Annotated in this window: 46 protein-coding genes and 1 riboswitch (2 of these 47 only partly in view); of the genes, 19 read left to right on the forward strand and 27 right to left on the reverse strand. The window is 73.3% G+C overall.

Going from position 1 to position 57,671, the window contains the following annotated elements:
• Positions 1-179: the 3' end of an MFS transporter gene (locus ATJ88_RS17510; protein ID WP_098464937.1), read on the forward strand. It extends 1,039 nt beyond the left edge of the window; 179 of the gene's 1,218 nt are visible here — the last part of the coding sequence; its start codon lies beyond the left edge, outside the window; its stop codon occupies positions 177-179.
• A gap of 478 nt (positions 180-657) precedes the next feature.
• Here ATJ88_RS17510 and ATJ88_RS17515 read toward each other — a convergent pair whose 3' ends face one another.
• Complete coding sequence (locus ATJ88_RS17515) at positions 658-2,163, reverse strand: nucleobase:cation symporter-2 family protein (protein WP_098464938.1); 1,506 nt, start codon at positions 2,161-2,163, stop codon at positions 658-660.
• A gap of 166 nt (positions 2,164-2,329) precedes the next feature.
• On the opposite strand from ATJ88_RS17515, the gene ATJ88_RS17520 reads away from it, so the two are divergent.
• Positions 2,330-2,734 carry a YchJ family protein gene (locus ATJ88_RS17520; RefSeq protein WP_098464939.1) on the forward strand — a complete coding sequence of 135 codons (405 nt, stop codon included), beginning with the start codon at positions 2,330-2,332 and terminating at the stop codon, positions 2,732-2,734.
• A gap of 171 nt (positions 2,735-2,905) precedes the next feature.
• Here ATJ88_RS17520 and ATJ88_RS17525 read toward each other — a convergent pair whose 3' ends face one another.
• Both ATJ88_RS17525 and ATJ88_RS17530 read right to left on the reverse strand, forming a co-directional pair.
• Positions 2,906-3,781 carry a hypothetical protein gene (locus ATJ88_RS17525; protein WP_141538723.1) on the reverse strand — a complete coding sequence of 292 codons (876 nt, stop codon included), beginning with the start codon at positions 3,779-3,781 and terminating at the stop codon, positions 2,906-2,908.
• 95 nt (positions 3,782-3,876) lie between these two features.
• Positions 3,877-4,476: a DUF6318 family protein gene (locus tag ATJ88_RS17530; RefSeq protein ID WP_098464941.1), complete on the reverse strand. Its 600-nt coding sequence runs from the start codon at positions 4,474-4,476 to the stop codon at positions 3,877-3,879.
• A 356-nt stretch (positions 4,477-4,832) separates the two neighbouring features.
• Between ATJ88_RS17530 and ATJ88_RS17535 the strand changes: the two genes are divergently transcribed.
• The 3 genes from ATJ88_RS17535 to ATJ88_RS17545 all read left to right on the forward strand — a co-directional run bounded on the left by ATJ88_RS17535 (position 4,833) and on the right by ATJ88_RS17545 (position 10,406).
• The gene (locus ATJ88_RS17535) at positions 4,833-6,869 is read left to right on the forward strand and encodes a hypothetical protein (protein WP_098464942.1); all 2,037 of its coding nucleotides are present in this window, start codon (positions 4,833-4,835) and stop codon (positions 6,867-6,869) included.
• Between the two features lie 145 nt (positions 6,870-7,014).
• The gene (locus ATJ88_RS17540; protein WP_098464943.1) at positions 7,015-7,419 is read left to right on the forward strand and encodes a (deoxy)nucleoside triphosphate pyrophosphohydrolase; all 405 of its coding nucleotides are present in this window, start codon (positions 7,015-7,017) and stop codon (positions 7,417-7,419) included.
• Positions 7,416-10,406 (forward strand): DUF3427 domain-containing protein, encoded by a 2,991-nt coding sequence (locus ATJ88_RS17545; protein WP_098464944.1) that lies wholly within the window; start codon positions 7,416-7,418, stop codon positions 10,404-10,406. The genes ATJ88_RS17540 and ATJ88_RS17545 overlap by 4 nt, the downstream gene beginning before the upstream one ends.
• A 178-nt stretch (positions 10,407-10,584) precedes the next feature.
• Here ATJ88_RS17545 and ATJ88_RS17550 read toward each other — a convergent pair whose 3' ends face one another.
• A complete protein-coding gene (locus tag ATJ88_RS17550) occupies positions 10,585-10,767 on the reverse strand; it encodes a hypothetical protein (protein ID WP_098464945.1) in 183 nt (60 codons plus the stop codon).
• Between the two features lie 24 nt (positions 10,768-10,791).
• Between ATJ88_RS17550 and ATJ88_RS18465 the strand changes: the two genes are divergently transcribed.
• The gene (locus ATJ88_RS18465) at positions 10,792-10,953 is read left to right on the forward strand and encodes a hypothetical protein (protein ID WP_170023697.1); all 162 of its coding nucleotides are present in this window, start codon (positions 10,792-10,794) and stop codon (positions 10,951-10,953) included.
• Between the two features lie 355 nt (positions 10,954-11,308).
• On the opposite strand, the gene ATJ88_RS18940 is transcribed toward ATJ88_RS18465, so the two are convergent.
• From ATJ88_RS18940 to ATJ88_RS17580, 7 genes are all read right to left on the reverse strand, one after another.
• Positions 11,309-12,607 carry an HNH endonuclease family protein gene (locus ATJ88_RS18940; protein ID WP_245852557.1) on the reverse strand — a complete coding sequence of 433 codons (1,299 nt, stop codon included), beginning with the start codon at positions 12,605-12,607 and terminating at the stop codon, positions 11,309-11,311.
• 58 nt (positions 12,608-12,665) lie between these two features.
• Entirely contained in the window at positions 12,666-15,671 is a 3,006-nt protein-coding gene (locus ATJ88_RS18945) for a hypothetical protein (protein ID WP_141538724.1), read from the reverse strand.
• Positions 15,668-19,006: a tubulin-like doman-containing protein gene (locus ATJ88_RS17560; protein ID WP_098464946.1), complete on the reverse strand. Its 3,339-nt coding sequence runs from the start codon at positions 19,004-19,006 to the stop codon at positions 15,668-15,670. Before ATJ88_RS17560 ends, ATJ88_RS18945 begins: the two co-directional genes overlap by 4 nt.
• Positions 19,007-19,063: 57 nt before the next feature.
• Positions 19,064-21,877: a VWA domain-containing protein gene (locus ATJ88_RS17565; RefSeq protein WP_141538725.1), complete on the reverse strand. Its 2,814-nt coding sequence runs from the start codon at positions 21,875-21,877 to the stop codon at positions 19,064-19,066.
• Complete coding sequence (locus ATJ88_RS17570; RefSeq protein WP_141538726.1) at positions 21,874-22,248, reverse strand: hypothetical protein; 375 nt, start codon at positions 22,246-22,248, stop codon at positions 21,874-21,876. Before ATJ88_RS17570 ends, ATJ88_RS17565 begins: the two co-directional genes overlap by 4 nt.
• Positions 22,249-22,551: 303 nt before the next feature.
• Positions 22,552-23,307: a vWA domain-containing protein gene (locus ATJ88_RS17575; RefSeq protein WP_211287540.1), complete on the reverse strand. Its 756-nt coding sequence runs from the start codon at positions 23,305-23,307 to the stop codon at positions 22,552-22,554.
• A gap of 29 nt (positions 23,308-23,336) precedes the next feature.
• Positions 23,337-23,717, reverse strand: a complete 381-nt coding sequence (locus tag ATJ88_RS17580) for a hypothetical protein (RefSeq protein ID WP_098464949.1) — start codon at positions 23,715-23,717, stop codon at positions 23,337-23,339.
• Between the two features lie 124 nt (positions 23,718-23,841).
• Here ATJ88_RS17580 and ATJ88_RS17585 point away from each other — a divergent pair, with 124 nt between their 5' ends.
• A complete protein-coding gene (locus tag ATJ88_RS17585; RefSeq protein WP_098464950.1) occupies positions 23,842-24,555 on the forward strand; it encodes a DUF6308 family protein in 714 nt (237 codons plus the stop codon).
• Between the two features lie 12 nt (positions 24,556-24,567).
• Here ATJ88_RS17585 and ATJ88_RS17590 read toward each other — a convergent pair whose 3' ends face one another.
• The 4 genes from ATJ88_RS17590 to ATJ88_RS17605 all read right to left on the reverse strand — a co-directional run bounded on the left by ATJ88_RS17590 (position 24,568) and on the right by ATJ88_RS17605 (position 29,086).
• Entirely contained in the window at positions 24,568-26,244 is a 1,677-nt protein-coding gene (locus ATJ88_RS17590; protein ID WP_098465458.1) for a nuclease-related domain-containing DEAD/DEAH box helicase, read from the reverse strand.
• Positions 26,245-26,306: 62 nt separating this feature from the next.
• Positions 26,307-26,921, reverse strand: a complete 615-nt coding sequence (locus ATJ88_RS17595) for a hypothetical protein (protein WP_141538728.1) — start codon at positions 26,919-26,921, stop codon at positions 26,307-26,309.
• Positions 26,922-26,981: 60 nt separating this feature from the next.
• A riboswitch (SAM riboswitch) is annotated at positions 26,982-27,099 on the reverse strand.
• A gap of 106 nt (positions 27,100-27,205) precedes the next feature.
• Positions 27,206-27,694, reverse strand: a complete 489-nt coding sequence (locus tag ATJ88_RS17600) for a helix-hairpin-helix domain-containing protein (protein ID WP_098464952.1) — start codon at positions 27,692-27,694, stop codon at positions 27,206-27,208.
• A gap of 36 nt (positions 27,695-27,730) precedes the next feature.
• Positions 27,731-29,086 carry a M20 family metallopeptidase gene (locus ATJ88_RS17605; protein WP_098464953.1) on the reverse strand — a complete coding sequence of 452 codons (1,356 nt, stop codon included), beginning with the start codon at positions 29,084-29,086 and terminating at the stop codon, positions 27,731-27,733.
• A gap of 304 nt (positions 29,087-29,390) precedes the next feature.
• Here ATJ88_RS17605 and ATJ88_RS17610 point away from each other — a divergent pair, with 304 nt between their 5' ends.
• Positions 29,391-30,152, forward strand: a complete 762-nt coding sequence (locus tag ATJ88_RS17610; RefSeq protein WP_211287541.1) for a class I SAM-dependent methyltransferase — start codon at positions 29,391-29,393, stop codon at positions 30,150-30,152.
• 47 nt (positions 30,153-30,199) lie between these two features.
• On the opposite strand, the gene ATJ88_RS17615 is transcribed toward ATJ88_RS17610, so the two are convergent.
• On the reverse strand, positions 30,200-31,090 hold the full coding sequence (locus tag ATJ88_RS17615; protein WP_098464954.1) for a VOC family protein: 891 nt from the start codon (positions 31,088-31,090) through the stop codon (positions 30,200-30,202).
• 240 nt (positions 31,091-31,330) lie between these two features.
• On the opposite strand from ATJ88_RS17615, the gene ATJ88_RS17625 reads away from it, so the two are divergent.
• Both ATJ88_RS17625 and ATJ88_RS17630 read left to right on the forward strand, forming a co-directional pair.
• A complete protein-coding gene (locus tag ATJ88_RS17625) occupies positions 31,331-32,443 on the forward strand; it encodes a ScyD/ScyE family protein (protein ID WP_098464956.1) in 1,113 nt (370 codons plus the stop codon).
• Positions 32,444-32,625: 182 nt separating this feature from the next.
• Positions 32,626-33,840 (forward strand): endonuclease/exonuclease/phosphatase family protein, encoded by a 1,215-nt coding sequence (locus ATJ88_RS17630; protein WP_098464957.1) that lies wholly within the window; start codon positions 32,626-32,628, stop codon positions 33,838-33,840.
• Positions 33,841-33,912: 72 nt separating this feature from the next.
• Here the strand turns inward: ATJ88_RS17630 and ATJ88_RS17635 are convergent, their stop codons facing one another.
• From ATJ88_RS17635 to ATJ88_RS17650, 4 genes are all read right to left on the reverse strand, one after another.
• Positions 33,913-34,422, reverse strand: a complete 510-nt coding sequence (locus tag ATJ88_RS17635; RefSeq protein WP_098464958.1) for a GNAT family N-acetyltransferase — start codon at positions 34,420-34,422, stop codon at positions 33,913-33,915.
• A gap of 85 nt (positions 34,423-34,507) precedes the next feature.
• Positions 34,508-35,569, reverse strand: coding sequence for an NAD-dependent epimerase/dehydratase family protein (locus ATJ88_RS17640; RefSeq protein ID WP_098465460.1), 1,062 nt, complete (start codon positions 35,567-35,569; stop codon positions 34,508-34,510).
• Positions 35,566-38,499 carry an alpha/beta fold hydrolase gene (locus ATJ88_RS17645; protein WP_425432695.1) on the reverse strand — a complete coding sequence of 978 codons (2,934 nt, stop codon included), beginning with the start codon at positions 38,497-38,499 and terminating at the stop codon, positions 35,566-35,568. Before ATJ88_RS17645 ends, ATJ88_RS17640 begins: the two co-directional genes overlap by 4 nt.
• Positions 38,496-39,518 carry a 3-oxoacyl-ACP synthase III gene (locus ATJ88_RS17650; protein WP_098464959.1) on the reverse strand — a complete coding sequence of 341 codons (1,023 nt, stop codon included), beginning with the start codon at positions 39,516-39,518 and terminating at the stop codon, positions 38,496-38,498. Before ATJ88_RS17650 ends, ATJ88_RS17645 begins: the two co-directional genes overlap by 4 nt.
• A gap of 301 nt (positions 39,519-39,819) precedes the next feature.
• Between ATJ88_RS17650 and ATJ88_RS17655 the strand changes: the two genes are divergently transcribed.
• The 3 genes from ATJ88_RS17655 (at position 39,820) to ATJ88_RS17665 (ending at position 42,872) form a co-directional block, all read left to right on the forward strand.
• Positions 39,820-41,004, forward strand: a complete 1,185-nt coding sequence (locus ATJ88_RS17655; RefSeq protein WP_098464960.1) for a threonine aldolase family protein — start codon at positions 39,820-39,822, stop codon at positions 41,002-41,004.
• Between the two features lie 147 nt (positions 41,005-41,151).
• Positions 41,152-41,646, forward strand: coding sequence for an SRPBCC family protein (locus tag ATJ88_RS17660; protein WP_098464961.1), 495 nt, complete (start codon positions 41,152-41,154; stop codon positions 41,644-41,646).
• The gene (locus tag ATJ88_RS17665) at positions 41,643-42,872 is read left to right on the forward strand and encodes a glycoside hydrolase family 3 N-terminal domain-containing protein (protein WP_211287542.1); all 1,230 of its coding nucleotides are present in this window, start codon (positions 41,643-41,645) and stop codon (positions 42,870-42,872) included. The genes ATJ88_RS17660 and ATJ88_RS17665 overlap by 4 nt, the downstream gene beginning before the upstream one ends.
• A gap of 97 nt (positions 42,873-42,969) precedes the next feature.
• Here the strand turns inward: ATJ88_RS17665 and ATJ88_RS17670 are convergent, their stop codons facing one another.
• The 4 genes from ATJ88_RS17670 to ATJ88_RS17685 all read right to left on the reverse strand — a co-directional run bounded on the left by ATJ88_RS17670 (position 42,970) and on the right by ATJ88_RS17685 (position 46,447).
• On the reverse strand, positions 42,970-43,722 hold the full coding sequence (locus ATJ88_RS17670; protein ID WP_098464962.1) for a hypothetical protein: 753 nt from the start codon (positions 43,720-43,722) through the stop codon (positions 42,970-42,972).
• A gap of 261 nt (positions 43,723-43,983) precedes the next feature.
• On the reverse strand, positions 43,984-44,253 hold the full coding sequence (locus tag ATJ88_RS17675; protein ID WP_098464963.1) for a hypothetical protein: 270 nt from the start codon (positions 44,251-44,253) through the stop codon (positions 43,984-43,986).
• Complete coding sequence (locus ATJ88_RS17680) at positions 44,250-45,509, reverse strand: inorganic phosphate transporter (RefSeq protein WP_098464964.1); 1,260 nt, start codon at positions 45,507-45,509, stop codon at positions 44,250-44,252. Before ATJ88_RS17680 ends, ATJ88_RS17675 begins: the two co-directional genes overlap by 4 nt.
• A 131-nt stretch (positions 45,510-45,640) precedes the next feature.
• The gene (locus tag ATJ88_RS17685) at positions 45,641-46,447 is read right to left on the reverse strand and encodes an NUDIX hydrolase (protein WP_098464965.1); all 807 of its coding nucleotides are present in this window, start codon (positions 46,445-46,447) and stop codon (positions 45,641-45,643) included.
• A gap of 105 nt (positions 46,448-46,552) precedes the next feature.
• On the opposite strand from ATJ88_RS17685, the gene ATJ88_RS17690 reads away from it, so the two are divergent.
• Complete coding sequence (locus tag ATJ88_RS17690) at positions 46,553-47,608, forward strand: SPFH domain-containing protein (protein ID WP_098464966.1); 1,056 nt, start codon at positions 46,553-46,555, stop codon at positions 47,606-47,608.
• A 1-nt stretch (position 47,609) separates the two neighbouring features.
• A complete protein-coding gene (locus ATJ88_RS17695; protein ID WP_098464967.1) occupies positions 47,610-48,533 on the forward strand; it encodes a diacylglycerol kinase catalytic domain-containing protein in 924 nt (307 codons plus the stop codon).
• Between the two features lie 10 nt (positions 48,534-48,543).
• On the opposite strand, the gene ATJ88_RS17700 is transcribed toward ATJ88_RS17695, so the two are convergent.
• Complete coding sequence (locus tag ATJ88_RS17700) at positions 48,544-50,799, reverse strand: S9 family peptidase (protein WP_098465463.1); 2,256 nt, start codon at positions 50,797-50,799, stop codon at positions 48,544-48,546.
• 316 nt (positions 50,800-51,115) lie between these two features.
• On the opposite strand from ATJ88_RS17700, the gene ATJ88_RS17705 reads away from it, so the two are divergent.
• Genes ATJ88_RS17705 through ATJ88_RS17720 form a run of 4 tightly spaced genes read left to right on the forward strand, consistent with a single transcriptional unit; the run spans position 51,116 to position 55,265 of the window.
• Positions 51,116-52,543: a branched-chain amino acid ABC transporter permease gene (locus ATJ88_RS17705; protein ID WP_098464968.1), complete on the forward strand. Its 1,428-nt coding sequence runs from the start codon at positions 51,116-51,118 to the stop codon at positions 52,541-52,543.
• A 13-nt stretch (positions 52,544-52,556) separates the two neighbouring features.
• The gene (locus ATJ88_RS17710) at positions 52,557-53,558 is read left to right on the forward strand and encodes a branched-chain amino acid ABC transporter permease (protein ID WP_098464969.1); all 1,002 of its coding nucleotides are present in this window, start codon (positions 52,557-52,559) and stop codon (positions 53,556-53,558) included.
• Complete coding sequence (locus ATJ88_RS17715) at positions 53,548-54,459, forward strand: ABC transporter ATP-binding protein (protein ID WP_098464970.1); 912 nt, start codon at positions 53,548-53,550, stop codon at positions 54,457-54,459. The genes ATJ88_RS17710 and ATJ88_RS17715 overlap by 11 nt, the downstream gene beginning before the upstream one ends.
• Positions 54,456-55,265 carry an ABC transporter ATP-binding protein gene (locus ATJ88_RS17720; protein ID WP_098464971.1) on the forward strand — a complete coding sequence of 270 codons (810 nt, stop codon included), beginning with the start codon at positions 54,456-54,458 and terminating at the stop codon, positions 55,263-55,265. Before ATJ88_RS17715 ends, ATJ88_RS17720 begins: the two co-directional genes overlap by 4 nt.
• 296 nt (positions 55,266-55,561) lie before the next feature.
• Here the strand turns inward: ATJ88_RS17720 and ATJ88_RS17725 are convergent, their stop codons facing one another.
• Both ATJ88_RS17725 and ATJ88_RS17730 read right to left on the reverse strand, forming a co-directional pair.
• A complete protein-coding gene (locus tag ATJ88_RS17725; RefSeq protein WP_098464972.1) occupies positions 55,562-56,617 on the reverse strand; it encodes a hypothetical protein in 1,056 nt (351 codons plus the stop codon).
• 346 nt (positions 56,618-56,963) lie between these two features.
• On the reverse strand, positions 56,964-57,671 hold the 3' portion of the coding sequence (locus ATJ88_RS17730) for an ABC transporter substrate-binding protein (RefSeq protein ID WP_098464973.1). The gene runs 591 nt beyond the window's last position; only the last 708 of its 1,299 coding nucleotides appear in the window; its start codon lies off the right edge, out of view — the gene reads right to left on this strand; it ends in the stop codon at positions 56,964-56,966.

The following is a 57,671-nucleotide window of genomic DNA, read 5'->3' on the forward strand; positions in this document are numbered from 1 at the left end:
CCGCCGGGTCCGCCCTCGGCGCGCTCCTCGTCGCCGTCGTCGACGTGCGCGTCGTCCCCCTCGTCGCCGCCGTCCTCGTCCTCCTCGCGCTCGCCGTCCTCCTGCTCGAGGAACGCCTCAACGCGCCGCTCGGCACCGTCGTCGAGCACGTCGAGGAGGCCGTCGCGCGCGAGTCCTGACCCGCGGGCCGGCGCCGGCTGGCCGAGTCAGCGCGGCAGGCCGCGAGTCAGCGCAGTCCCGGCCGAGTCAGCGCAGTCCCGGCCGAGTCAGCGCTGGGTGCGACCGGTGCCCACGACGCCGCTCTTCTTCAGCAGCCTCGACGCCTGTCACCGTGGTGGCCGACCTACGACGGCAAGCGTGAGGCACCCACGGCCGCGGGTGCGGGTGCGCGTCAGAATGCCCCACTGGTCGCCACGCCCCGTGGATGCGCCACCGGCCCGTCGCACCGCGACGTCCTGTGCTGACTCGCACGATCCTGCGCTGACTCGCGCGGAGGTGCGCTGACTGGGCGCTGCCTGCGCTGACTCGCGGCCGGTCGCGCTGACTCGCGGGTCGGTGCGCTGACTCGCGGAGTCGCGGATCGAGTTGCGGATCGAGTCGCAGCCCGACAGGTCGAGGCGCGGACGCCACCGGCTCGTGACCGGACAGGCCGGTTCGTCAGGCATGGCGTCCCGCCTCGTCGTCGGCCGGCTCGGTCGCGTCGACGACGGCGTCGGAGCCCGTCGTGGACGCCGGTGCGGCCACCTCGACCGGCTCACCCTTGCCCGTCGCGGCGTCGAAGTGCAGCACCGCCGGCTGGACGGCGCGCAGCGCGTCGTGCGGGGCGACGTCCTGCGTGTCCTGAGCGCCGCGGAGCTGGTCGCCGTTGAGGAGCAGGTTGAGCAGGATCGCGGTGATCGCACCCGCGCTGATCCCGGAGTCGAAGACGAGCTGGAACCACGTCGGGAACTCGGCGTAGATCTCCGGCTTCACCGTGGGGAGCATCGCGACGCCCAGCGACACCGCGACCACGAGGATGTTCTTGCTGGTGAACGTCACCTTCGTCAGCGAGCGGATGCCGGACGCCGCGACCATGCCGAACAGCGCGATCCCGGCGCCGCCGAGCACCGCGCTCGGCACGCCCTCGACCACGGCGCTCACCTTCGGCACCAGACCCAGCACGACAAGGATCGCGCCCGCCATCGTCGCGACGAACCGCGACGCGACGCCCGTCAGGCTGACCAGGCCGACGTTCTGCGCGAACGCCGTGTACGGGAACGTGTTGAAGAACCCGCCGAGCATCGTGGACAGGCCGTCCGCGCGCAGACCGTCCGCGAGGCGCTTCCTGCTGACCGGCCGGTCGACGATCTCGCCGACCGCGATCATGTCGCCCGTGGTCTCGACCATGATGACCAGCCCCACGACCAGCATCGACAGGACCGCCGCCACCGGGAACGTCGGCACCCCGAAGTGCAGCGGCGTCACCACGGCGAACCAGCCCGCGTCCCCCACGCCCGACCAGTCGACCTTCCCCATCGGCAGCGCCGCCAGCGTGCCCAGCGCCAGCCCGATCAGCACCGAGCAGCGGGCGATCGCCGCCGGCGCGAACCGCTCGATCAGCACGATGAACAGCAGCGTCCCGAACGCCAGCCCCAGGTCCGACGGCGCCGCCGACTCCCCCTGGCTCGTGATCCAGCCCGCCGCCACGTCCATCAGCGACACCCCGATGATGAGGATCACCGTGCCCGTGACGATCGGTGGGAAGAACCGCAGCAACGTCGAGAAGAACGGCGCCACCAGGATCATGAACAGGCCCGTCGCGATCGTCGCGCCGAACACCGCCGTGATGTCGTACGTCGTGCCGATGCTGATCATCGGACCGACCGCCGCGAACGTGACGCCCTGCATGATCGGCAGGCGGACGCCGAACCTCCAGAATCCCACCGACTGCACGATCGACGCCAGGCCCGCCACGAACAGGTCCGCGCTGATGAGGAACGCGATGTCCTGCGGGCTGTACCCCAGCGCGCCGCCCACGATCAGCGGCACCGCCACCGCGCCCGCGTACATCGCCAGCACGTGCTGCAGGCCCAGCGGGAACAGCCGCGCCAGGCGCGGGACCTCGTCCACAGGGTGCTTGGCCGCCGGTGCCTCCGGCGCCGTCAGGGCAGGTGCGTCCGTCATCACTGAGCTCCTCGGGTGGGGTCGTGCGCCGACGTCGGCGTTAAGTCGACGCTAAACAGCGGTCGTTTCATCGCCGATGACCCCGTGTAACCAACGGGTGACGGATTACGCCCGACGGCGCCGCACCCGCCGGCCGTGCTCGCACCGCCCCCCGGGCCACCCACCCATGACCGATCATGGACCTGTGGACGACGACGCACGCTGCCCCTGCCTCACCGGCCTCCCCTACGGCGAGTGCTGCGGGCCCCTGCACGCCGGACAGCGCACCGCCGCGACGGCCGAGGCGCTCATGCGCTCCCGCTACTCCGCGTTCGCCGCCCTCGACGAGCCGTACCTGCTGGCGTCGTGGCACCCCACCACCCGACCCGCCTACCTCGAGCTCGACCCCGACCAGCGGTGGCTCCGCCTCGACGTCCTCGCCGTCACCGGCGGCGGGATCTTCGACACCTCAGGGACCGTCGAGTTCGTCGCCACCTACCGCCACGACGGGCACCGCGGGAAGCTGCGCGAGGTCAGCCGGTTCGTCCGCGAGGCCGGCCGGTGGTTCTACGTCGACGGCGACGTCGAGTAGCTCTCGGCCACCCGCGGGCGCCGACGAGGCGGGGGAATGTCGATGGGGCGGCGGGCTGACCACGACGGCTCGCCGACGTTGCTGGTGTTTGCGACGGACGACGCCCAGAGCGGGGCCCGACGCCGTCGCCCGTTTGCCGCAGCACCAAGTCCACCCCTGTGGACAACCTGTTCAGCAGGTCGAGCTGTTCTCGACGTCGTCGCAGACGAGCCGCACGCGCGCCTCGGTGACCGTCACCGGGTCCAAGGTGGTCGTCGTGGTGACTGCACCCGCGATCGGCGTCCACGTCGCGGACCCGGCAAGACTGAACGAGCCCTGCCACGTCGTCGTCAGGGTGACCGTGACGTCGTCGCGGTACCGATCACCCTCGGCATCCACGTCCGTGCCCGCGTCCTGCGCAGGATCACCCAACGAGGTGTACCGGTGACCCACCCACGAGTCGTCCGGCGTCGCGTCACCGTCCCGCCAGGCCCGACCAGGATCCGTCGTCGTCAGCGTGCCACCACCCGCCGAGTGCGGGTCGTCGAAGTCCCACGTGAACTCCACCGGCTCCGCACGGATCGTCACCGGCACCCCGAGCAACGTCACCGACTCCTCCAACGGACCCGTCTCCGCGCGAGCCGGGTAGTGCACGTTCACCAGCAGCGGCTCCCGACCCTGCACCGACGCCACCGGAGGGTCGATCTGCAACGCCTCGAACGCCCGCCGCGCCTCAGCTGCCACATCCGCCGGCGTCACGCAGTCCGCCGCGCTCACCATCTCCGGCTCCGCGTACGAACCGTCCGCCTGCACCCGCTGCACCCACAGGTCCGCGAGCTCCACCGCGCCCGGCTCGCACCCCGCCGCCGAGATCGTCACGTCCAACGCCCCGTCAGGGCACGCCCCCGCCACGTGGAACAGCTCTACCTCGTCCAGACCCGCCGTCGCGTTGCACAACGCTGCGTCGGCGCGGAAGTACTTGTCCTGCGGCTTGTCAGCACCACCTGCGGGAGCTGAACCGTCCGAGCTTTCCCCGACGGCCCCGACGACGTACCGGTCGTTGTTCACTGCGTCCGATACGTATTCGGAGTCGCCGCCGGCCACAACCGCGGCTGCAACTACGGCGGCTGAGAGCGCGAGACCAACGATCGTCGTCGACATGATCAGTCCGACTCCAAGTCGGAGATGCCTACAACGACCCAAGAGCCATTGCTCAGCGCGAGTTCATAATGGGAGACGTAGGTGACGCGGTCGAACGCAGCGACCTCGGTGCCCTGATCGTCGGTGATCCATACGTCGTCTGTCGTCACCTCGACATCCAGAGGCCAAATTCCTGTTGGCTCGTCCTGCAGGTAGGCGTGCACGACTCGGACGGTCTTCTCACCGCCCATGAAGGTGTCCCCGTTCTGCGCGATCGTCCGGGCCTGGTCGAGCCGCGCCTCACAGGTTCCGCATGCCTTATGGGACATGCTCTCGTAGACGGCCGTGTCGTTCGTCTTCATGATGTAGCTGTCGAGCAGCGCGAAGTACTCAGCCGCGGCCTTCGCCCCTTCGACTCCGTCGTCGTCGAGCGCCGCGGGTCGTTCCGGCGCGACGACGACGGGAGCTGTCGAGCTCGATGTCGGGCTCGGCCCGGTCGGGCTGCTGGTGGCGACGGGCTCAGCGACAGGAGTCGCCGACGCGGACGGCGGATCGTCCGGCGTGCAGGCTGCGGTGAACAGGACGATGAGGACCGCGGCGAGGGCTGCGCGGGGGTGGGGCATCGTGGCTCCTTCACGGGAGTCGACGGTGACGATCCGGACAACCTAGCGACTGGGGTCGGCCGTCGTCAGGCTGCGGTCCAGCCTGTGGACAACGGGGGTCGACACGGTCGTGCCGTTCACCAGGCGGGCGACAAGAAGGGAGTCGGAGCGCGCGGCCCGAGGAGCAGCCGACGGGGCGACGGACGTGCCGGTGCCCCGTCGACGTGGTCGAGACCTTGTCGGAGGGAGTGGATAGCCTCCCTCCACGCACGTCAGGAGGTGCAGTGCCCCCGCGCAACCGAGCCCGCGAACAGCGTCGAGACAAAGCGCCGCCCGTCGGCGAGCCGTCGGACACCCCTGTCCGATCGCGGCCGCCCGTGGACGTCGTCACGATCGACACGCTCGAGACGGCTCAGGACCTCGCCCACCGCCTCCTCACCCCGGGTCGCACCTGGCCCGTGGTCGCCGTGTCCACAGCGGCGGACGCGGACGGGCCCTTCGTCGACGTCGAGGCCCTCAAGGCGGAGATCGGCGACCTCGCCGAGGTGGTGCTCCTCACCACCGGCGACCCGTCGTGGGCGTTCTCCCACGCGATGCCGCCGAACACGCAGGTGTACGGCGGCGCGTCCCGCGTCTACCCCGTCGACCACGAGTGGGTCGGGCTGCCGCGGCGATCACGTCTGCGCTTCGCGTACTCCGGGATCGACGGCGGGCACGTCCTCCAGGACCTCGTCCACGACGTGCTGGGGGCCGCCCTGCGCGCCGGCCTCGTCGGAACCCCCGAGGTCTCTCCCACCGCGTCCCTCGTCGAGGGGACGGTGCGCGGCGTCGTCGGGCAGCGGGCGTTCGTCGACCTGGACGACGGCCGACAGGCAACCGTCGCGGAGGAGCTCACCGGCGCCGGTGTGCCGCTCGACCAGGTTCTCGCGCGCGGCCTGCGGGTCCGAGGAGTCCTGGACCCTGTGAGTCGGCTGCTCGACGTCGCCGCGCACCTGCCCGACAGCTCCGCGTCGCGCCTGCTCGTGGAGGGTGCCTACGCCTCCGGCGAAGTCGTCCTCGTCCGGGTGCGGTCCGCCGACCGGGACACGGTCGTCGTCGAGCTCGCCCCGCAGCTCCCGGTCACCGTCCCGCGCGAGCACGTCACCACCAACGACCTCGACAGCCTGGACGGGCTCTTCGAGGCCGGTGAGGTGTTGCTGGCGCGCGTCATCGGTGCCGGCGTCGCCGTGCGGCTCGACGACGTCGACGAGAGCGAGGACGTGCCCGTTCCAGCGGTCGCCCTGCTGCCAGGGGGGCCTGTCTGGTTGCTGCCGCCCTCCGCCGCCGGCGCCGACGAACCCGGCCCGGCGCCCACGCCCGCCGCCAGCAACACCCTCAGCGACGCCGTCGGCGATACGCCAGCCCCAGGCCCGGTAGAGAGCCCGTCCGCCACGCCTCCCGCCGGCACCGTGCAGACGGTCGTTCCGGCGGTCCGTCCAGCACCGCCGCAGCCGAAGCCGAAGCCCGGCCCGTTCCGCCCTGCGCCGCCCGTGCCCCGCGAAGCCGCCCCGCCGTCCTCCGGACCACCAGCTGCGACGCCCCCTCAGGGCGACCTCCAGCCACCCGACAGGATCGCTGAGAGCGGCGCGGCACCGGCCCGACCGACCCCCGCGCTGCTCGGCCGCGGCACCGCGCACCGTCCGCAGGTAACCGCCATTCCCCCGACCACCGACGAGCCGGTCACCAGCGACCCCGCACCACGGGGCAAGGCACTCCAGGACGCCCAGCTCGCCCTCGCCGCCGCTCTCACGCGTGCCGAAGCCGCCGAGCAGGAAGCCGTCGCAGCCACACGGCTCGCGCGACAGCTCAAGGCCGACAACGCGCACCTGCTCGCGGAGATCCAGGAGCAGGACAAACGCGTCAACCGCCTGGAGAACAGCCTCGGCGACTTCAAGCGCAAGTACCGCAACGCCGACCGCCGGCGCCAGCAGACCGAGCACCGAGCACCCGGGACCGACGACGACGGCCCCTGGTTCACCGACCCCGCCGACCAGTTCCGACACGAGGTGCACACCGCCTGGGTCCGGGGCGTCCCCGCTGCACAGAAGGTGTCACTCCCCCTGCACGACTACACGCTCGGGTCGGCCTTCCTCGACTCGCTCGCTCTTCCCGGGGTCAGTCGACGCAAGATCGTCGAGACCGTCGTGCACGTCGTCACAGGCCGGGCCGCCGACATCAACGGGCTCCAGCTTCACCCACTGCGCACCGACGACGGTGGCGGCTCGCCCCAAGTGCGCCGCGACGACGGTGCCACATGCTGGCGGGTGTCCCTCCAGGCCAACACGCCCGCCGCGCGCCGCCTCCACTACTGGCGGCTCCCCGACGGGGGCTGCGAGCTGTCCCGCGTGGTGGTGCACGACGACACGGAGCCGTGACGCGTGCCCCGTCTGGCTACTGCGCCCTCAGAGCATCCGGCGAGCCTGGCGCGATGCTCGCCGTGTTGTTCGTGTCCCACCGGCGGTTCGCCGCGTCCGCTTCGCCGGCTTGGCCAGTGTCGTCCGTTCGTGGAAAGCTCCGCGTGTGGGTTCTGAGAAGCGCATCGATGTCGTCGGCGCTGTGATCATCGACCAAGGTTTGATCCTGTGTGCCCAGCGGGGCCCGTCAGGAAGTCTTGCGGGGATGTGGGAGTTCCCAGGCGGCAAGATCGAGCCGGGCGAGACGCCGCAGGAGGCCCTCCAGCGCGAGATCGACGAGGAACTCGACTGCACAGTTCTCGTCGGTCAGCAGGTGGAGTCAACGCGGCACCAGTACGACTTCGGGATCGTGACCCTCACGACCTTCTACTGCCATCTCGTCGCCGGCACACCAACACTCTCAGAGCACGCGGCTGTCCGCTGGCTGGCGCCAGCAGAGCTGTCGGAGCTCGCCTGGGCTCCCGCCGATATCCCGGCAGTCGAGAAGATCCAGGCGGACCTGCCGTCGTGACCGGCGACTTCGTCTGGAACGAGCGTTTCAAGCTCGACGTCGGCTACGGGTTCCTCAGTACCGAGACGCACGGAGCGCCCCGGCACCACAACCCGCGCGTGGTGCTGAACGATGACAGCAGTACGGTGCTGCGGGCACTGCGCGTGGAGATTCGGCGCTGCCAGTCCTTCACGTTCTCGGTTGCCTTCGTTTCCCCGGGCGCCATCGCACTCCTCAAGCAGGACCTCGTGGAGTTCAGCGGTGAAGGCCGCATCGTCACGTCCGACTACCTGGGCTTCAACTCTCCAGAGGCGTTCGCCGAGCTGGCCAGTCTGCAGCGGCTGGGAATCGATGTCCGGCTGCACAACGCTGACGGGTTTCATCCGAAGGGGTACCTGTTCGAACACGGCAATGCCGTGACGGCCATGATGGGGAGCTCCAACCTCACGCCGAGCGCACTCCTGAAGAACCACGAGTGGAACCTCAAGGTGTCGGCCGCGCCGGACAGCGATCTCGCGGCACAGCTGAACAGGCTGACGGAGAGCCAGATGCAGGACTCGGTGCCCCTCACGACGGAGTGGATCGAGCAGTACGCCAAGACTTGGGTCAGGCCCAACGCTCGCCCGCCCCGCATCCCACGTGACCTCTCATCGATTGGCCCGGATGCGCCTCCCCTCACGAGTTCGCGACTCACCTACCCCCCGGTCGCGACTCCCGATGAGGTTGTCGCAGCAACGCTGCCGCCGGTCCTCCCGAACTCGATGCAACGCGACGCCTTGCGTGCCCTGGCCGACGTACGTGAGTCCGGGGAAAAACGGGCCATCGTCATCTCGGCCACGGGCACCGGCAAGACCATCCTGTCAGCCCTGGACGTTCGCGCCGTGAATCCTCGTCGACTGCTGTTCTTGGTCCACCGGGAACAGATCTTGGACCGGACCATCCAGGAGTACCAGAAGGTGCTGGGCGGACGCGAGACTGACTTCGGCAAGCTCACCGGAACGACGAAGAACTTCGACGCGCGCTATCTCTTCGCCACCGTGCAGACCCTCTCGCAGCCGGGGGTGCTGTCTCAGTACCCCGTGGACGTCTTTGACTACGTCATCGTCGACGAGGCTCATCGCGCGGGTTCGCCATCGCACCAGAGGGTGCTGTCCCACTTCGATCCGGTCTTCACGCTCGGCATGACCGCCACCCCCGAGCGGACCGACGGTTTCAACGTCTACCAACTTTTCGACTACAACGTGCCCTACGAGATTCGCTTGAACCATGCGCTCGAGGAGGACATGCTCGCCCCGTTCCACTACTACGGGATCACGGATGTCACATTCGATGACGACACCACCGTGGACGCGAAGAGCAACCTCAACGTCCTCATCTCGGCGGAGCGCGTCTCACACCTCATCTGGGCCATCGAAACCTACGGACAGTCCGGAGTCCCACCACGGGGTCTGATCTTCTGCAGCCGCAAGGAGGAGGCGCGGAGCCTCTCTGAAGCGCTCAACCGGTCGAGCCTCCGAGGCAGGTCGCTGCGGACGGTGGCGCTCACCGGTGAAGACTCGGTTGAGCGACGTGAAGCAGCCGTCGAACGGCTGGAGCGCGGCGAGCTCGACTACATCCTGACCGTCGACGTCTTCAACGAGGGCGTCGACATCCCCTCGATCAATCAGGTCATCATGCTGCGGCAGACCCAGTCCGCGATCGTCTTCGTGCAGCAGCTCGGGCGCGGCCTGCGCAAGCACCCTGAGAAGGACTACCTGGTCGTCATCGACTTCATCGGGAACTACGCGAACAACTTCATGATCCCGATCGCGCTCTTCGGCGACGACTCGCTCAACAAGGAGTCCCTCCGCCAGAATCTCATCGCGGCCGAGGAAGCAGGCGCCATGCCGGGCCTCTCAAGCGTCCAATTTGACCGGATCGCGCAGGAGCGCGTGCTCGCCTCGATTCGCGACACCAAGCTTGATGACATGTCCCGCCTCAAGGCTGCCCTCGTGGCGATGCGCAACAGAGTCGGAGGCGCACCTGCTTTGTGGGACTTCTTCCGGTTCGAGTCCGTCGATCCTGTCCTCCTCGCGACGAAGTGCGAACATTTCCCTGCCCTCATCCAGAAGGCGCTCAAGGAGGACTCGGGGTTGACCGACATAGAGAGCAGTGCCCTCCAACTCCTCTCCCACGAAGTGTTTCCCGCCAAGCGCCCGCACGAGTTCATCCTCCTCCGGGCACTGCTCGACGACATTCGCATGCCACGCTCGCATGTCAAGTCCCTCTTTGATCGGCAAGACCTGCCCGCAAGCGAAGCGCACATCGACAGCACCATCGACACACTCACCCTCGAGGGCTTCACCGAAGCCGACAAGAAGCGCTACGAAAGAGGAATAGTTCAGCGCGAAGGCGATCACGCCCTGGCCCTCAACCCCGCCGTCGCGGCGGCCTATCAGTCATCCTCGGCCTTTTCGGCTGCGGTCGACGATCTGATAGAGACAGGCCTCTCCATCACCAAGAAAAGTCTCGACCATTCCCAACCCTTCTCTCCCGGCCGCCAGTACTCACGCAAGGAGGCGCTCCGCCTGCTCTGCTGGCCTCGCAAGTGGGCCTCGACGGTCTACGGGTACAAGGTCGACGTGTCAACCGGACCGATACCCGCATGCCCGATCTTCGTCACGCTCCACAAGTCAGACGACATCTCGGCAAGCACGGCATACGAGGACACCCTGCTCGACCAGTCATCAATGCTCTGGTACACCCGGAGTCGTCGAACACTGTCAAGCGGAGAAGTTCGCCCGATCGTCGCCAACCAAGTCAAGATCTACGTTTTCGTGAAGAAGGACGACGCAGAAGGCTCCGACTTCTACTTTCTTGGCGAAGCAACATCACACAACGCAGAACAGACCGTGATGACCAAGACGGGAGACTCGGTCGTCCGCATGATATTGCGGTTCGATGCGCCGATCGAGACTTCCCTCTTCGACTACTTCCATCCCGCAATCGTCACCCCGGCTCCGCGCTGAGGTTGTGACCCACGGCCATGGAAGCGCACCGGATCGATGCCGCCCGCGGGCGCGGCCCACGGCAGCAACGATGGTGCGCGGTTCAAGAGATCCGATGAGTCCCGACTAACGATGGACGGGACCGTCTGCTGCGCCGCCTGCCACTGGAGCAGGCGGGACGACCGCGAGCTGAAGGACGTCAGCGGGAGATCGCCAGCGGCGCCACGCCTGGGTGCTCGCGCAGCGCGTGCTCGCCATGCGTCTGGAAGAGGGTCATCACGGCGGCGAACGGTGCGTGGTTGCCGGTGAGGAGCAACGGCTGTGACGCTCCGAACTGGCAGACCAGTGCCCAGTCCTGAGGCTCCGGGAAGACGGCCGTCATGGTGGAGTAGTCGAAGGTGAGCCAGTGGCCACCGACCTGGATCAGCAGGCGGTGGTTGCTGACGACGAGGCGCGCCTGGCTGTGCTCGCGCCATTGCGCTCGCGCGAGGTTGTTCGCCGACCGTCGTGCGGCCGCGTTCGACAGGGCGGTGGCGTCGATGCTCGCGGAACGTGCGGCTGCCCTTGACGAGCGCGAGGACGAGCAGCGTGATCGTGCCGCCGAGCACTGCGGCGGTGACCCCGAGGACCGCCAGCGCCTGCCGGGCGCCGAGGACGTCCTGCCGTGTCATCGCGGACAGGGCGGCCGAGCCGCCGAGGAAGAGAAGCGGCGCAGCGACGAGCGGTGCAGCCCAGCGGCCGTGGCGTCGGAGCACCGAGTCGCTTCGGTTGGTGCGTGGATCCTCCATCGCCGCTCCTGGTCCGCTGGTCGGTGCGCTCTCGCCTGGCACCTGCATCGGCACACTAGCGGGGGTCGGCTGGACACGCCGGAGTCATCCACAGCAGGATGACGGCGTCACGGGCCTCGTCCGGGCCCGCGCCCGTCATCGCTTGGACGCCCGGTACCCGGCGCGGGCGGCGTCGGCGGGGGTGTCGAAGCACTGTTCGGGGTTGGTGACGGCGTAGAACTGTCCGCCGGGCACGTGGTAGATGAGCTCGCCGTCGCCGGCGACGTTGCCCTTGACGGGGCAGCCGGGTTCTCCGCCGGTCGTGCTCGACGGCGCGTCGTCCGCACGGTCGGATCCTGTGGACGAACCGGTGCTGTCGGTGGCGTCGGCGGTGACGCCGGCGACGGGCTGCAGCGTGCCGGGCTGGACGAGTCCGCCGCGGGGCAGGGGTTCGTCGGGGCAGGTGGTCAGCACGCGTTCCATGGCGTCGCGCTCGGCGGCGGTGACGGACAGCCGGTAGAGCGTCTTGACGGCGACCTGCCGGGCGACGTACTCGCAGCGGAACGCCTTGTTCGGGGGGAGCCAGGTGGCGGTGTCGCCGGCGCCCTTGGCCTGGTTGGCGGCGCCGTCGGAGGCGAAGAGGTTGAGGGGGTCGTTGGCGAAGACCTGGCGGGTGGTGGGCGTCCACTGCTGGGCGCCCTTCTGCCAGGCGTCAGCGAGGGCGACGACGTGGTCGACCTGCACGAGGATGCTGGTGTCCCAGCCGCGTGCGAAGTCGAGGGTGGCGCCGGTGTAGGGGTCGTGGAAGGTGCCGGTCTCGACGGTGCACCCACCGGTGCCGGGGCGGATCTCGAGGTCGACGAGGTCGCGCTGGAGCACGTCGTTGCGGGTGTCGCAGCCGTTGAGGTCGACGTCGGCCCAGGCGGGGCCGAACAGGTCGCGGTCGTAGCCGGTGGACGGTGCCCGTCCCTTGACGGTGAGGGTGGCGACGGCGGCGAGCGCGGTGCGGGTGTCGGCGGCGTTGTCGACGGTGTCGGGCGTGGGCGTCGGGGTCGGTGTGGGGGGCGGTGCGGACGGGGAGGGAGCGACGGACGTCGACGCCGTGGCGGACGGTGCGGCCGCCGCCGTCTCGGTCGGTTCGGTCGCGGGGGCCGTGGACCGGGCGTCGGTGGGGTCGGGCGTCCCCTCGGCCTGCGGACCGCTGGTGAGGGTGCCGACGACGAGCAGCACGACGACGGCGACGCCGCTGGTCAGGGCGGCACCGGGGCGGGTGACGGGCCCCCACCAGGTGCGGGTAGTGAGGATGCCCCAGGCGGCGCTGACGGCGACGTACAGCGCCGCGAAGGCGCTCGCGATGGGCCAGCCGCCGACGAGTCCGAGGAGGGTGACGGCGACGAGTCCGCCGACGCCGACCGGGAAGCCGGGGGCGCGGGGGTCGATGCGGGGTCGGGGCACGGTGTTCCTCGGTGGTGGGCGTGCCGGTGGGCGCCGTCGGGGACGGCGCCCACCGGGTTCAGTGGAAGATCGGCGCGTCGGCCGTGACCGGGCGGGACGCCACGGTGACGGGTTCGACGGGCGCCTCGTCGGCCACCTCGTCGGACGTGTCCGTGTCCGGGGCGAACAGCAGGAGGTCTCCGGCGTCGAGCCGGCGGGACACGTCGACGCGGACGGCGACGTCGGTGGTCGAGCGCCGCTGCACCACGCCCTCGGGGGCGACCTGGCCGCCGACGACCTGCGGCAGCCAGACCGCGGATCGTTCGACGTAGTGCTTGCGGGTCTGCCGGGCGGACGACACGAAGTTCCCGGCGACGAACGCGGTGGACCGTCCGGCGGCGGCCCGGTAGTAGTCGGGTTCGAGTGCGAGGTCGCCGTCGCCGTGGCTGCCGAGGCGTCCGACCTGGCGGGTGGGGAGGCTGATGAGCTCTTCGTGGACGGCTTCGCGGAGCTCGGCCACGGCCTTCGCGGTGAGGACCTCGGCGGCGGCGCCGGACGTCCAGAACTCGGTGAACAGGCTCCGTGGACCGTACTGGCTGGCGACGGTGTCGAGGTCGGGGGCGATGAAGCCGCCCTCGTCCTCGCGTGCCTGTGCGGCCTGGTGGGCGTCGTAGGCGTCGTCGAAGCACTGGCGCGCCCATCCGACGGGGTGCAGTCGCTGGACGGCGGTGACGACGGTCGCCGGGGTGATGTCGTCCTCGTCGGCGGTCCGGGCGACGGCGAACGCGGCGGGGAACGTGTCGACCGCGTCGTCGTCGAGGGTGCTGACCGTGGGGACGACGGTGCCGCGCGGGTGGTGCAGGACCCAGCCGACGACGGTCGCCCAGTCGACGAGGGTGGAGTAGAGCTGACCGAGGCGTGCCGCTTCCCGCCCGTAGTAGACGACGTCCTCCGACGCTTGCCGGCGGCGGTCGGCGACGGTCTGCACGTCCCACGCGTAGGCGCGGGTGGCCTGGTAGTAGCGGTGGTTGGCGACACCGACGAGCAGGAGGGTGACGAGCACCGTGCCGCCGACCCAGCCGACCCAGTCGAGAACGCGTTCCGGCTGCCCGTCGAACCGCAGCCACAGGACGGCGACGGCGAGGACGACGAGACCGGCGAGCAGCAGGACCCGCCAGCGCGCGACCAGGCGTTCCTGGGCGGCGACGAGCGCCTCGTGGGGCGGGACGTCGACGCCGAGCCCTTCGCGGGCGCGGGCGTGCTGCTCGGCGTACTGGTCGCGGCGTCCGGCGACGTCGTCGAGCAGGCGCCACAGCACGGACGACTCTGCGGTGCCACGCCACCCGAGGAAGCGGTCGCGTTCGCAACGGGCTGCGTCGTGCGCGAGCACGATGCCGTCGCGGGCGCGTTCGGCGGCCTCGTGCTCGGACCGGGCGGCGGCGAGGGCCGCGCCGCGGGCGGCGATCTCGGCGACGACGTCGGGTTCCGGCTTGCGGCCCCGCTTCTTCGCAGGGCGCGACTTCCCGCCGTTCGGCGCAGCGTCCGGTTCGGTGGGCGCGTCGGGCGTGTCCGTCGCGGCGTCGTCGGACGCCTCGGTGCCGGGGTCGGTCGACTTGTCGGGGTCCGGGGGCGCCTGGGTCGCCTCGAGCGCCTGCCGGGTGCGCGCGACCTCGCGCTCGGCCTCGTCGAGCGCGGTGCCCCACTGGGCGACGACGGCGTCGAGGCGCGCCTCGACGCGGCGGCCGACGGTGGGGTCGGTCGGGGTGATGGTGTCGCCGTCGACGTCGAACGTGTCGGTCGGGTCGGGCACCACGCGGTCGGCGGTGAGGATCTCCCGCTTCCCGGCGTAGCGGGGCGTGGGGACGTCGGCGGGCAGGTCGCCGCCGTCGACCGCGGCGAACGCCACGGTGCGCAGCTCTCCCCAGGAGCGCGGGTCGGGGACGGCGACGGACGTCGCCTCGCGTTCGAGCTCGTCGCGGCGGGCCCGCTCGTCGACGTCCTGGAGGTAGTCGGCGACGGCGCCCTTGATGGCGTCGGGTCGGCCGGGGCGCAGCCGCAGCACGGTGTCTCCGCCGCCGCCGACGACGGTGTGCGTGGCACTGTCCTCGAAGCGGGCGATGCGCTTGCCGACGACCCAGCGGGGCACGGCCCCGAAGGTGGTCGCGTTGAAGCGGGCCGCTTCCGCGACTCCTTCGAGGACGCCGGAGCGGCGACGGTCGGCCCGGTCGACCCGCGGCGGTCCCGCCGAGCCCCACGGTGCGGCCTGCACGAGGTGCTTGGTGAGGTCGTCGACGATCCGGTCGGGGTCGACGGCGAGGCGCGCCCACTCCACGAAGGCGGCGGCACCCTGTGGTTCGGCGGCCACGGCCTGGAGGGTCCTGGCGGCCAGCCGGGACTCGAGGTCCTCGCCCACGACGGCACGGACGTGGACCCGCACCACCTCGACCTCGCGGCCGTTCGCGGTCGACTGCGGCGGCGCGAGCACCTCGAACACGCCCGCATCGACGCCGGCGAGTGCGCCGCCGCACACCACCATCGCGGTGGCGGCGTGCCCGACGGCGTTGCCCGGTGAGCGGACGAAGACGTTGGACCGGTCGACGTCGGGGCGGTCCTCCGCGGAGACGACGACGTTGACGTCCCACCCGTCGGCGATCGCCTCGCGGGGGACGCCGGAGGCGCCGCTGACGGGGGCGAGCAGGTTGATGCGCAGGAGCGCGGTGGAGTGGCCGCCCTCCTCGGTGGCCTGCGGCAGGGCGTCCTGCAGGGCGTCGGCGACGTGCTGGGCGGCGGTGAGCAGGGCGGGGTCGAAGGGGCCGTCGAGGGTGAGAACCTGCGCGACGACGATCCGCACGGTGCTCAAGTGACGCCGACCGACGATCCGGAAGAGGTCGTCCTCGGCCCGGGACCGCTGCGCGACGAGCTCGGCGTCGACGCGCGGCGGTCCGGCGGTCCCGACGTGGACGCCGGACGGCGTGACCCACACCGACGGCACGACGAGCCCTTCGTCGGCCCAGCGGGCGACGGTCTCCTGGAGCGCGCTGCCGCGAGCGTCGTCCCCGACGACGAAGACGGTGAGGTCGCTCATGCCCACACCGTCGTCCCGGCCGGGGCGGCGTCGAGGGCCTCGACGGCGCGGTGGAGGTCACCGAGCGCGGCGAGGATCTGGTGGCGCAGGTCGTAGGTGGGCGGGAACTCCAGGGCTTCGCTGCGGCGGGCGATCTCGGCGAAGTGGCCCTCGTAGGAGGCGCGCAGCGCGTCGAGGCGGTCGAGGACCTGCTTCTTGCGGCCTTCGGCGTCGCCTGTCGGGGCGGGGGCGTCGGGGCGGCGGTTCTCGCCGTGCAGCACCCACCGCTTGAGCTCGACGCTGAGGTCCTCCTCGTCGCCGGCGACGCCGCCGGCACCGCCGAGGACGACGAGGCGGGTGTACGGCAGGATCGGCTGGAGCGACTCCTGGCTGTTGACGTCGACGAGGGCGAGGACGATCGACTCCAGGACGACGGCGAGGCCTTCCGGGCCGTCGACGGCGAGGTTGCGCAGGGTCGGCGAGGGGAACGGGAGGTGCTTGCCCCCGACGCCGGTCTCCTCCGGCACGTAGACGGTCGCGGCGCCGTCGCCGAGCGTGAGGTGCTTGAGGGTGCCGGCGACGAACCAGCCTCGGATCATGGCGTCGAGGACCTCCGGGGACAGCGGGAGGAACTCGTGCAGCGGGCGGGCGCGGCGCCAGCGCCAGAACTCGGCGCGGGAGTCCGCAGCCTTGTTCTTGGCACCCCAGTCGCTGGCGATCGGCCGCATGAGCGAGTCGAACACGACTGGCTCGTAGGGCGCGCCGAGGTGCGTGAAGACGTCGATGAAGCCGCCGTTGCCGTCCGTGTAGGACTTCTCGATGTCGTCGGACCACTGGTCGCGCGACTCGAGGACGCGACGGAAGACGGACCGGCCCGGGGACTTGTCGGGCAGGGGGATCTCGCCGAACTTGTTGAGGTGGCGGGCGGAGTGCTGCCCGTGCACCTGCACGAGGACGCCGGGGTTGATGGAGACGAGGGGTTCGGCGGCCTGGAGGGCGGCGCCGAGCTGGTTCTCGAACCGCTGGAGGCGGGCGGCGTGCTCGGCGGGCGAGACGCGTGCCGGGTCGAGGTGGTCGCGCAGCCCCTCGGCCATGTAGGCGCCGACGCGCGTGCCCTCCTTGGTGAGCCACTGGCCCGCCCGGGCGAGCAGGTCGCCCTGGCCCGCGGCGAGGCTGAACGCGGCGCGGGCGGGGACCGACGCGGCGGACGGGGCGAGCCGGTGGTCCTTCGGGACCCACGACGTCGTCCGGCGCACGAGGTGCTGGCCGGTGCCGTCGATCTCGTCGACGCCGAGCATCACCTGGAGCTCCGCGTCGCGGCGGGCGTCGAGCGGGTCCTGCGAGCCCGTGGTGCGCTGCACCAGGTCCGCGAGGATCGCCGGGTAGTCGTCGGGCGCGTCGAGGAGGAACTCGTTCGGCGCGGGACGCAGGCGCACGGGGATGACGTCGCCCTCGGGCCACAGCGACACGGGCGAGCCCTGCTCGTCGCGTTCCTGGCCGAGCTTCTCGTGGGCGTACCGGACGGCGGTGGCGAGAGGTTCGACGACGCCGGCCACCAGGTCGGGCACCAGCTCGACGGCCATCTCGCGCAGCTCCGCCTCGGCGCGCAGCCACAGGGAGCGCACCGCCGCCTTGACGGCGGTCGAGACCACCTCGGACGCCGCCAGGACGAGACCGCTCTTCTCGTCCGCGAGCGCCTCGCGCACAGGGGTTGCGACGTCGGTGGCCCAGCGGTGGTACTTCGCGGCCTCCTGCTGGAGCTCGTCGCGGACGAGGTCGAGCTCGGTGGCGACGCGGCGCAGCACCTGCTCGGTGACGGCGGCGCCGCTGAGCGCGACCTGCTGCGCGGTCACGGTGCCGAGGCGGTCCTGGACGGTGGTGACCCACTCGCGCCCGCGGGCGTGGCGGGCCGCGGTGGCCGCATCGAGGTACTCGGTGGAGCGGTCGCTCACCGTACCGATGACCTGGTCGCGCACCCACTCGGGCTTCTCGCCCTTGGGGGACATCTCCCCGCGGATCCGCTGGGTGATCTGTGCCGCGAGCGCCAGGCCGTCCTCCTTCAGCGTCTCGGGGCGCAGGGCGTCGACGATGTCGTTGCGGTCCTCGCCCCGTTCGTCGAGGGCGGCCCGGCTGAGGAACCCGGGCAGCACCTCTTCGGCGAGGTCGCGGACGAGCTGCTTCTCGGTGCGGTCGTCGTCGTGGGCGCGCCGCTTCTCGTGCTCGCGGGTGATGCGCTCGACGACGGTGCGGGCGAGGTGCTCGGAGGCGTAGTCGGCGAACCGGTCGCGGCCGAGGCCGACGCGCGCGGAGCCGATGGCGGAGAACGGCGTCTCCGTGCCGGCGCTGTGCAGGGGCAGCTTGTCCGGCATGGACGACGCGGCGGACGCCCAGTTGCCCTGGAGGAACGCGGTGAAGCTGTCCTGGAGCGCGGCGGACGCCACCCAGGAGGCGATGGAGCGGCCCATGGCGCGGTAGATGTCGTTCTGGGTGCGGTAGGTGACGCTGGAGTTCCGGGCGCCGACGAGGAACGGGTAGCGGGGGCCGCTGCGGCGGTCGGACCCACCGAGGGTGACGCCGTAGCGGGCGAACAGCTCGGTGGTCGCCTCGGACGGGCCGAGGGAGTTCCAGTAGCCGTTGAGGAGTTCGGCGAGCGTGGCCAGCGAGTTCGGGCGTACGCCGCGGCGGGCCTCGTCGGGCAGGTAGTCGAACACGTCGGGGGCGTAGAGGAAACCGACGGACTCGTCGGCCCACTTGTCCGCGAAGGAGCGGATCGCGTCGCAGACGTCGATGACGGCACCGGCGCCGGACCCGCCCGCGATGGAGGAGACGACGATGACGGTGGGGTCCGCGGCGACGGACGACGTCGTCCCGCCGAGCAGGCGGGACACGTCGGCGAGCTCGCCTGCGACCTCGGCTCCGGTCAGGGCACGGCGGGCGCCGTTGAGGGCGTCGCTGATCCGGTCGAGCCCGGCGACGGCGATGATGCGGCCCAGGGTGCGGTACTGCCCGGCGCCCTTCGAGGCGGGCACGTTGACCTTGTTCGGGTCCGGGCGCCACGTGGCGACGGCGTCGCGCAGCCGTTCCCCCGGGGTCTGGAGCAGCGCGGAGTCGATGGTCCGGTAGTCCAGCCCGGTCGACACCAGGCCCTTGTAGTCCCGTGCGGGGAGCTGCGCGGGCAGGTCGCGGTCGTTGCCGTCGGCGTGCGTGGGCACGTCCACGTGCACGAACTGCCACGCCTGCGGCAGGTCGCCGGTCCATCCGGCCTGGGCGAGCCGACGCTGGAGGTCTTCGCGGATCACGCGCAGCGTCTTGCCGCCGGAGCCGCCGACGCCGACGAGGAGGAACGGTCGCAGCACGGGCTGGCCCTTTCGTGGGAGGGGTGAAGTGCGGTGGGCGAGGTCGCCCGGGTGCCGTCAGCCGAAGGCGGGCGGCGGACCGTCGTCGGACGACGTCGGCGTGGAGGGCTGGGAGGCGGGCGGCGGGTCCCGACGGTCCCGGGACGGCGGATCGTCCCAGGACGTGGGGCGGGTGCGCCCGCGACGCGACGGCGACGACGGGGAGCCGTCGCCGAAGGAGGGCGGACCGTCGCCGAAGGACGGAGGGCCTGTGTCGGCCGGGCGTGCACCGGTCACCAGGTCGGGGACCGCCGGGTCCGTCGTCGCGGTGGTGGCGGGCGCCTCGGACGCGGACGACGGCCGGCGGTCCGCGCGGCGCAGGCGGCCGGGGCGGGGGCTGCGGCCGGCTGGGGCGCTCCCGCGTTCCCGGGCGGCGAACGCAGCACGGGCGGCCTCGACGATCTCCGGCCACTGCGTGTACGACGTCAGGTCCGCGGTCCACCGGGCGATCGGCCCGCCGACGCTGCCGTGACGTGCGGGCACCAGCAGGACCAGGTCGGCGTCGAGGCCGTCCGAGGTCTCCGGGGTTCGCTCGGCCGGGGGCTGCAGCAGGAGGTACAGGTGACCCGTGCCGGGAAACCGCACCGGCGCGGCACTCCCCTTCTCGTCCAGGACGTGGCTCGGGGTACCCACACCGGTCAGCACCAACTGGCCGTGAGCTCGGACGCGGCCCTGCATCGGCAGGAGCGGGACGATCGGCGCCGTCCGGTCGAACACCAGCCCCGCCACCTCGAAGCGCGAGGTGACTGCCGGGACCCCGGCACGTCGGAAGTCGTCGGGGGTGATCAGGAGGTCGCCGTCACGACGGCGCACGCCACCCGCGTCGATCCGGACTTGGACCCGCGCGTAGCGCAGGTCGTCGCCGAGCCGGTAGCGGTCGGCCAGGCGCCGACCGGTCTCTGCGGTGGCCCACGCCAGCCCGACCGCGCCGACCAACAGCGCGATGAGGATCAGCCAGCGCTTCCCCTCGTCGACGGGCCGGAACATCGAACCGGACACCGGGACCTCGAGCGTGATCTCCTCACCGCCGTTCGCGCCGGTCACCGTCACCGGCAGCGTCCCTGACAAGGACCCGTCGGCCACGCTCTCGGCGGTGACGGTTACCGGGACGGACACCGTGGCGCCCGCAGGGATCACGACGCACCCGCCGGGCGCGGCGCCGTCGTCGACGCCGAGGTCGATCCGGCCCGCCTGCACCGGGCCGTCGATCGCCGCACTGCCGAAGCACGCGCTTGTCTCGCCGTCGGCAGGCCCGGACAGGTCGAACGCTGCCGTGGTCGGTTCGTCCGCGGGCATACGGGGCAGGTCGAGCCGCGTCGGGGTGATGGTCGGGTAGGTCGCCGGCAGGACGGTCGGGACGCCGACGACGGCCACGACGGGGCCGAGCGGGACGCGATGGGGGGCGCTGACCGCGACCGCCGTGACGGCGACCTCGACCTCCGCGGGCACCGAGTCCGCCGGCACAATGACGGGCACCGTGTAGGTGCCGTCGTCCTGGGGCGTCGCGGGGACGGTCTCGCCGTCGACGGTCACCGTCAGGCCGACGGGGTCGGCGAACAGCGACGGCGGCGCGACCGTCCCGTCGAGGCTGTGGACGGTCAGGGCGAGCGTGTTCTCCTCACCGATGACCAGCCCGTCGGCGTCCTCGATGGACACGACCTCGACGCTCGCGCCCCACCGGTGGTAGAGGTCGACGACGGTCCCGGAGTCCCCGTCAAGCAGCCAGTCGCCGGCCCCAGCCGGACCGGGCGTCACGTCGGTGACGAACAGGCCGTCGTTCTCCGTCGTGGAGATGCTGCTGCCGCTGGTTCCGCCAGACCCCCGGGTCAGCTCGTGGGTGCTCCCGTCCGGTGCGGTGAGCCGCATCGGGGCGCCGCCCGCTTCCACCTCGTGGACGATGCGGAACGAGCCGACGGCGGCGTCGGCGTGGACGACGACGGGGCAGTCAAGGGGGCAGGCGAGCGCTCCGCCGTCACTCGGCGTGAAGCCCTCCATGAGCGCGCCCGCGCCGCTGAACAGACGGCGCAGGGCGCTCGGCTGGTCGGCGCGCAAGTAGGCGCCACCGACCGCACCGTCGGGGACCGGAAGGGTGCCGCAGGTCACGCCCTTCCCCTCGCCCTCGGCGACGGCGCGCAGCTGGTGACGGTTCCGGGGCGTCACCGTGTCGTCGCCCTGGGCGAACAGGGCTAGCGCGATGACGGTGGTGCCGCTGGAGCGGATGCCGTCGACGATCCCGCCGGGCCGGCAGAGCTCCTTGCGGGCGTCCTCATCGGCCGGGTCGGCACCGTCCGCACCGACGTCGAGCTTGCCGTCGGTGAACCAGAGCACGGCGGAGCACGAGTCGCCGTCGACCTGCGCCTGGCGTGCGGCGATCGACGCCTGCGTCTCGTGCAGCGCCTCGCGGTAGTCGGTGTGCTGCGCCTCCTTGCGCGAGGGCAGCTCGTCGCGGATCGCCTGGCGCACCCGCTGCCCGTGCTCGCCGGACGGGGAGCCCCAGCCGACGAGGCGGGTGTGCTGCTCCCCGAACACGGCGAGCTCGACGTCGACGTCGGCTCCGGAGGCCTCGAGCGCGGCGAGCGTGTCCACGGCGACCTCGACCGCGCCGACCCGTTCGTCCGCGGGGTCCGTCGACTTCAGGCTGGCAGACTCGTCGACGACGATCGACGCGACGAGCCGGTCGGTCCCGGCGACGCACGCCGACAGCTCGGCGAAGGCGTCCGCCCCGGCGTCGCTCAGGGTGGCGGCACCCGCCGGGAGGGTGCCGACCGGCACGGCGGCGAGGGCGAGCAGCACGGCCGTGACGACCACGCCCGCGCGTCGGGTGCGGCTCACCACTTGGCCAGCTCTGTCGCGAGGGCGAACGCGCTTCCGATTCCGGTGCACACACCGAGCCACAGCGCGACCGTGGACACCTGGCCCCAGACCGGTCGGGGCCGGAACTCGGGATGCTGTCGGGCTCGGGAGTCGGCGGCGCGCTGGACGCTCCACAGGGCGGTGGCGACCAGCGCCCCGGACACGTAGCCGACCGCGCCGTAGACGACGGTTGACGTCCGCCCGTCGGAGAGGAACGCGGCGAGGCACGCCCCGGCGGCGAGGAGCGCGACGAGCGCGGCACAGACCGCTGGGAACCGTGGCGCGGGGGGCGCCGGGTCCCTCGTCGTCGTACCGAGGTCCGTCGTGGACACCGGAAGGTCGAAACTCACGTGATCCTCCATCAGCCGCAGCGCGCGATCCCCTCCTTGCCGCCGCGCTCCGCAGATTATGAATGGATCCGGACCTTCGTTAGGCCTCGCGCACGCCTCCTGATCGTTTCACTTCACGTGAGCATCATGCGCAAACAAAGGATAAGCATGCGAGGAGTCATGACGAACTTGCCCGAATCGTCCGGTTGCCCCCGGAGAGGGCTGGCGTCCTGCGCCACGCCAACCCCGACTCATGAAAACGCATTGACCGTTTTCACCCGGACGAAACGCCAGCCGTGGCAGCCTCCTCGCCCGCTCGACCTCTCACACCCTGGGGTCGCGGCCCCGCGGCGCGACCTCCGGCCGCAGCGCCCGCCCCCGCGGCACGCCCGAGCTGGTGGTGGTGCGCGGCGCCGGGACGTCGGGTCCGGCGGCGGCGGTGCGTTCGGCGTCGGAGTAGACGGCGTGGAGGTCGCGGGCGGCGGCGGGTGCGGCGCCGGCGGCGACGGCTCCGCGCATGTCGGTCATGGCGCGGGAGGTGGCGGCGTAGGCGGCGCGGACGTTCCCGGTGGAGTACGTCATGGAGCGCGACTGGGGGATGCCGACGGAGGCGCCGACCTCGATGGCGTCCTGGTTGGCGCCCATGTAGAGGAAGGTCCAGCCGTCGATCTCCTCGCGTTCGGTGACGAGGGCCTTGACGGCGGCGTGGGTGTATTCGGTGGAGGCGTTCTCGTGGCCGTCGGTCATGATGCCGACGACGACGTTGGCGGGGCGCTGGTCCTCGGGGAGGCGGGCGATGCGGTCGGCGGTGGTGTGGACGACGCGGCCGATGGAGTCGAGGAGGGCGGTGCGTCCGCGGGGCTGGAGGTCGAGGGGCGGGACGTCGGCGATGTCGCGGTCGACGTAGACCTCGTCGTAGCGGTCGTCGAACTGGGCGAGGGTGACGCGGCAGCGGCCGGTGGTGTCGCGCTGCTCGGTGAGGAACGCGTCGAACCCTTCCTGGGTGGCGGCCTTGATGGACTGCATGGAGCCGGAGCGGTCGAGGAGCATGACGAGGTGGGTGAGGGTGGCGTCGGCCATGGTGGCGTCCTTTCGTGGCGGCGTGCGGGTCAGTGGCGGCGGCGGAACCGAAGGGGTTCGACGGCGGGGGGTTCGGTGGGCGGCGGGGTGCCGCGTTCGCGGTCGTAGCGGGCGCGGGTGACGCCGTCGGCGGTGACGCGGCCGGTGTCGGTGGCGTAGGCGCCGAGGGTGGCGGTGCGGCCGAGGCGGGGCGGGACGGTGTTGGGGGCGATGCCGGCGTGCTCGGCGACGGCGCGCAGGGAGGCGCCGTCGAGGACGGCTTCGGCCATGGCTTCGTCGAGGGCGGTGTCGAGGAGGGCGCGGGCTCGGGCGAGGGGTTCGACGGCGTGCCCGGGCGCGGCGGTCGCGGCCTCGTCGAGCGCGGCGCGGGCGGCGTCGAGGCGGGGGCGGTCCTGGGAGGGCGTCGTCATGACGACCACACTACGCGCAGTAACTGCACACGCGCATCTGTTGAGCAGACTTTCACCCCGCGCTGCCCGAGGTTCACCCGGTTCGTCCACCGCCCGGCGGATAACGGTTTCATAGAGTCCCGTCATGCACTCCGGTGACGACGCCGACCCCGCTCCGCAGCCCTTCCGCGCACGACCCGGCCGCACCCCGAGGCCCCTCCCCCGACGCCCCCTCGCCCCCGTGCCGGCCATCCTCGGCCGCTCTCGCCGCGACGAGGCGGTCCGCCACCTCCGGTGCTACTTCGACACCGTGACCGACGGCTCCGGATGGACCGGGAGCCGCTTCGAACGGTTCCGCGGCGGCGGTGACGCCGTCGACGTGGCCGACACGTTCACCGCCGACGACCTCGTCGCCGTCACCCTCCTGTCCGTGCAGGTGCCGCCGCGCAGCGCGCTCTGGCTGCTGGAGGACCGCGCGGCCGAGTTCGCGGAGCTCCTCGCCGCGGTCCCCCGCGACCTCGACCTCGTCGACGTCGACCCCGTCGACATCCACCCGGACTGGCCGGCCTGGCGCCTGTGGACGGCCCTGACCCGGCTCCACGGCGTCGGCTGGGTCACCGCCGGCAAGCTCCTGGCTCGCAAGCGGCCACGCCTCGCCCCCGTCTACGACTCCGTCGTGCGGGGCGCGGTCGCCCCCACCGGCTCCTTCTGGGCGTGGCTCGCCGCCGCGCTCCGCGCCGACGACCGGGCGCTGCACCGCCACCTGCTCTCGCTGCGCGACGAGGCCGCCATCGGACCGGACGTCTCCGCGCTGCGGGTGTTCGACGTCGTCGTGTGGATGGAGCACCGCTACGGGTGACGGCGGGCCCCGTCAGCCCGCGCCCACGGCCGTCCACACCTCCGCCTTGGCGAGCCGCCGGCGCACGCCCTCCCCGCCGACCTCCTCGATCCACGACCGGTCCCCCACGACGACCAGCAGCGTCCGCGCCCGCGACAGCCCCGTGTACAGCATCTCGCGCACCCGGGCGGCGTCCCGCACCCCGTTGACGGCGAGGACGACGACCTGCCGCTCCAGGCCCTTGAAGCCGAGGACGTGCCCGTAGAACACGTCGGTCCCGGCGAAGAAGTCGTCCCAGTACGCGTCGTGCCCGGACGTCCCGACGACGTTCACCTGCTCCGGGTGACGCCGCCCCGTCGCGAGGAGCGCCACCTGGCCGGGCTCCCACCCTTCGTCGAGGAGCGCCTCGACGGCGTCGTCGGCCGCCTCCACGGCCCGCTCGGCGGGCACGTCCACGATCCGCACGGGCGCGCCGTCGAGGCCCCGCGGCTTGACGACGTCGGGCGACAGCGCCCCGAAGACCTGGGCGATCTGCTTCGTGGAGCGCAGGTTCTCGTCGAGGGTCACCGGCACGAGGTCGATGGGCGCCTGCCCGTCGCGCGGGAAGACGCGCTGCGCGTCGTCGAGGAACACGTGCAGCCCGCCGTGCTCGGGGTCGCGCAGGCAGCGCAGCAGGGACGGCCACCACAGGTCGCCGAAGTCCTGCGCCTCGTCGACGACGACGGTGTCGAACAGGTCGGCGTGGTCGCGTTCCCCGGCGAGCCGGCCGAGCTCGAGGGGCAGGTCCCGCTCCCAGTAGTCGGGGTCGTCGTCCCGACCGCCGGTGGCGCCCCAGGCGCGCGGCAGGTCGTGGAACAGCCCGACCCAGGCCGGTCGCTCCCGGGCGGGCCAGGTCGCGGTGATGCGCTCGAAGTACCGCCCCAGGCCGCGCGAGCAGCACAGCAGCGCCACCCGCTCCCCGGCCCGGGTGCGACGTCGGGCCTGCTCCAGCGCGAGGTACGTCTTGCCGGACCCGGCACCGCCCACGACCCGCAGCCTCGGCGCCTTGCCCAGCAGGTCGAGGACGCGGGACTGGTCGCGGGTCATCTGCTCGAGCCGGGTCTCGTGCTCGAACGCGCGGGCCAGGTGCTCGGACTGGCCGGGGAGACCACCGACCAGCGACCCGGCGAGCTCGTCCGCCCCGGCGTCGTCGAGGCAGTGATGACCCTGCCCGTGCCGCTCGATCGCACGCTTGACCCGGGCGGCCACCTCACCGGGCGTCTCCAGGTCGCCGCGGTCGACGAGCATGTCGCGCGGCAGGTCGAGGGTCGACCACGTGGACGGCACGTACCGGTGCGGGAACGCGACCAGGTGCGCGGTGCGGGCCGTCGCCGCCAGGTCCCCGCGCTCGCGCAGGAGCGCCTGGAGGGCGTGGCGCGCGCCCTGCACCTGCACGACCGGGTCGATGCGGTGCCGCGCGTCCCCGCTGCCCTGGCACCAGGCGCCGTCGACGCGGTCGACGTACCCGCCCTTGACCTCGATCGCCGCGACCCCGACACCGGGCCACGCCACCAGCACGTCGATCTCGTACTCCTGGCAGCCCTCCTGCAGGTGGACACCGTGGAACACGGCCGCCCCGTCGGGCAGCGCGGCCACCAGGGCCTCCCACACCGCCCGCTCGGCCCCGCCGTCGTCGGGGAAGCGGGGGTCGGGAGGAAAGGTGCGCACCATGCCCATGTCGTACCGGATCCGCGTGCCCGCGTCACGCGTCCGCCGGGGAACGGCCGCCGCCGTCACCGGATTTCACCCGGGTCGCGGGCGAGGTCGCTCGACGGGTGCACGGCCCGCACCCACGCCAGGTGCCGACGCCGGTGCTCGGCCGCGTCCCACGGACGACGCCGCCAGTCGTCGAACCAGGCGAAGCGGACCGTCCGCTCGCGCACCACGGTGACGAACCCGTCCCGCGTGGGCACCGCGCCCCAGTAGGGCGCGTGGTCGTCGAGGACGAACACCGGCAGACCGGCCGCCACCGCGGCCGTCCACAGGTCCCCGAGGGCGAGCGTCGCGTGGGCGGTCGTGCGACGCGTCAGCCCCTCCCCCTGGACGGTCGTGACCAGCGGGTCGAGGCCGCGGGCGACGGCCACCTCCCGGTCGAGGCGCAGGCAGTCCTCGCAGACGTGCCGCTGCGCGTCCTTGAAACTGCGCAGGGGCACGGTGGTGCGCAGGCACACCTGGCACAGCCGCACGGACCGCACCTCCGCCCGGCAGACACGTCGGGACCGTGGCCGCTGCACCCCCGTGTGGACCGGACAGACGAGCTCGCCCAGCGAGCTGAGGGCGGTGCGGCACGGGTCGTCGGCGTCGACCTCGTGGACGGTGCCGTGCGGGGTGCGGAACGTGAAGGACATGCCGGGCTCCCGGTCCAGGGCCGTCCCGCACGACGCACCGCGGCGCACCGGGCGAGGTCGACCTCGCTCTTCCCTGCGCCGGGCGGCGCGGGGCCGGTCTTCCTCCTGGGGCACCGTGCGCGAGGGGCGCGGTTGCCGGACCGGCACGCGGAGGGCGTGTTGCCGGTCGCTCGTGACCTGGGCAGATGTCTACCCGACGGATGCCGGGCAGGGCAACTCGGCCACGTGGGCGCGCACCTGCGGTGTCCGTCACCGCCGCCGGGTCACCGCTGCGCGCCTGAGGTTCAGCCGATCGCCTCGCGCAGCAGGCGCACGGCCCGCGGTCCGACGCCGTGCAGCGCCAGCAGGTCGCCGTCGGATCGTGCCGCGACCGCCGCGAGCGTCGTGATCCCGGCGCCCACGAGCGCCCGGGTCGCCGGCCGCCCGATGTCAGCCGGCAGGTCGCCGACCGACCCCGGTGCGGCCGAGTCCGCCGCGACCACCGTCTCGACGAGCTCGGGCGGTGCGCACGCCAGCCAGGCGCGCCGCACCCAGTGGTCGAGCTGCTGCCCGTCGAGGTCGTCGAGGTCCACGGCCACGCCGCCGGGCGACTCCTCGGCGCCGTCGATCTCCCGGAGCAGCGTCTCGGCGTCCGCGGCGTCGAGCGCGAGCTGGACCCCGAGGCCCGGCACGTCCGAGACGAACACGACGTCGTGCACCCGGAAGGCGCCCTCGGACTCGACGACGTCGGGCAGCGCGAGGGCGGCCTGGCGGAGCTGCTTCTCGGCGGTCATGCGTCCACGCTCGCACGGACGCGGCCGGCGCGCCGGTCAGTCGAAGTAGGAGGGCACGTCGATCGCTCCGCCGGCGGCGGCGAACTCGTCGTGGACGGCGGCGCGGAGCCCGTCGTCGCACAGGTAGTCGAGCGCGGTGAGCGCGAGCCCGGCGGCGCCGTCGACGGCGGCGGCGACCGCGCGGGCGGACCCGGCGGCGGCGGCGAAGCCGGTGGTGTGCAGTGCGACGGCCGGGTCGGCGACCTGGATGAGCGGGTGGATGCCCGGCACACGGAAGCTGATGTTGCCGAAGTCGGTGGAGGCCGCCAGGGTCTCGGACACCACGCCGGCAGGCAGCACGTCGCGGCCGCGCCGCTGCTGCGCGGCCACCCAGCGGGCGGTGAGCGCGGCGTTGGTGCGCACCGGGAGCGACGGGTGAGCGCCGTCGTCCCAGCCGATCTGCACGTCGGTGCCGGTCATGAGCGCGGCCCCGCGGGCGACGTCGTCGAGGCGTCGCGACAGGTCCCGCAGCGTGTCCGGGTACTTCGAGCGGGCGTACAGCCGCACGCCGGCCCGCTCGGTGATGACGCTGGGGCGGGTGCCGCCGTCGGTGATGATGGCGTGCACCCGGTCGGACGGCGGCAGCTGCTGGCGCAGCAGCCCGACGCCGGTGTACGCGAGGTTCGCCGCGTCGAGCGCGTTGCGGCCCATGAAGGGCTGCGCGGAGGCGTGCGCGCTGCGACCGGTGAACGTCCACGTGAGCAGCCGGCGGCCGAGCCACACCTGGTCGGCGACGTCCGCGCCGTACGGGTGCACCATGATCGCGGCGTCGACGTCGTCGAACGCCCCGGCGCGGGCGAGGACCTCCTTGCCGGTGTGACCCTCCTCGGCGGGGGTGCCGAGCAGCACGACCCGGCCGGCGGGGGCGTCCGTGGCCTGCAGGACGTCCTGGAGCGCGAGGAACGCGCCGACGCCCGCCGCCGCGATGACGTTGTGGCCGCACGCGTGGCCGATCTCCGGCAGGGCGTCGTACTCGGCGCAGATCGCGATCGTCGGGCCGCCGCCCGGCCCGAGCGTCGCGCGGAACGCCGTCGCGACCCCACCGGTCCCCGTCTCGGCCGCGATGCCGTGCCGGGCGAGCAGGGCGACCAGCGTGCGCGCGCTGTCGTGCTCCTCGAACGCCGTCTCCGGGTGGGCGTGCAGCGTGCGGACGACGGCGGCGAGCTCCGGTTCCAGCGCGGACGCTGCGGCGTCGACCACCCCGGCGAGCACGGCGGGAGCCCCGCCGGGCGTCGCGTCGTCGGGCGACCGGGGGCCGGGCTCGACGACGGCGGCCCGGCGGCGCAGCTCGGCCTCGGCGGCGAGGTGGTCGAGATAGGCGGTGCTGGGCGGGCGGGCTCCATCCACAGGCATCACGCCATCGTAAGGAAGCTCACGGGGCGCGACCGATGCACCGGGGTGCAGCAGTGGACCCGTCCAGATCGTGCTCGACCGTCGTTCGGACGATCTCGGCATCGACGGTGACGTGGCCGTGGACGATCCGGGGGGGCCGGCGGCGGCCGAGCGCCCGGCGCTCGCGCGCTGCGGCGACCGGAGACCCGGCGACCGGAGGGCCGATCGGTGGAGGCGCGCACGTTTGCCGGTCCGGCAAGCCCGTTGTCACGATGGCGGACGGTGCGGGCACCATGGGAGGACTTCGTCCCTGTGGAGGCTGCTCGTGCCCGTGACCCTGCTCGACGACGTCCGCCCGGACGAGTCGGACCACACGTTCCTGCCGGGCATGTCCCGGGGGTGGCTGATGCCCTGGTACGACGTCGTGGCTCGCTTCCGGGGGCTCGGTCGCTTGTACCGCCGCACGGCAGAGGTGGCCGGGGTCAGGCCCGGTGAGCACGTGCTCGACGTGGGCTGCGGCACCGGGAACCTCACGCGTGAGATCGTGCGCACGGCCCCCGACGCGGTCGTGACGGGCCTGGACCCGGACGCCGACTCGCTGCGCCGCGCCGCGCGCAAGCTCCGGCGCCGCCCGGCGGAGGTGACGCTGGTGCGCGGGTTCGCCCACCGGCTGCCCGTGCCGGACGGGAGCCAGGACCACGTCGTGTCGTCCTTGGCGCTGCACCACGTGCCGCTGCCGGAGAAGGTGCTGCTCGCGGCGGAGATCGCCCGCGTGCTGCGGCCGGGAGGCACGGTGACGATCGCCGACTTCGCGGGCGACCACGGGTCGGTTCATCGCCACGGGCACGACGACGCCCCGCACGACGGGCCGCGCGACCACCCCTCGCACGACGAGGGCGCGCACCGGCACCGCCCGGGCCGACGCCAGCCGGGCCACGGCCCGGGCAGCCGCACCCACGACGCCGACAACGCCGACGGCGGGATCGAGCGGCTGCTGACCGGTGCGGGCCTGACGGGCTCCCGCGCCGTCGGGCGGATGCCGCTGCTCGGCGACGAGGTGGTGTTCGTGCAGGCGCGGCGCGCCTGACGCCACGCGAGCAGCCCGGACGTCGGGCCCCTGCCTCGCGGCGGCGGTCAGCCCAGCGCTGCCGCCTCCGCGGCGAGGTACTCCTCGGGCGGGTCGAACTGGGACAGCACCAGCTCCGCACCGAACGGGTCCCGGATCGTGGCCTCCTTGGTCCACTCGGTGTCTTCGGTGGTGAGCAGCGTGGCTCCGGCCTCGATGGCGGTCGCCGCGGCGGCGTCCCGGTCGGCGACGGCGAGCACGACGACCCAGCGGGGCGTCCCCTCGGCCGGCCCGATACCCGCGACGACGTCCGCGAAACCGGCCGGCACGTGCTCCTGCCGTTCGAGGATGCCCGGGTCGACGGTCGCCGCGAGGTGCGCGCCGTACCCCTCGACGCGCACCATCCCGTACCCGAGCTCGCCGACCGTCCAGCCCAGCAGCGGCCCGTAGAAGGCCAGCGCCGCGTCCTGGTCGTCGGTGAGCAGGTTGCTGAAGTTCCAGGTGCCGGGCTCGTTGACGCGCTGCGCGCCGATCCGGGTGCCCGCCTGCCACAGCCGGGACGGCACGCCCTGCGGGTCGCGGAACCGGACCAGGTGGCCTGCGGGCTCCTCCGGAGGGCCGACCACCTCGACGACGCCGTCGAGGGTCCCGCCCAACCCGAGGACCCGGGCCGCCGACGCGGCGGCGTCGTCGACCGCGAGGTACGTGTTCCACGTGGAACGGGGCGCACCGGACGTGGACGGCGAGGCGATCGCCGCGATCGCGGTCGCGTCGGTGCCGTCCTGCGACGCGACGACGTACCGTCCGGGTGCGCCCGGCGGCAGCTTCTCGGTGAACCGCCACCCGCACAGCGCACCGTAGAACGCGAGGGCGGCGTCGACGTCGTCCACCTCGAGGTCGATCCAGCAGGGCACGCCCTGCGGGTAGGTCCGGGTGGGGCTGTCGTGCGGTGCGCTCATGACGTCCTCCAGGTCGGTCCTGCCATCGTGCCCCGGGGCACCGACAAGTGTCCCGGGATTCACCCGGGCGACCGCTGGTGAATCACCGGGGTCGGGCTGACACTCGACTGTGCCGCGTCATCGTCGACCGGCACCCGCCCCGGCCCCCGGGCCGTCCCGCGCACCCGCGTCAGCGTCGAGCGCCACCGCGCCGCCATCGGCCGCACCCCGATCTCCTCCTGCACCTGCCTGGAGTGCTCCATGAGACGTCCCCTGTCCTTGCTCGCGGCCACGACGGCCGCGCTCGTCCTCGCCGCCGCCCCGGCGGTCGCCCACGGGTCGAAGGACCCGTCCCCTCCGCCGTCGCGGACCCTCGCATCCGGTCTCGTGTCCCCGCTGAGCCTGGCGGCGGGCCCGCACGGCACCACGTTCCTCAGCCAGAACTTCGCCGGGCTGCTCACGGCGGTCGGCAAGGACGGGTCCACCTCGGTGGTGCACGCCTCGGACGGCGCCGAGGTGGGTGCCGTCAGCTACCGCGGCGGCACGGTCACGTTCGCCGAGACGGGCGAGCAGACGGTGCTCAAGAAGATCGCGGTGTCGCCGAAGGGCACACCGCGCGGGACCGCCCGCACGGTCGCCGACCTCGGCGGCTTCGAGGCGACGAAGAACCCCGACGGCGCGACGACGTACGGGTTCCGTGACCTGCCGGCGTCGTGCGCGGACCTGTTCCCGCCCGACTTCCCGGCGGCGTACACGGGCCTGGTGGACTCGCACCCGTACGCGTCGGTGTCGCACGGCAGCACGACCTACGTCGCGGACGCCGGCGGCAACACCATCGTGTCGGTGGACGCGCGCGGCACGGTCCGCACGGTGGCGGTGCTCCCCCCGCAGCCGGTGACGGTGACCGCGGAGGTCGCGGAGGCGCAGGGCCTGCCGACCTGCGTCGACGGCTACGAGTACTGGTTCGAGCCGGTGCCGACGGACGTGGAGGTCGGCCCGCGCGGTCAGCTCTTCGTGTCGCTGCTGCCGGGCGGTCCGGAGGACGCCTCGCTGGGTGCGCGCGGGTCGGTCGTGACGGTGTCGCCGTCGTCGGGGAAGGTCAGCACGGTCGCGACCGGGCTGCTGTCCCCCACGGGCCTCGCGGTGGACGGGCACGGCATGGTGTACGTCGCGCAGATGTTCGGCGGCGAGATCACGATGGTGGGTCACCACCACCGGATGACGCTCGTGTCGGTGCCGCTGCCGGGCGACCTCGAGCTGTCCCGCTCGGGGCTGCTCGCCACGGTGAACGTCCTGCCGGGTGAGGACACGCCGCCGGACGGCCAGCTCGTCCGGTACTCCCTGAAGGGGCACGGGCACCACCACCACCACTGACGGCCCGAGCGCGGGCGCCCCGTCCGTCCCCGCCCGCCGGGGACGGACGGGGCGCCCGGCGCGGTCCTGGCGGGAGCATCGTCACGGGAGTTCACCGCCCGTTGATGCCGCCGTCACGCCCGGCGCCTAGCGTGGCGGGATGACGCGACGACGCCTCCTCACCGCTGCCACGGCGCCTGGCCGTGGCCCTGTCCAGCACGTTCGTCCCCCTGGCCGCGAGCGCCCACGGCCGCGGCGACGCCCCGGGACGCGACCCGCACGGCCACGGCGCGGACCGTGCGCTGCGGGTCGCGACGTACAACCTGTCCCTGAACCGCGCGACGGAGGGCGGTCTGGTCGCGGACCTGTCGTCGCCCGACGACGCGCAGGCGCGCACGGTGGCGGAGGTGATCCAGCGGGCGGCACCGGACGTGGTGCTGCTCAACGAGTTCGACTTCGACGCCGAGGGCCGGGCGGTGGACCTGTTCCGGGAGAACTACCTGGAGGTGTCGCAGGGCGGCGCGGACCCGGTGCGCTACCCGTATGCGTACTCGGCGCCGTCGAACACGGGGGTGGCGAGCGGGTTCGACCTGAACAACGACGGGACGGTCGGCGGGGGTGACGACGCGTTCGGGTTCGGCCTGTTCGAGGGGCAGTACGGGATGGTGGTGCTGTCGCGGTACCCGATCGACACGCGCAAGGTGCGCACGTTCCAGCACTTCCTGTGGAAGGACGTGCCGGGGGCTGCGCTGCCGGACGACCCGTCGACGGACGCGCCGGCGGACTGGTTCTCCCCGGAGGAGCTGGAGGTCGTGCGGCTGTCCAGCAAGTCGCACTGGGACGTGCCGGTGCGGGTGGGCCGCGAGACGGTGCACGTGCTGGCGTCGCACCCGACGCCGCCGACGTTCGACGGTCCGGAGGACCGCAACGGGCGCCGCAACCACGACGAGATCCGGTTCTGGGCCGACTACGCGACGGGCGGGGCGACGGCGCGGTACGTGTACGACGACGCAGGTCGGCGGGGCGGGCTGCCGCGCGGTGCGAGCTTCGTCGTCGTCGGGGACCAGAACGCGGACCCGCACGACGGCGACTCGTTCGACGGGGCGATCGACCAGCTCCTGGGGAACCGTCGGGTGACGGACCCGATGCCGACGTCGCAGGGCGCGGTGGAGGCGGCCGTGCTGCAGGGCGGCGCGAACCTGACGCACACCGGGGACCCGGCGCTCGACACGGCGGACTTCGCGGACGGCGCCCCCGGCAACCTGCGCGCCGACTACGTGCTGCCGTCCCGGGACCTACGGGTGCGTGACGCGGGCGTGTTCTGGCCGACGCTCGCGGACCCCCTGTCCCGCCTGACGGGCGTGTACCCGTTCCCGTCGAGCGACCACCGGCTGGTGTGGGTGGACCTGGCTCTCTGACCCGCGCCGCCGGTCGTCCCCGGGGGCCGGGCGGTGGCCGAGCCCCGGGGGGCGTCGGGCACGCGGGTCCGGTCAGGACCGGGTGGCGTCGATCCAGTACCGGCGCCGCAGGATGCCGTCGTCGGTGCGGCGGTGGTCCTCCAGCACGCCGCCGCACGCCTCGATGACGGCGGCGGAGGCGAGGTTGTCGTCGTCGCACGTGACCAGGACGCGGTCGACGCCCGACCCGGCGAGGCGCTCCACGGACTGCCGGAGCACCTCGCGGGCGTGCCCGCGGCCGCGGTGCTCCCGGCCGACGGCGTAGCCGACGTGCCCGCCGACCTCCCGCAGGAACTCGTTCAGCTCGTACCGGATCGACACGCGCCCCACCGGGACCCCGTCGACATCGGCGACGAGGAAGTCCGCGCGGACCCGCCCGGGCGGCAGGTCGACGCCCGCGGCCTCGCGCCCCCAGGTCGCGAGCATCTCGTCCCACGGGCCGTCGGCGAGGAGGAACGGGAAGTCCTCGGTGGCGAGCTCGGCGTGGAGGCGCCGGAGTACGGGCTCGTCGGCGACGGTGGGCGGGCGCAGGATCAGCGTCATCGGTCGAGTGTGGCTCGGGGGCGGTGCACCGTGCACGTGCTTTCCGGACGGCGGCGGATGGGCCGCCCGGTCGGCGGGAGGGCGGTCAGCGGGCGGTGCCGCCGTAGTGCGCGGCGAGCCGCCGGAACCCCTCGTCGATGCTGACGGCGGGCCGCCAGTGCAGGTCGGCGTGGGTGGCGCGCTGGTCGAACCAGTGGGCGGTGGAGAGCTGTTCGGCGAGGAACCGGGTCATGGGCGGCTCGTCGGTGCCGGGCCGCACCTGCCACAGCCTCTCGACGAGCCCGCCGGCGCCGCGGGCGATCCCGGCGGGCACGCGCCACCGCGGCGGTTCGACGCCGCCGGCGCGGCAGATGCCGGCGAGCAGGTCGGCGACGGTGCGCGGCTCGCCGTTGGTGAGGACGTACGCGCGGCCGTGGACGGCCTCGGCGCGGTCGAGGGCGGCGACGATCCCGTCGGCGGCGTTGTCCAGGTAGGTCGTGTCGATGAGGGCGGCGCCGTGGCCGAGCAGCGGGAGCCGGCCCGACGCGGCGCGGTCGAGCACCCGTTCGACGAGCTGGGTGTCCCCCGGCCCCCACACGATGTGCGGTCGGACGGCGACGACGCTGAACCCGTCCCCCGTCGAGCGTCTCTGAAAGTCCGGCTCGGAGGGCTGATGCGGGACTTTCAGAGAAGCTCGCCGCCCGACGGCTGCGGGGCCGCGGTCCCGCGACAGCGCCAGCAGCTCGGACGCGGCCTTGGTGCGCGCGTACTCGCCGCGGGCGCGGGCCGGGTCGGCGGCCTCCGCGCCCGCACCGACGAGCGACGACCCGGCGTGCGCGACCGACGGCGACGACACCTGCACGAACCGCGTCACCCCGGCCCGGTCGGCCGCGTCGAGCAGCCGGCGGGTGCCCTCGACGTTGACGGCCTCAAACTCCGCCGGGTCGCCCGCGAGCGACACCTTCGCGGCGAGGTGCACGACGGCGGTGACGCCGTCGAGCGCGGCGGCCACGGCCGCGGGATCGGAGAGGGATCCGGCCGCGTCCTCGACGCCGGCCACCCCGGAGGTGCGGCGCTGGAACGTGCGCACGGTGTCGCCGCGCTCGGCGAGGACGCGGGCGACGGACCCGCCGAGCAGCCCGGACGCGCCGGTGACCAGCACCGTCACGGCTCGCCCACCCCGCCCCCGGCGAGCACGCCGGACGCCCACGCGGCGAGCCTCGCGCGGTCGATCTTGGAGTTGTGGCGCACGTCGGTCGGCATCTGCGGCAGCACGAGGACGGCGGCGAGCGGCACGGGCGACGACGCGCGCACGTCCGCGGCGACGTCGTCGGGCGCGAGCCCCGGACGTCGTGCAGGCGGGACCGTCTCGACGACGGCGACCGCCTGCTGCACCCCCGCGGGGCCGACCCCGACGACCGCGGCGCGACGCACGCCCTCGGCCCGCTCCACGCCCTGCTCGGGACCCACGGGGGCGAGCGGACCGTCGGCCGTCACCAGGACGTGCGCGAGCCGTCCCTCGATCCACAGGCGGCCGTCGGCGTCGAGGTGCCCGACGTCGCCGGTGCGGTGCCAGTGTCCCGGCGGGGTGTCCCGCTCGGCGGCGACGTCCGTGAGCCACAGCCGGTCGTACCGCTCCTTGAGGTGCGGCGCGCTGACCAGCACCTCCCCCAGCACGCCGGGGATGTCCGACGGCGTGCCGACGGCGGCGCCGGAGTCGTCGAGCGCGCTGACGAGCACCCGCCCCCCGCCGACGGGGCGGCCGACGCACACCCCGGCGTCGGGTGCCGCCGCGGCGGCGCGCACCCCGTCGAGCGTGACGTCGGTGACGAGCAGGCACTCCGTCATCCCGTACGGCGTGTGCGGCGTCGCCCCGGGCATGAGCTGCTGCGCGGACGTCAGCAGGGCCTCGCTGATGGGCGCCCCGGTGGACAGGAACGTCTCGACGCGGCCGAGGGCGTCGCGGTCGTCGGCGTCGAGCCCGCCCGCGGTGTCGACCACGTTCAGGATCGCCGCCGGGGACAGGAACACGATGCGCGCGTCCGACGCCGTCACGGCGTCCGCGACGGCCCGCGCCGTGAGGGTGCGCGGTGCGGACACGTCCATGTCGGGGGTCACCGAGCGGGTGCCGAGCGCGGGGCCGAGCAGCGCGAAGGGCGCGAACCCCGTCACCAGGCCCGTGTCGGGGCCGACGTCGAAGTGTCGCGCGAGGGCGTCCCGCAGGGCCGCGAGCCGGGCGTGCGTGTACACGACGCCCTTCGCCGGACCGGTCGACCCGGACGTGAACAGCACGGCCGCCTCGTCGTCAGGACCGGGTTCCGGCGGCAGGTCCAGCACGTCCCCGGCGCGGGCGACGTCGACCAGCTCGTGGTCCACCCCGAGCGCGCGCCGCACCACCGGGTCGAGCGGGTCGGCGGAGATCCGCACACCCGGCCAGCCGAACGCCCGCGCCGCCGCGAGCGCCTTCGTCTGCCCGACCAGGTAGCCGGGCCACGCGCCCCGCTGGGCGCGCGTCAGGCCCTTCACGCCGAGACCGGCGTCGGCGACGACGACCACGGCCCCGATCCGCAGGCACGCGTAGACGAGCGCGGTGAGGGTCGGCCCGGGCTGCACGAGCAGCGACACGCGGTCGCCGCGCCGCACCCCGATGCCGTGCAGCCCCGCGGCGATGCGCCGCACCTGCCGGTCCAGCGCCCGCCAGCTCACGCTCGCCGGTCCCGACCCGGACTGGTCCAGCACGGCGGGCTCCCCCGCCGTCGACGACGCGGCGCGCTCGTCCAGCCCGGCCCACATCGGCCGGAACCCAGCCGGATCGGCGCCGTCGACGACCGCGGACGTGCTCTCGTCGCCCGGTCCCGCCGTACCCGAGGTGAGGTCGTCGCCCGCCGCGCCGAGGCCGAGGCCCGAGGCGACGGCCGCATCCGAGCCGGCCGGGTCGGACGTCGCAGGCGCGGACGTCAGTCCCGAGGTGGAGGGCCCCCCGGGGCCCGTGAACGCGTCCGCGCGCGCGACGCCCGGGCTGGCCGGCGACCCGACCACGGCGCCGGGGCCCACGGCCGTCCCCAACCAGTCGAGGACGGGCCCCGCGACGTCGACGTCCTCCGCGACGAGGTGCCCGGCGCCCGCGAAGCGGTGGACGCGGGCGTGCGGGAGGCGGTGCACGAGGTCGTCGAGGTACCGGTCGGAGAAGATCGGGTCGTGCGGGCCCCACAGCATCAGGGCGGGCACGGTGAGGCGGGCGACGCCCGCCGCGACACGGTCGAGCTCGGTGCGGCTGGGGTGGTCGGCCGTGGCGGGGATGTCGGCGACGAACTGCTCGATCCCGGCGCGGTCGGCGGCGGTGCGGTAGGGCAGCCGGTAGGCGTCGGCGACGTCGTGGGGCAGCCGGGGCCGGGCGAGCGCGAGGGTGGTCTCCAGGAACGCGCGGGTCGTGGAGGTGCCGAGGCGGTGCACGCCGCGGGCGAGCGCGAGGCGCAACGGCGCGGGGATCGGGACGCCGTCGGGCTGGTGCACGGCGGTGTTGAGGAGTGCGACGCCGGCGAGCTGCTCGGGGTGGTCGACGGCCCAGCCGAGGGAGACGACGCCGCCCCAGTCGTGGCCGAGGGTGACGACGGGGCCGTCGAGGCCGAGGGCGTCGGTGAAGGCGCCGAGGTCGCCGACGCGGTCGGCGAGGGTGCGGCGCCGGCCGGTGCGGGCGGACAGGCCCATGTCGAGCTGGTCGACGGCGACGACGCGCCACGCGCCGGGGACGGCTCCGGGGTGTTCCCCGGTGGCGGCCGCGGCCTCGAGGGCGCGGTCCGTGGCGAGCGCCACGACGTCCCGCCACAGGTACGACCAGGTGGGGTTGCCGTGCACGGCCAGGACGGTGCCGACGGGCGTGATGCCGTGCGCGGCGAGGACGGGCCCGTTGTCGAGGTGGTGCCACTCGACGTCGTCGCCGTCCTCGACCGTCGAGCGTCTCTGAACGTCCGGATCCGGGGCCCCGTGCCGGACTTTCAGAGACGCTCGACGGGCCGCGGGGACGGTCAGGACGTGGCTGAAGCGCACGTCGAGGCCCGGGAGCCCGGGCGGGACCGGGCTCGCGGTACGGGTCGTCACCAGGCCAGCTCCATCATCGCCGTGTTGATGCCGGAGCCGACGCCCATGAGCAGGACGCGGTCGCCCGTCCGCAGGGACTCCTGCTCGTGGGCGAGCGTGATCGGGACGGACGCGGGCCCGACGTTGCCCAGGGTGGGGAACGTGGTGGGGACCTTGGCGCGGTCCAGCCCGACCGCCTCGGTGATGGCACGGGTGTGCACCTTGGACACCTGGTGGGTGACGTACCGGTCCATCGTGCCCCAGTCCCACTCGGCGACGGCGTCCTTCCAGGCGTCGACGACGAGCTCGAGCCCGCCCTCGAGCAGCGCCTGCGCGTCGGTGAACATCCCGTCGGTGCTGCCGACGCAGAGGGCGTGGTGCCGGGTCGCGGCGCGGGTGACGCCCCCGAGGACACGGTGCCCCTCGGGGTGCTCGTCGGCGCGGCCGAGGACGGCGGCCGCGGCCCCGGAGCCGAGGGTGAGGGTGGCGAACTCCGCCATGAAGTCGTCGCGGCCGGCGTCACCGCGCAGCAGCCGGTCGACGGTCACGTCCTGGATGTCGTCGGCGTCCTCCCCGTTCACGATGACGGCGTAGCGGATCTGCCCGGACTCGATCATGCCCGCGGCGATGCTCATGCCGTTGATGAACCCGAGGCACGCGTTCGCGACGTCGAAGTTCACCGCGGAGCTCGGCAGCCCGAGGCCGTGGTGCAGCCCCACGGCGACGGACGGCTCCAGGTGCTTGCGCGTGACCGACGTGTTGATGAGCAGCCCGACGTCGCTGGGGTCGACACCCGCGACGCGCAGCGCGTCCTCGCCGGCGGCGACGGTCGCGGACGTCACGTCCTCGCCCGGCGCCCAGGCGCGCCGCTCGTGCACCCCGGCGACGCGCTGGAGCAACGTGCGCGGCAGGCCGAGGCGCCGCAGCGCGGGCGCGAGCCGGTCCTGCACGTCGGCGGACGTGCGTACCCCACCGGGCAGGCGGCTCTGCACGGACAGCAGCGAGACGTTGCCGAACCGGGTGGTGGCGTTCCCTGTCACACGAGCTCCAGACCTCCGGGAGACGGGGCGCCCGGAACGACAGCAGTTCACCGGCTCACCTGCTCAGGTGTCCGGCACGGCGGGCGTGACGACACCCGTCATCGAGAGTAGGACGACCGGCGCCGCCGCGCCGTTCCAATCCACCATGTGTGCGCGGCGTCTCCCCGAGAGGGGGCAGGGTCGCCGGGTCCAGCGCTGACTCGCGGGAACCTGCGCTGACTCGGCGGATCCGGCGCTGACTCGCGAGTCAGCGCTCGTCGGCGCGAGTCAGCGCTCGTCCCGGCGCGCTTACCCTGGGCGGGTGCCGCAGATCTCCTCGCTCCCGCCGTTCGCGTCCGACAACTACGCGGGGACCCACCCCGAGGTGCTGGCGGCGGTGGTGGCGTCCGACGACGGGTTCGCGACGGCGTACGGCGACGACCCGTGGACGGAGCGCATGGAGGCGCGCGTCGCGGAGGTGTTCGGCGCGGGGTCCCGGGCGTTCGGGGTGCTGAACGGGACGGGCGCGAACGTGGTGTCGCTGATGGCGGTGTCGCAGCGGTGGGGTGGTGTGGTCGCGTCCGACGTCGCGCACGCGAACACCGACGAGAACGGTGCGCCGGAGCGGGTGGGCGGTCTGAAGGTGCTGGCGTGCCCGTCGGTGGACGGCCGCATCACGCCGGCGGACGTCGAGCGGTGGGCCGGGCAGCGTCACGACGTCCACCGGGCGCACCCGGGCGTGCTGTCGCTGACGCAGTCCACGGAGCTGGGGACGGTGTACGCCGTGGACGCGCTGGCGGAGCTCACGGCGACGGCGCACGGGCTGGGGATGGCGGCGCACGTCGACGGGTCGCGGCTCGCGAACGCGGCGGTCGCGCTGGGGTGCTCGCTGCGGGCCCTGACGACGGACGTCGGGGTCGACGTGCTGTCGTTCGGCGCGGCGAAGACGGGCGGGATGCTGGGCGAGGCCGTGGTCGTCCTCGGCCCGGACGACGCGCCGGAGGTGCCGGGTTCGGGGTACGACGGCGCGGCGGTGCGCCGGGCGGCGGCGGACGCGGTGCCGTTCCTGCGCAAGGCGACGATGCAGCTCGCGTCGAAGTCGCGGTTCGTGTCGGCGCAGCTCCTCGCGCTGCTGGGCGAGCCGGGTGCCGCGGTCGACGGCGGGACCGCGGCGGCCGACGCGCCGCTGTGGTGGCGCACGGCGGGGCACGCGAACGCGATGGCGGCCCGCCTGCGCGACGGGCTGGTGGCGGCGGGCGTCGCGAGCGACGCGGCCGGGCCGGACGGCGGGGCGCCGGTGCGGGTGTCGCGTCCGGTGGAGGCGAACGCGGTGTTCGCGACGCTGCCCCGGGCGGCGGCGGACCGGCTGCGGGAGCGGACGAGGTTCTACGACTGGGCGCCGGGCGAGTCGGCGGACCGGGTCGAGGCGCGGTGGATGTGCTCGTGGGCGACGCCGCCGGAGGCCGTGGACGGGTTCGTCGCGGCGGTGGCCGACGCCGTGGCCTGACCTGGACCTCCGCCCCGGGCCGCGCACGACGCCGGGGCGGGCCGGTCCGGGCGGGACGGATTCGGCCCGCGCCCGCCCGGCGGGTTACGGTCGTGCCGACGGGCCGCGACGGTGCGCCCGGACCACGACCGACCGTGAGGGGGCGCCATGCACGCCGAGGGACCGACCACGTTCACCGCCACCGCGTCGGCGCACGTCGCGCAGCCGCCGGAGCGCGTGTGGGCGGAGCTGCTGCACCCAGGTGCGCGGTGGATGCTGGGCGCGAACATCGAGTCCGACCTGCAGCCGGGCAGCCCGATCACGTTCGAGGGGCACTTCTTCGGGCGGCAGTTCGCGGACACCGGTGAGGTGATCGCGGTGGAGCGGGCGCGGCTGCTGCACTTCACGCACTTCTCGCCGCTGGGCGACCTGGACGACGTCCCTGAGAACTACCACGAGATCCGCATCACCCTGACGCCGGACGCGGGGGGCACGGCGATCGAGGTGCGGCAGGAGAACATCCGGACGCAGGAGCGCGCGGACCGGGCGGCACAGAACTGGCGCGGCGCCCTGGCGACGCTCGCGCACTCGGACACCGAGCCGAGCTCGGCGTCGTCGCCCACCGTCGTCGCGTCCGTCGAGGCACCGCCGTCGGGCTCGTGAGGGGTCGCCGTCTCGCGCTGCTCGCCGTGACGGCCGCGGTCCTCGCGGCGTGCTCCGCCCCGTCGTCGTCCACCGGGACGACGGCTGCGCCGACGCCGTCCGAGACGCCCGGCACGTCACCGTCGTCGAGCGCCTCCCCGTCGACCGCCGCGCGGGGGGCCACGCCGTCGGGCGACACCTCCCCGGGGACGTCGGAACCCGGCGCGGACGTACCGGACGGCTGGTCGGTGGAGCGGAAGGTCGGCCAGCTCCTCGTGGTCGGCACCCCGGCGGACGCCGACACGGTGAGCGACGCGACCCGCACCGCCCTGGTGGACCACCAGGTGGGCGGCGTGTTCCTGCACGGCCGCAGCGAGCGCGGCGTGGACGCCACGCGGGACCTGGTGCGCAGCGCCACGGACCTGGCGCCGGACGGCACGCCGCTGCTGGTCGCCACGGACCAGGAGGGCGGGTTCGTGCAGGTGCTGCGCGGGCCCGGGTTCTCGGAGATCCCGCGGGCGACGGAGCAGGCGACGTGGCAGCGGTCGCGGCTCGTGTCGGAGGCGACGACGTGGGGCGCGGAGCTCGCGGACGCCGGCATCGACCTGAACCTGGCACCGGTGATGGACCTCGTCCCGGCGGCGAACCAGTCGGCGAACGCGCCGATCGGGCACTTCTCGCGGAACTACGGCAACACGCTGCGCAGCGTGGTGGACGGCGCGACGGCGTTCTCCCAGGGGATGCAGGAGTCCGGCGTGGAGCCCGTGATCAAGCACTTCCCGGGGCTGGGGCACGTCACCGAGAACACGGACACCACGGCGGGCGTGGTGGACGACACGGTGGGGCCGCGCTCGCGCTCGGTCGAGGCGTTCGGTGCGGGCGTGGACGCAGGCGCACGGTTCGTCATGCTGTCCCACGCGGTGTACACGAAGATCGACCCGAACGAGCAGGCCACGTTCTCCCCGGCGGTCGTGGGCCTGCTGCGCGACGACCTGGGCTTCGACGGGGTCGTGATGACGGACGACGTGTCCGCTGCGGCGGCCGTGGGCGACCGCTCCCCCGGCGAGCGGGCCGTGGACGCCGTGGCGGCGGGTGTCGACCTCGTGCTGGCCTCCGCCGACCCGACGGTGGTCCCGGAGATGGCGGACGCCCTCGTGGAGCGTGCCGAGGCCGACCCGGAGTTCGCCGACCGCGTGGACGAGGCGGTCGGCCGGGTCCTGGCCGCGAAGGCGGAGATCGCCGGCTGAACCGCGCCGGGACGGGGCGAGCCCCCGCCGCCGGTCGGCGACGAGGGCTCGCGGGACGCCGGGGGTACGCGACGGCGCCGCCGCGTACCCGTCGGCGTCAGAGCTTCGGCGTGCCCTGCGAGGCGCCGCCCATGACGGTGCTGGTGCCGGGGACGACCACGCGGTACTTGTACTTCTTCGAGGACGTGAACGCGTAGGTCGCACGGCCCTTCGAGTTCAGCTTGACGGTCTTCTTCGTCTTCCAGACGCCGTCCTTCTTGAACTGGATCTTGACCCACTTGCCCGCGTAGGGCTCCCACGCCTTCGACACCGTGTACTTCTTGACGCCGACCTTGACGGTCTTCTTGGCACCCTTGGTGTTGACCTGGATGACGGTGCCGTACTTGGTGAGGTTCCCGTCGATGGCGGACTTCATGTAGAAGGTGCCGCCGGAGTAGGACGTGTCCTTGTAGGTCTGCTTGGTGCCGTCGTACAGGTCGTGGACGACGCGGACGTTCTTGACCTTGAAGGTCCCGCGGCCCCAGGAGTTCTTGGCCGTGATGTAGCCGGTGTAGTCCTTGCCGCCGGAGTAGGCGTAGCCCAGCCCGATGTTCGACGCGACCTTGGTGCTGCCGCGGTAGACGTCGCCGACGATGTCGACCCAGCCCTCGGTCACGGTGCCCGTGGCCTTGGTCGTGTACTGGTAGTACTTGGTCTTCTCCGCGATGGCGGGGCCGCCGTAGCTGGCCTTGACCGTCACCGAGGTGACGTTGATCGGCGAGGTGGCCGCCGACGCGGGTGCCACGAGGGTGCCGAGCAGGAGCGACGCCGCAGCCACGGAGGTGGCGGCGAGCCGGACGAGAGAGCGCATGAGTTTCCTTCCAGGGGTACCGGTCCGTGTCGGTCACGAGACGGCGGGCCCTGGGGGCGCGCGGTGCGGGGGGCGGGTCGTCGACCTGCCGGAGTTCTCGTCCCACGCGCAGCACGGAGCCGCGTCGTCGGCCCGGCTCCTGGCGCGTGCGACATCGGCGAGGCGTGCGACCTGACGCGCTGGATCTTAGAGGTTCCTGAACGCCGACGACACGCCCGTCTGCGTCGGGCGTGTCGTCGGGGGTGCGGGTGTCGCGGCTGGTCAGTGACCGCCGGACGCGATGAAGACGATGCCGGCGGCGACGGCGCCGACGACGGTGCCGAAGCAGAGCAGCGCGCCGACCATCCGCAGGGGCGACGGGCGGGCGATGACGACGGGGCCGGTGGGCTCGGTCGTCCTGCCGGTGGCGGGTCGGTCGTCACCGGTGCCGGCGACGAGCCGCAGCCCGAGGGCGAAGAGGGCGGGGAGGCCGGCGCCGACGATCAGTCCGGCGACGACGACCTGGCCGAGGGCGGTCCAGTCGATGCTCACTTGGTGTCCCCTTCGGAGGGTGCGGCGGAGATGGCGGAGACGACGGCGGCGCGGCGCTCGTCGACGACGGGGCCGACCTGCGGCTCCCCGGCCTCGCCGGTGGTGGCGACCTCGACCTTGAGCTTGGCGCCCTTGGTCTCGTCCCACTCCTCGTTGACGTTGCTGTGGTCGACGGGCTTGCGGCGCGACGCGGTCCAGATGGTGAAGGCGACGCCGAGCAGGATGGCGAGCACGATGAGGGTGCCGAGGGCCCCGCCGATGCCGTGCTGGATCCAGTAGCAGACCGCGCCGACGAGGCCCGCGGCGGGGAGCGTCATGCCCCAGGCGGCGAGCATGCGGCCGGCGACGCCCCAGCGGACCTTGGCGCCGGGCATGCCCACGCCGGAGCCGAGGATGGAGCCGGTGGCGACGTGGGTGGTCGACAGGGAGAAGCCGAAGTGGCTGGAGAGCAGGATGACCGCGGCCGAGGAGGTCTCGGCGGCCATGCCCTGGCGGGAGTCGATCTCGACGAGGCCCTTGCCGAGGGTGCGGATGATGCGCCAGCCGCCGAGGTAGGTGCCGAGCGCCATGAAGAAGGCGCAGGCGAAGATGACCCAGAACGGGACGCTGGAGTCGGCGGGGACGGCACCGGCGGTGATGAGGGCCAGCAGGATGATGCCCATCGACTTCTGCGCGTCGTTGGTGCCGTGCGCGAGGGAGACGAGGGACGCGGAGCCGACCTGGCCCCAGCGGAACCCGCGGCTGGTGACGTCCTGCGAGACGCCCTTGGTGAGGCGGGCGACGAGGGCGGTGCCGACGGCGGCGACGCCGATCGCGATGACGGGGGCGAGCAGCGCGGGGACGAGCACCTTGGACAGCACGCCGGACCAGATGACGCCGGAGGTGCCGGCGGCGGCCAGCACGGCGCCGATGACGCCGCCGACGAGGGCGTGCGACGAGCTCGACGGGAGCCCGAGCAGCCAGGTCAGCAGGTTCCACACGATGCCGCCGACGAGGCCGGCGAACACGACCTCGAGGTTGATGGCGCCGGCGTCGACCAGGCCCTTGGCGATGGTCGCGGCGACGGTCAGGGACAGGAAGGCGCCCGCCATGTTGAGCACGGCGGACAGCAGGACTGCCGTCTTGGGCTTGAGGGCTCGGGTCGCGATGGAGGTTGCCATGGCGTTGCCCGTGTCGTGGAAGCCGTTCGTGAAGTCGAAGGCCAGCGCGGTCACGACGACGAGCACGAGGAGAAGCGTCTCGGTCACGTTGACCATGGTGGGGCCACGAGGAAACCCCAGGTAGACGTATGCCGAGGTCACGCCTCATTATTCCTGCGTTGTTCACCTGCTGTTCATCTTGGGCGCCCGGCATGCCCGACTCGCCCCGGCGAGGTCACACCGACGGGTCACACCGGCGGGCGCAGCAGCGGGGGGTTGAGGAGCGCCGGGACGTCCGCGGCGCCGTCGGCCAGGCCGCCCGGGCGCACGACGGGGCGCGCCGCCCGGTAGAGGGCGGCGGGACGGCCGGTGCCGCCCGACGTGGTGCGGCCGGTCTCCTCCAGCAGCCCGGGCGTGCCGGTGGCCTTGCGGGAGAAGTTGCGGGGGTCGAGACGCACGCCCCAGACGGCCTCGTAGACGCGGCGCAGGTCGGTGACGGTGAACTCGTCGGCGCAGAACGCGGTGGCGAGCGCCGAGTACTCGAGCTTGGAGCGGGTGCGCTCGACGCCGTCGGCGAGGATCCGGGCGTGGTCGAAGGCGAGACCCCCGGGCGCGGCGGGGCCGGTGCGCTCGGCCGGCCCGGCACCGGCGGGCAGGACGTCGGTGACGGGGTGCCAGGCCGCGGCGGCGGCGTCGGACCCGGCCTCGACGACGCCGAAGTGCGGCGCGACGAGCAGGTAGGCGACCGAGAGGACGGGGCCGCGGGGGTCACGGCCGAGCGGCCCGTAGGTGCGGAGCTGTTCGAGGTGGCCGGGCGGGGTCACGCCGGTCTCCTCGGTGAGCTCGCGCGCGGCGGCGGTCACGAGGTCCTCGCCGGGCAGGACGAACCCGCCGGGCAGGGCGAGGGCGCCGCGGTGGGGCTCGACGGCGCGCTCGACGAGGAGGACGTGGAGCGCGCCGTCGCGGACGGTGAGCGCGACGACGTCGACCGTGACGGGCAGCGCCGCCGCGGTGGGCGGCACGGCGTTCGGGTCACGGGTCGGCTCGACGGTCATGCGCCCACCCTACCTGCTTGATGTCATCTTGACGATAAGTGCGGACGGGATTATCGTCGTCGTGACGACAATTAATCGTCACCTCGACGAGAACAGGAGCCCGTCATGGCCACCGTCCGCACCTACCCCTGGGTCCGCCACTTCCTCGGCACCCCCACCGGGCACGTCGTCCACCTCCGCCGCGGCCGCGTCGTCCACGAGGGCGTCGGCCAGGCCTTCTGGTTCCGGCCCACCACCTCGGTGCTCAGCGAGGTCCCCGTCGACGACCAGGAGCTGCCCGTCTTCTTCCACGCCGTCACCGCCGACCACCAGGACGTCACCGTCCAGGCCGGCGTCACCTACCGCTACGTCGACCCCGTCACCGCCTCGCAGCGGCTCGACTTCGCCGTCGACCCCCACGACGGCAGCACGTCGAGCGCGGGCCGCGAGCAGGTCACCGCCATCGTCGGGCGCCTCGCGCAGAGCCACTCCACCGACCTGCTCGCCACCCTCACGCTCGCCGACGCCATGACCGCCGGTGTCGCCCGCGTCCGCGCGCTCCTGGTCGACGCGCTGCCCGCCGACCCGCGCCTCGCCGCCACCGGCATCGCCGTCGTCGGGGTCCAGGTCCTCGCCGTCCGCCCCGAGAAGGACGTCGAGCGCGCCCTGCAGACCCCCGCCCGCGAGCACGTCCAGGCCGAGGCCGACCGCGCCACCTACGAACGGCGCGCGCTGGCCGTCGAACGGGAGCGCACCATCGCCGAGAACGAGCTCGCCAGCCAGATCGAGCTCGCCACCCGCCGCGAGCGCCTCGTCGAGCAGGAGGGCGCCAACGCCCGCCGCGAGGCGCAGGAGAAGGCCGCGGCGGCCCTGGTGGACACGCGGGCGAGCGTCGAGCGGTCGCGGCTGACCACGGAGGCGAAGGCCGCGCAGGTGCGCGAGGTCGGGGCGGCGGACGCCGCGGCCGAGGAGGCCCGCATGGCGGTGTACGCCCGGGCGGGGCAGGACACGCTGCTCGCCCTCGCCCTGCGGGACGCCGCGCGGTCGCTGCCGAGCGTGCAGAACCTCACGGTCACGCCGGACCTGCTCACGGGGGCGCTCGGCGCGCTGCTCGCCGGGGTCGGGGGCGCGACCACGGGGACCTCGGCGGCCGGCGGGGGCCCGGCCCGGACGGAGCGCTGACGTGCTGCGCCGCCGCGCCGTCGTCGTCCACCGGCGCACCGAGCTGGACGACCTGCTGGACCGGCACGGCACGCGGGGCCAGGCCGAGTTCTTCCTGCGCACCCGCGGACGCAGCCTGGCCGACGTGCAGGAGCGCCACGACGCGCTGTGCGCCGCGCGGGCCGCCGTCGTCGCCGCGCTGCCCGCCGACTGGGCGCGCGCCGACGTGGAGCGGGCGGACCTGCCGCGGTTCCTCGTGGCGCCGGAGGACGTCGTGGTGGTCGTCGGGCAGGACGGCCTCGTGGCGAACGTCGCGAAGTACCTGCGCGGGCAGCCCGTCGTCGGCGTCGACCCCGAGCCGGGCGTCAACGCGGGCGTGCTGGTGCGGCACACGGTCGCCGCGGCGGCGGCGCTGCTGCACGGCCTCGACGGCCCCGTCCCGGCCGGGTCGGGCGCTCCCGACCGCGCGGCGCTGCTGCCCGTCGACGCGCTCACCACGGTGCGGGCCGACCTCGACGACGGGCAGCACCTCACCGCCCTCAACGAGGTGTTCGTGGGTCACCCGTCGCACCAGAGCGCCCGGTACACGCTGCGGTGCGGCGCGGGCAGCGAGCGGCAGTCGTCGTCGGGGCTGCTGGTCGCCACGGGCACCGGCGCGACCGGCTGGTGGGCGTCGCTCGCGCACGACCGCGGCGGCCGGACGGCGCCCGGACGCACCGACGACCGCCTCGGCTGGTTCGTGCGCGAGGCGTGGCCGTCGCCCGGCACCGGGGCGCGCCTCACCGAGGGCGTGGTGGATCCCGGCGACGCCGTGGAGCTCACGGTCGCGTCGGACCGCCTGGTCGTGTTCGGGGACGGCATGGAGGACGACCGGCTGGTCGCCTCGTGGGGTCAGCGCGTCACCGTGCGGTGCGGCGACGACCGGCTGCGTCTCGTGCGTCCCTGACGGCCGTCGGTCAGTCCTCCTCCGTCGCCGCCAGCCCGAGGACGTCGAGCGTCCACGCGTGCTCGAACGCGATCTCCTCCCAGCGGGCGTACCGCCCCGAGACGCCGCCGTGGCCGGCCGACATCTCGATCTTCAGCAGCGCCGGCGCCCCCGCGGCACGCAGGCGCGCCACCCACTTCGCGGGCTCCACGTAGAGCACGCGCGTGTCGTGCAACGACGTCACCGCGAGGATCCGCGGGTAGTGGGACGCGTCGTCGGGGACGTTCTCGTACGGGCTGTACGAGCGCATGTACGCGTACACCTCGGGGTCGGCCAGCGGGTTGCCCCACTCCTCCCACTCGACGACCGTCAGCGGCAGCGACGGGTCCAGGATCGACGTCAGCGCGTCGACGAACGGCACGCCCGCCAGGACCCCGGCGAACATCTCGGGCGCCAGGTTCGTGACCGCGCCCATGAGCAGGCCGCCCGCGCTGCCGCCGTCGGCGACCATCCGGTCCGGCGCCGTCCAGCCCGCCTCCACGAGGTGACGCGCGCAGGCCACGAAGTCCGTGAACGTGTTCATCTTGCGGTCGGTGCGGCCCTCCTCGTACCAGGCGCGCCCCATCTCGCCGCCGCCGCGCACGTGCGCCACCGCGAACACCACGCCCCGGTCCAGCAGCGACAGCCGCGGCACCGAGAAGTACGGGTCCATGCTGATCTCGTACGCGCCGTACCCGTACAGCAGCAGCGGCGCCGGGTCCGCGCCCGTGCCCGCCGCGTCGAGCGTCACCGCGTCACGCCGCCACACCAGCGAGATCGGGATCCGCGTGCCGTCCTCGGCGGTCGCCCACTCGCGGCGCTGCACGTAGTCGGCGGGGTCGTAGCCGCCGAGCACCGGCTGCCGGCGGCGCACCACACGCTCCCCCGTCGCCAGGTCGACGTCGAACACGGTCGGCGGCGTGACGAACGACGTGCCCGTCACCCGCAGCAGCGGCGCGTCGGGCTCCGGGTTCGCGCCGATCGCCGCCGAGTACAGCGGCTCGTCGAACTCCAGCTCGCGGGGCACCCACGGCCCGTCCGGGGCGGCGTCGTCGAGCGCGACCACGGCGACACGCGGCGTCGCGCCCCGGCGCAGCCCGAGGACGACGTGCCCCGCGAACGCGTCCACGCTCTCCAGGCGCACCTGCGGGTCGTGCGGCACCACGACGCGCGCGTCCGCCGGGTCCGCGGGACCCGCGCCCGGCGCCGGCACGTCCAGGGCGACCAGCTCGAAGTTGCGGGCGTCGTCGTCGTGCAGCGCGAGCAGCACGTCCCGTCCGCCCAGGCGCGCGTGCTCCACCGTGTACTCGACGCCCTCGCGGCGCGTCCACACCGGGCGGAAGTCGCCCGTCGGGTCGTCGGCCTCCAGCAGCCACGACTCGCTCGTGTTCTTCGAGCCCAGCTCGATCTGCAGGAACCTCTGCGAGCGCGACAGCCCCACCCCGACCCAGAACCGCTCGTCCGGCTCCTCCAGGACCACCACGTCGTCGGTGGTCGGCGTGCCGATCTCGTGCCGCCAGATCCGGTACGGCCGCCACGCGTCGTCGACCGTCGGGTAGAACACGTACCGCCCGTCCGGCGTCACGACGGCGCCCGGGAACGTGCCCGGCACCTCGTCGGGCAGGTTCGTGCCCGCCTCCAGGTCGCGCACCCGCAGCGTGTAGCGCTCGTCGCCCGTGGTGTCGACGGCGTGCACCAGCAGGCGCCCGTCGCCCGACACCGAGAACGAGCCCAGGGAGAAGAACTCGTGCCCGGCGGCCTCCGCGTTCTCGTCGAGCACCACCTGCTCGCCCGCCGGCGGCTCCCCCGGCTCCAGCGCCGGCGGCGTCCAGTCGGCCGGGTCCGTCACCGGGACGCGCGCGTGCAGGGGGTACTGGCTGCCCTCCAGCGTGCGCGAGTAGTACCAGTACCCGCCCTGCCGCGTCGGGACCGACAGGTCCGTCTCCAGCGTGCGGTCCTTGATCTCCGTGAATACCGCCCGGCGCAGCGGCGCCAGGTGCGCCACCTGCGCCCGCGTCCACGCGTTCTCCGCCTCCAGGTGCGCCACGACCTCCGGGTCGTCCTTCGCGCGCAGCCACTCGTAGTGGTCGACGAACGTGTGGCCGTGGTGCGTGCGCTCGTGGGGCCGGCGGTCCGCCGACGGCGGCTCGACGGGCGTGGGCTCGTCGGTGGCCGGGGCGACGAGGGTCGGGTCGTCCGGGCGGGGCGTCGGGAGGGAGGTCGGGACGGTGGATCCGGGCTCGGGCAGTGCGGCGTCGCTCACCCGGCCAGGGTACGGCGCACCCTCCGGCCGGTCCCCTTGGTCACGGCTCTGCAACGGTTTGCCCGCCACGGCACGCGAAATCGGAGCGTCTGCCCAGGAATCCACCGGAATTCGACGTCCGTGACGCCTCCCTGTGACGTGCCGGTGTCATCCAGGTCACACCACCTGGATACACTTCCCGGCACGTCGGCCCGTCGAGGTGTCAACAGGCCGTTCAGCATGCCTGAATCGTCACGGCGAGCCGACGTCGTCCCGGTGCACCCAGGGCGCCTGACCATGAACCGACGGAGGACCACGTCCGATGACAGCGGACCGACCCACCACCGCGAGCCGGCTGCGCCACCTCCTGGCCGCCGCGACCCTCGCGCTCCTACCGGCCCTGCTCGCCGCACCACCCGCGACGGCGAGCACCGAGGCCGGGTGCGAACCCGACGACACCACCGCCTGCGTCACCGTCATGGTGCTGACGGAGGACAACGACCGGGTCGGCGACGTGGCCGTCACGGTCGCCGGCGGTGACTTCAGCGCCGACCTCACGACCAGCGACGAACCCGTCGCCGTGGCCGTGCCCGAGGTCGGCCGCTACACCGTCACCCTCGACCCCGCCACCCTCCCCGCCGGGCAGCCCCTCCCCGAGGGCGCGCCCGCCGAGGTCGAGGTCACCGCGCAGACCGGCGGCAACGCCCGCGCGGTGTTCCGCGTCGGGGCCGGGGCCGCCGTCGAGGAGAGCCCCAGCGAGGCCGCCACCACCGCCGGCAGCACCGACAGCACCGACACCGGTGCGCAGGAGGCCGGTGGCGAGGGCGTCGGCGCAGCCCCCGAGGGCGACGCGTCCGAGCGCGCCTTCTCCTTCGCGCAGGTGTGGCAGCAGATCGGCTCCGGCCTCCGGTTCGGGCTCCTGCTGGCGCTCGCCTCCATCGGCCTCAACCTCATCTTCGGCACCACCGGGCTGTCGAACTTCGCCCACGGCGAGCAGTTCGCCCTCGGCGCCGCCGTCGGCTTCATCACGATCAACCAGATGGGCATGCCGATCTGGCTCGGCGCGATCGTCACCATCGCCGCCTGCTCGCTCACCGGGCTCGCCCAGGACGCCGGCATCTGGCGCCCCCTGCGCCGCCGCGGCGTCCCCGTCATGCAGCTCATGATCGTGTCCATCGGACTGTCGATCACCCTGCAGTACGTCATCCAGATGATGATCGGCGGCGGGTCCGAGCGGATCCTGTCCAGCAACCCCCGGCCGCTCACCCTCCTCGGGATCACCCTCAGCACCGCGTCGTGGGTGTCCATGGCCGTCGCGCTCGTCTGCATCGTCGGCATCGCGTGGTTCCTCACCCGGACCCGCATCGGCCGGGCCACCCGCGCCGTGTCCGACAACCCGGCGCTCGCGTCCGCCACCGGCATCGACCCCGACAAGATCGTCCGCATCGTGTGGGTCATGGCGACCGGTTTCGCGGCCCTCGCCGGCCTCATGTGGGGCATCTCGTTCGGGTCGTTCAACTGGCAGCTCGGCGTGCAGCTCCTGCTGCTCATGTTCGCGGCCGTCACCCTCGGCGGTCTCGGCACCGCGTTCGGGGCCCTCGTCGGCTCGATCCTCATCGGGCTCGTCGTCGAGCTCTCCAACCTCGTGATCCCCAGCGACCTGCGCTACGCGTCCGCGCTGGTGATCCTCATCCTCGTGCTCCTGTTCAGGCCGCAGGGCATCCTCGGCCGCCGCGAGCGGATCGGCTGAAGGGAGACACATCATGGAAGAGTTCCTCCGCATCCTCACCCAGTCCGTCGGCGAGCTGCTCGCCCCCGCGACCGCCGCCTACGCTCTCGCCGCGATCGGCCTCAACCTGCACTTCGGGTACACGGGCCTGCTCAACATGGGCCAGGCGGGCTTCATGCTGCTCGGCGCCTACGGGTTCGGCATCACCGTCATCGCGGGCGGGCCGTTCTGGCTCGGCCTGCTCGTCGCGATCGCCGCCGGCGTGCTGTTCGGCCTCCTGCTCGGACTGCCCACGCTGCAGCTGCGCGGCGACTACCTCGCGATCGTCACGATCTCCGCCGCGGAGATCATTCGCTGGTTCGGCCGCTCCACCATCTGGCAGGAGTGGACCGGCGGCGCCTCCGGGCTCCAGGGACGTGACTACAAGGACGCGTTCCAGACCCTGTCGCCGCTGCCCGAGGGCCGGTTCGCCCTCGGTCCGTTCGAGTACATCAACACCGGCTCCGACTCGTGGTGGACCCGCATCTTCGCGTGGGGCGTCGTCGCGCTCGTCCTGCTGTTCGTGTGGCTCATCACCCGCAGCCCCTGGGGACGCGTCCTCAAGGGCATCCGCGAGGACGAGGACGCCGTCCGCGCCCTCGGCAAGAACGTCTACTCGTACAAGCTGCAGGCGCTCGTCATCGGCGGTGCCATCGGTGCCCTCGGCGGCGTGGTGTTCGCCCTGCCGTCCGCCATCGCGCCGGACTCCATGGGGCGCACCATGACGTTCTTCGTGTGGACGGTCCTCCTGCTCGGTGGCGCCGCCACCGTGTTCGGGCCCGTCCTCGGGTCGATGATCTTCTTCGCCGCCTACATGTTCATGCGCACCGGCATGCGTGCCCTCGCGGAGAACACGCCCGTCGGCGAGGTCATCTCCACCACCAACGTGGAGCAGATCGGCGGCATGCTCGTCGGCATCACCCTCATGGTCCTCGTGATCTTCAGGCCGCAGGGCATCCTCGGGAACAAGAAGGAGCTGGCGTTCAATGTCCGATGACACGACCACCCTCGCCGTGACCCCCGCGCTCCAGGACGTCGAGCACGTCCCCGGGGCCGCGAAGCCCGAACCGATCATCGTCGCCGACGGCATCGTGCGCCGCTTCGGCGGCATGACCGCCGTCGACGTCGAGCACCTCGAGGTCCAGAAGGGCGTCATCACGGCGCTCATCGGCCCCAACGGCGCCGGCAAGACGACGTTCTTCAACCTCCTCACCGGCTTCGACGCCCCCAACGCGGGACAGTGGAGCTTCGAGGGCCGGTCCCTGTCCGGCAAGAGCGCCGCGTCCGTCGCGAAGTCCGGCATGGTCCGCACGTTCCAGCTCACCAAGGCGCTGTCGCGCCTCACCGTGCTGCAGAACATGCTCCTCGCCTCGCCCGGCAACCCCGGCGAACGGTTCATGCTGTCCTGGCTGCCGTTCCTGTGGAAGAAGCACGAGGCCGAGGCCACCGCCAAGGCCATGGAGATCCTCGCCCGGTTCAAGCTCGACACCAAGGCGCAGGACTACGCCGGCTCCCTCTCGGGCGGCCAGCGCAAGCTCCTCGAGATGGCGCGCGCGCTCATGACCGACCCGAAGATCATCATGCTCGACGAGCCGATGGCCGGCGTGAACCCCGCCCTCGTGCAGTCCCTGCTCGGGCACGTCCAGGCGCTGCGCGACGAGGGCATGACCGTGCTCTTCGTCGAGCACGACATGCACGCCGTCCGACACATCTCCGACTGGGTCGTCGTCATGGCCGAGGGCCGGATCGTCGCCGAGGGACCGCCCGGCACCGTCATGAAGGACCAGGCCGTGGTCGACGCCTACCTCGGCGCCCACCACGACACCGACCTCGGGGACGACTCGCTCCTCGACCCCGAGGTGCTCGCCCGGCTCGAGGCCGAGGAGGAGAAGCGATGACCGACACCGCCACCGTCGAGAAGACGGCGTCGTCCACCCCGCGCAAGGACCTGCTCCTGCACGCGGACAACCTCGTCGCCGGCTACCTGCCCGGCGTGAACATCCTCAACGGGTGCTCGCTCGAGGTCGCCAAGGGCGAGCTCGTCGGCATCATCGGCCCCAACGGCGCCGGCAAGTCGACGCTCCTCAAGGCCCTGTTCGGCCTCGTCAAGGTGCACGCCGGCACGGTCACGCTCGAGGGCCGGGACATCACCAACATGAAGGCCAACCAGCTCGTCGCCCGCGGCGTCGGGTTCGTGCCCCAGACGAACAACGTGTTCCCCTCGCTCACCGTCGAGGAGAACATGCGCATGGGGACGTTCCTGCGGCCCAAGGTGTTCGAGGACCGCTGGAAGTTCATCGGGGACCTGTTCCCCGTGCTCCACGACCGCCGCAACCAGCGCGCCGGCGCCATGTCCGGCGGCGAGCGGCAGATGGTCGCCATGGCCCGCGCCCTCATGATGAACCCGTCCGTGCTGCTCCTCGACGAGCCGTCCGCCGGGCTCTCCCCCGTCCGCCAGGACGAGACGTTCCTGCGGACCCGCATGATCAACAAGGCCGGCGTCTCGGTCATCATGGTCGAGCAGAACGCCCGCCGCTGCCTGCAGATCTGCGACCGCGGCTACGTCCTCGACCAGGGCAAGGACGCGTACACCGGCACGGGGCGCGAGCTCCAGTCCGACCCCAAGGTCATCTCGCTCTACCTCGGCACCCTCGCCGAGGACGTCGAGCAGGCCGATCGCGACGCCTCGCCCACCGAGGCCTGACGAGTCAGCGCAGGTCCGCGCGAGTCAGCGCAGCCCGACGGCCGGCACTCCCCCCGAGTGCCGGCCGTCGACGTGTAAGGCCCCGTGGCCCCCGCGAGTCAGCGCACCGCCGCGCGACTCAGCGCAGTCCAGCGCGACCCAGCGCAGGCCCGCGCGAGTCAGCACAGTCCAGCGCGAGTCAGCGCACCGCTGCGCGACCCAGCGCAGGCCCGCGCGAGTCAGCACAGTCCAGCGCGAGTCAGCGCACCGCTGCGCGAGTCAGCGCAGGATTCTGCGACTCGGGGCATCGAGCAGGGTCAGCGAGTGCCGATCGCAGCCAGGGCGGCCGGCCGCCCGAGGGCGGCACGCCGGGAGCGGGAGCACGCACCGTACGCCTCGCGCAGGGTGAGGCCGAGCGCTGACGGGTCGGCAAGGTCGGGCCAGCCGACCCGCACGATCTCGAACCCCGCGTCGACGAGGGCGGCCTGCCGACGCTCCTGACGACGGCGCACGACGTCCGGGAGGCCGAAGCGGCCGTCGTACTTCACCGCACCGTCGAACTCGACGCCGAGCCCGACGTCGGGCCAGCCGAGATCGAGGTACCAGGTGCCCGACGACGTCACGACGGGGAGCTGGCACGCGGGACGCGGCAGGCCGTCGTCGACGGCGACGAGGCGCACGACCGTCTCGCCCGGGGACCCGGACCGCGGGTCGCACAGGTCGAGCAGCCGCCGCGCCTGGAGCATGCCGCGCTTGCCCGCGGACGCCGACATGATGCGCGACACCTCGGCCGGTTCGGCACCGAGCCGGAACAGGGAGTCGGCGACGACGAGCGCCCCGGCGGGCTGCAGGGTGCGCAGGCAGTCGACCAGCGTCCGCTCGGGGGACGTCACGGGGACGCCGTGGACGGTCGTGCGCTCCTGGGGCCGCAACGTGGTGACGTGTCGCCGCACGAGCGGCTCGCGGGAGCGGGCGACGTGCGGGTTGAACGTGTGGGTGACGTCGACCAGGCACGGCGTGCCGTACGTCCAGGCCCCGAGGAGCCGCGCGGCGGTCGCGTGGCTGAACCACAGCCGGCTCCGGGACGCGGCGAGGACGCCGCGCGCCTCGGCGAGGAGGGTGTCGTCGTGACCCGGTTCGCCGTCGGCCGCGGAGGGCAGGAGGACGCCCGGCCGCACCTCTCGCAGGTTCCCCGTCGAGAGCCGCTCGGCGACGTGGCGCGGGTCGGCGCGGGCCGTGTCCACGGGGACCGGCAGGGACGGCGGACGCAGCTCGGCGGTGTGCATCCCTGCGAGCGGGGAGCCCGGCTCCCGCAGGTCGGCGAGGATCGTGCTGATCCGACGGATCGCGGGGGCGTGCAGTGCTTCAGCCATGTCCCGAGCGTGCCGCCGACGTCAGGCTCCCGGGACGACCGTCGTCGTGCACTGGTGATGCACAGCACCTGTGGACAGCCGCGGACCGGCACCGCGCCGTCGGACCGACCGGATCTCCGCTGGTGGCGGATTCGCCACGGGTTGCGCTGAGTCGCGGCTCCGAACGCTGACTCGCGGGAGTTCGCGCTGAGTGAAGAAAGTTCGCGCTGACTCACGAACGCCCGCGCTGACTCGCCGTGAGCTGCGCTGACTCGCGGACCGGGGACCCGCGCCGTGAGACGCCGGCGGCCCGGCCACCACAGGGGTGACCGGGCCGCCGTCAGGACGAACCGAGACGATCAGGCGATCACTCGGTCGTGCCCTCGATCTGCTTCGAGTAGGTGTACGTGTTGTCGCCGCCGTACTCGTAGATGCCGATGTACGCCGAGGACGGGTCGTTCTGCTCGTTCAGCGGGCCGATGCCGGACGGGCCGACGTAGGTGATGTCCTCGCCCGCCTCGATGGCCGCGACGCCGTCCGCGAAGGACGTGACCTCGGTGCCGCCGTTCGCGCCGGAGACCGCCGCGATGTTCTCCGAGATCGTGGTGCCGTCGGTGGCGCCGCCCTTCACCGCGGCGAGCGCGGCGAGCATGGTGGCGTCGTACGACTCCGCGGAGTACGAGTAGTCGGACAGCTCGCCGTTCTCGTTCTCGGAGTACCAGCCGTTCAGCAGCTCCTTGAACGAGTCGTCCGCCTGGGCGCCCGGCAGGGTGCCCTGGACACCCTCGAGGGTGCCCGGGTCGAACTGGTCGCCGTAGTTGGACAGGTTGCCGTCGCAGAAGTACGTGGTGCCGTCGAAGTCCCAGCCCTGCGCGACGAGCTCGTTGACGATCGCGACCGTCTCCTCGAACGCGATGATGACGATCGCGTCCGGCTCGGCGGCCAGCGCCGCGGTGACCTGCGAACCGAAGTTCGTCTCACCCGGGGGGAACTCCTGGCCGCCACCGTTGGCGCCGTACACGACCTCGCCGCCGCCGGCCTCGATGGCCGCTGCCGTGTGGTCGCGCAGGCCGGT

Origin of the sequence: Isoptericola jiangsuensis (genome assembly GCF_002563715.1) — a bacterium.
GTDB classification, from domain to species: Bacteria; Actinomycetota; Actinomycetes; order Actinomycetales; family Cellulomonadaceae; genus Isoptericola; species Isoptericola jiangsuensis.

Coding starts and splice junctions, on each gene's coding strand:
- ATJ88_RS17705 (WP_098464968.1), top strand. CDS start 51,116: ATGACAGCGGACCGACCCACCACCGCGAGCCGGCTGCGCCACCTCCTG.
- ATJ88_RS17585 (WP_098464950.1), top strand. CDS start 23,842: ATGCACTCCGGTGACGACGCCGACCCCGCTCCGCAGCCCTTCCGCGCA.
- ATJ88_RS17725 (WP_098464972.1), bottom strand. CDS start 56,617: ATGGCTGAAGCACTGCACGCCCCCGCGATCCGTCGGATCAGCACGATC.
- ATJ88_RS17605 (WP_098464953.1), bottom strand. CDS start 29,086: ATGCCTGTGGATGGAGCCCGCCCGCCCAGCACCGCCTATCTCGACCAC.
- ATJ88_RS17710 (WP_098464969.1), top strand. CDS start 52,557: ATGGAAGAGTTCCTCCGCATCCTCACCCAGTCCGTCGGCGAGCTGCTC.
- ATJ88_RS17580 (WP_098464949.1), bottom strand. CDS start 23,717: ATGACGACGCCCTCCCAGGACCGCCCCCGCCTCGACGCCGCCCGCGCC.
- ATJ88_RS17575 (WP_211287540.1), bottom strand. CDS start 23,307: ATGGCCGACGCCACCCTCACCCACCTCGTCATGCTCCTCGACCGCTCC.
- ATJ88_RS17660 (WP_098464961.1), top strand. CDS start 41,152: ATGCACGCCGAGGGACCGACCACGTTCACCGCCACCGCGTCGGCGCAC.
- ATJ88_RS17595 (WP_141538728.1), bottom strand. CDS start 26,921: ATGTCCTTCACGTTCCGCACCCCGCACGGCACCGTCCACGAGGTCGAC.
- ATJ88_RS17680 (WP_098464964.1), bottom strand. CDS start 45,509: ATGGTCAACGTGACCGAGACGCTTCTCCTCGTGCTCGTCGTCGTGACC.
- ATJ88_RS17515 (WP_098464938.1), bottom strand. CDS start 2,163: ATGACGGACGCACCTGCCCTGACGGCGCCGGAGGCACCGGCGGCCAAG.
- ATJ88_RS17530 (WP_098464941.1), bottom strand. CDS start 4,476: ATGCCCCACCCCCGCGCAGCCCTCGCCGCGGTCCTCATCGTCCTGTTC.
- ATJ88_RS17520 (WP_098464939.1), top strand. CDS start 2,330: ATGACCGATCATGGACCTGTGGACGACGACGCACGCTGCCCCTGCCTC.
- ATJ88_RS17590 (WP_098465458.1), bottom strand. CDS start 26,244: ATGGTGCGCACCTTTCCTCCCGACCCCCGCTTCCCCGACGACGGCGGG.
- ATJ88_RS17715 (WP_098464970.1), top strand. CDS start 53,548: ATGTCCGATGACACGACCACCCTCGCCGTGACCCCCGCGCTCCAGGAC.
- ATJ88_RS18945 (WP_141538724.1), bottom strand. CDS start 15,671: ATGAGCGACCTCACCGTCTTCGTCGTCGGGGACGACGCTCGCGGCAGC.
- ATJ88_RS17685 (WP_098464965.1), bottom strand. CDS start 46,447: ATGACCGTCGAGCCGACCCGTGACCCGAACGCCGTGCCGCCCACCGCG.
- ATJ88_RS17625 (WP_098464956.1), top strand. CDS start 31,331: ATGAGACGTCCCCTGTCCTTGCTCGCGGCCACGACGGCCGCGCTCGTC.
- ATJ88_RS17720 (WP_098464971.1), top strand. CDS start 54,456: ATGACCGACACCGCCACCGTCGAGAAGACGGCGTCGTCCACCCCGCGC.
- ATJ88_RS17615 (WP_098464954.1), bottom strand. CDS start 31,090: ATGAGCGCACCGCACGACAGCCCCACCCGGACCTACCCGCAGGGCGTG.
- ATJ88_RS17635 (WP_098464958.1), bottom strand. CDS start 34,422: ATGACGCTGATCCTGCGCCCGCCCACCGTCGCCGACGAGCCCGTACTC.
- ATJ88_RS17550 (WP_098464945.1), bottom strand. CDS start 10,767: ATGACGGCCGTCTTCCCGGAGCCTCAGGACTGGGCACTGGTCTGCCAG.
- ATJ88_RS17670 (WP_098464962.1), bottom strand. CDS start 43,722: ATGCGCTCTCTCGTCCGGCTCGCCGCCACCTCCGTGGCTGCGGCGTCG.
- ATJ88_RS17690 (WP_098464966.1), top strand. CDS start 46,553: ATGGCCACCGTCCGCACCTACCCCTGGGTCCGCCACTTCCTCGGCACC.
- ATJ88_RS17600 (WP_098464952.1), bottom strand. CDS start 27,694: ATGACCGCCGAGAAGCAGCTCCGCCAGGCCGCCCTCGCGCTGCCCGAC.